Here is a 57420-nt window from a genome sequence, read left to right on the forward strand (position 1 = left end):
ACCGTGATGACGGCGAACTCGCTGCGGAAGGTGTCGTTCGTCCAGCGGATCAGCGCGAACACGATGCGCCGGCCGAGCGTCAGGCTGAACAGCATGAAGGCCGCCACGCCGAGCACGTTGCCGGCGAGATGCGTCATTTCCAGCCGGCCCTGGCTGGCGATGCCCAGCGTGATCGCGATGATGACCCAGCCGATCGTGTCCTCGATGATCGCCGAGGAGACGATCACCTGCCCCAGGTTGCGGCGCATGAAGCCCATCTCGCGCACCACCATCGCCACGATCTTGACCGAGGAGATCGACAGCGCCGTGCCGAGGAAAAGCCCGGCCACCAAACGCTGGCCCTGCTCGGGCAGGAGCGATTGCGGCAGGAACTGCGCCGTTGCGTAGCCAAGCACGAACGGCAGCAGCACGCCCGAAAAGGAGATGGAAAAGCAGGCGGCGCCCACCTTGCGCACCAGCTTGAGGTCGGTTTCCATGCCGGTGAGCAGCAGAAGAAGCAGGATTCCGAGCTGGGACACCGCGTCGATCATGCTCTTCTGGGCCGGATCGGCCGGGAAAAGCATGTGCTGCGCCGACGGCCACAGCCAGCCGAACAGCGAGGGGCCGAGCAGGATGCCGGCGATGAGCTGGCCCATCACCGCAGGCTGGCCCAGGCGCTCGAAAAGTTCTCCCAGCCCGCGTCCGGCCAGCAGCAGGCAGACGAGTTCGGCAATGAATATGCCCTCGCTCGATCCGCCTGCCTCGGCTCCGGCGGCCCATGCGAGCGCCGGACACAGGATCGCCGCCACGGCAGCGGCCATTGCCGCGCCGCTCCGATGCCGCCTGTTCCGAAAAGAAATGCTCATTGACCCTTTCGCTCGCCGGATGGCCTGCGCCATAACGGCCGGGGCACGACTTGCGTTGCAATGCCGTATTTCAAGAACGCCGAAATCGAGGGTTTGAGCGGGCGGAGGTACGGGCTCACGGGCGGTCCGACCATTCCAGCCAAATTAACAGGTTCTGACCCTAGGTCGTGAGCTGGGCGCGCTGCCCGTGCCGGCGTTCGAGGATGATCTCCGACAGGATCGACAGCGCGATCTCCTCAGGCGTGATGGCGCCGATGTCGAGGCCGGCCGGCGCCTTGACATGGTCGATCCTTGCGGCTGCAAGGCCGTCCGCGACAAGCTTCTCGCGCAGCGAGGCCATCTTGCGCCGGCTGCCGACAAAGCCGTGATAATCGGCCTCGATGGCCAGCGCGGCTTTCAGCGCGGCCTCGTCGCCCTTGCCCTGCGTGGACACCACGACGAAGCGGCGCACGCCCGGCGATGCTTCGATGCCGAAGCCGTCAACCAGGTCGTCGGCCTGCGGCAGGGTGTCGAATTCGGCGAAGGGCGCCGCCAGCGTGACGTGGAAGCCGAGAGGCTGGGCCTGTTCGACCAGCGCCACGGCAACGGGGCTGGAGCCGAGCACCACGAGCGCAGGGTGCGGCAGCACGGGCTCGATGAAGATATCCATCGTTCCCCTGGACGGGCACATGTTCTTGGCGAATTCGATGCCGTCGCGGTCGTCGCCCGGCTTCACGCCCAGTTCCGCCAGCAGGTTCTCCGGCTGGATCGAGATCAGCCGCGACCGGCCATCGGCAAGGGCCTGGCGCGCGGCCTTCAAGGTGGCGCCGCGCGCGCAGCCGCCGCCGATCCAGCCTGCCTCGATGCGGCCGTCCGGCCGGATGAGGGCCTTGGCGCCGGCCTTGGCCGCCGTCACCGAAACGGTACGAACCACGGTTGCCAGCACGAAGGGCTCTTCCGCCGCCTTCAGGCGGGAAACGAGGTCCAGCACATCGACATGGGCGGTCATTTTCGCCTCCGTCACAATTTGGCCAGGTAAGGTTCGAGCGCCGCGAGGCTTTTGAGCGTATGCGCCGGCGCCAGCAGATCGACATGGGGAAGCGCGGCCTTCATGCCGGCCGCTTCCGGGGCATAGCCCTCCCAGCCCATCATCGGGTTCAGCCACACGATGCGGCGGCAGCGCCGCGCAAGCTGCGCCATCTCGCGGCCGAGCAGGCCGGCGTCGCCCGTCTCGTAGCCGTCGGAAACGATCATCACGCAGGTGCGCGAATGGATGACGCGCGCGGCATGCCAGCGGTTGAAGGTGGCAAGGCTTTCGCCGATCTTCGTGCCGCCGCCTGCGCCCTGCGCCATCACCGAAAGACGGTCGAGCGCGCGGGCGGCGTCCTTCTCCTTCATCGCGTCAGAGACATGGGCAAGCCGCGTGTGGAAAAGGAAGGCCTCGGCCTCGCGGAATTCGTCCAGGACGCCATGGATGAAGCGCAGGAAGACGCCGGTATACATGCTCATGGAGCCGGAGGCGTCCAGCAGGACGATGAGCCTCAGCGGCTTCTGCTTGCGCCGGCGCATCACCAGCGAGACCGGCACGCCGCCATGGCTGACATTGCGGTGGATGGTGCGGCGCAGGTCCAGCCGCCAGCCGCGGCGGCGGGCAAGGTCGCGCCGGGTGAGGCGCGTGCGCATGACGCGGGCGAGCCGGGCGGCGACGGCGTGGGCTTCCGCAACATCGGCCGGGTCGTAGAACCTGCGGAAATCCGTGGTCGCGATGTTTTCCGCGCGCGAAGCCCCCTCCGCGCGGCCCTCGCCGGTCCGCTGCTGCGGGTCCGCTTCGTCGGCGGATGGGATCTGGTCGAGGGCGCCGCCAGCGGAGGCAGCCGCGTCCTGGAGCGTCCTGACCGACGGATTGCGCGCATTTTCCGCCGAACCGCCTGCCGCCGCGATGCGCGAACGCACGCGCCGGCGCAGCCAGAAGGCGTCGAAGATCCCGTCGAACTTCTCCCAGTCGGACTTGCGGGCGCTGAAAAGATGCTTGAAGGCGGAGCGCAGCAGGCCGGGCCTTCCGCCGTAGCCGGCCGCCAGAAGCGCCGCCGCGTCCTGCCCCTCGCGCAGGCCCACCGCAAAGGCATTGGCGCGCAGCGTCTTCAGGAAGGCCGCGAGCCTGCCCGAAAGGAGGCGGGAGACCTCGTCCATCTCGTCAAGCGTGGGAGGCGTGCCGCAGCAGCTCATGCCACCCTCCCCAGCAGCCGCTCGGTGACCTCGCGCGTCATGCGGGCGCTGTCCTCGCGGGTCTTCAGGAGGCACATCAGCGTTTCGTGCACGGTCTCCGGCTGCTCGTGCAGGTCGCGCACGTCGAGGCCGACGAGCGCGGCGGCCCAGTCCAGCGTCTCGGCCACGCCCGGCACCTTGCGCAGGTCCTCCTTGCGGATGCGCTCCACCATGCGCGCGATCTGGAGCGAGAGCGAAGCCCCGGCACCAGGAATGCGCGCCATGATGATGCGCGCCTCGCGCTCGGTATCGGGATAGTCGACATAGTGGTAGAGGCAGCGGCGGCGCAGCGCGTCCGACAGTTCGCGCGTGCCGTTGGAGGTCAGCACCACATGCGGGACGGCGGTGGCCTTCACCGTGCCCATTTCGGGGATCGTGACCTGGAAATCCGACAGCAGCTCCAGCAGGAAGGCCTCGAACTCCTCGTCGGCCCGGTCGACCTCGTCGATGAGCAGGACCGGCGGACGCTGGCGGCGGATGGCGGCCAGCAGCGGCCGCTCCAGCAGGTATTTTTCCGAAAACACCTCGTCCTCTATGCGGTCCGGATCGCTGGTGTCCTTATGAGCCTCGATGGCGAGAAGCTGCCGCTGGTAGTTCCATTCGTAGAGCGCGGCCGACTGGTCCAGGCCCTCGTAGCATTGCAGGCGGATCAGCTCGGCGTCGTGCACATGGGCGAGCGCCTTGGCCACTTCCGTCTTGCCGACGCCGGCCTCGCCTTCGAGCAGCAGCGGCCGCTTCAGGAGCTGCTGCATGGCGATGGCGGTGGCAAGCTCCGCATCGGCGATATAGCCGGCTTCGGCGAGGCGCGCGGCGATGTCATCGCGGGAGAGGGTCATGGGAGCACCGCGCTCCTTCGCACTGGACGAGCCCGCCTATCCCACCACGCCCAGCTCCTTGGCCGCCTTCCAGTTGCGCCAGAAGTCGTGCGGCATCTGGATATGGGTCGAGCCGAGGAAGGAGAAGGCGTCGTTGACGGCGTTGGAGAAGCATGGCACGCCGCCGACATTGGGACTTTCGCCGACACCCTTGGCGCCGATCGGGTGATGCGGCGAGGGCGTCACGGTGAAGTCCGTTTCCCAATGCGGCGTTTCCACCGCCGTCGGCAGGAAGAAATCCATGAACGAGCCGGTGGTAACGTTGCCGACATCGTCGTAGTGGATCTCCTGGCCCATGGCGATGGCGAAGGCTTCCGTCAGCCCGCCATGCACCTGGCCCTCGATGATCATCGGGTTGATGCGGGTGCCGCAATCGTCCAGCGCGTAGAAGCGGCGGACGTTGTAGACGCCGGTGTCGACGTCGATGTCCATGACGCAGATATAGGCGCCGAAGGGGTAGGTCATGTTGGGCGGGTCGTAGTAGCTCACGGCCTCCAGCCCCGGCTCCATGCCGGGCGGCGGCGAATTGTAGGCGATCCAGCAGATATCCTTCATGCCGAGGAATTTTTCCGGCAGGCCCTTCACGCGGAAGCCGTCGATATCCCATTCCAGGTCGTCCTCGTGGACTTCCAGCTTGTAGGCCGCGATCATCTGCGCCTTGGCCTTGATCTTGCGCGCGGCCATGGCGATCGCCGCGCCCGCCACGGGCGTGGAGCGCGAGCCGTAGGTGCCGAGCCCGTAGGGCGCGGTGTCGGTGTTGCCTTCCTCCACCATGATGTCGTCGGCCGGGATGCCGATCTCCGAGGCGATGATCTGCGCCCAGGTTGTCTCGTGGCCCTGGCCCTGGCTCTTGGTGCCCATGCGGGCGATCCCGGCGCCGGTCGGGTGCAGCCTGATCTCGCAGGAATCGAACATGGCGATGCCGAGGATGTCGCAATTCTTCGATGGCCCCGCGCCGACGATCTCGGTGAAGAAGGACACGCCGATGCCCATGATCTCGCGCGTCTCGCCGCGCCTGAAAGCTTCGCGCTTCTCGGCTTGCTCCTTGCGCAGCTCGGCATATTCTACGCTTTCCATCGCCTTCTTCATGGCGGTGGCGTAGTCGCCGGAATCATATTCCCAGCCCAGCGCCGAGTGATACGGAAACTGCTCGGGGCGGACAAAATTCTTCAGCCGCAGTTCGGCCGGGTCCATGCCCAGCTTCTGGGCGAGGATGTCCATGGCGCGCTCGATGCAATAGGCGGCTTCCGTCACGCGGAAGGAGCAGCGATAGGCCACGCCGCCCGGCGCCTTGTTGGTGTAGACGCCGTCCACTGCCAGATGCGCGACCGGAATGTCGTAGGAGCCGGTGACGATGTTGAAGAAGCCGGCCGGCCATTTCGACGGGTCGGCGCAGGCGTCGAAGGCGCCGTGGTCAGCCAGCACATGCACGCGCAGGCCGGTGAGCTTGCCTTGCTTCGTCGAGGCGAGTTCCACCGTCATGTGATAGTCGCGCGCGAAGGAGGTGGAGGTGAGGTTTTCGATGCGGTCCTCCACCCATTTGACCGGCTTGCCGGTGACGATGGAGGCGACCGCCGCGCAGATATAGCCCGGATAGGCGCCGACCTTGTTGCCGAAGCCGCCGCCGATGTCGGGCGAGATGACGTGGATCTTCTGTTCCGGCAGCTTGGCGATCAGCGACACCACGGTGCGGATGACATGCGGCGCCTGGAAGGTGCCCCAGATGGTCAGCTCGCCCTTGACCTTGTCGAAGGAGCAGACGCACTGGCAGGTTTCCAGCGGCGAGGGGTGCACGCGCTGGTAGGAGATCGTCTCCTTGATGGTCACCTCCGCCTTGCGGAGCGCCGCGTCGGTGAGGTCCTTGTCGCCGACCGTCCACTCGAAGATATGGTTGTAGTGCTTGCGCGGGCCGTGCGCGCCGTCCTTCTTGTCCTTGATGTCCTCGCGCAGCACCGGGGCATCCGGCTCCAGCGCCTTGAAGGGATCGACCAGCACCGGCAGCGCCTCATATTCGACCTCGACGGCGTTGATGCCGTCGTCGGCCGCATAGCGGTCGGTGGCCACGACGAAGGCGACCTCCTGGCCCTGGAACAGCACCTTGCCGTCAGCCAGCACCATCTGCACGTCGCCGGCCAGCGTCGGCATCCAGGCGAGGTTGACGCCCTTCAGGTCCTCCGCCGTCAGGACGGCGAGCACGCCGGGTATCTTGAGCGCCGCGTCCTTGTCGATCGACTTCACCCGCGCATGGGCATAGGGCGAGCGCACGAAGTCGCCATGCAGCATGCCCGGCAGCTTCAGGTCGTCCACATAATTGCCGCGCCCCTGCGTGAAGCGGATGTCCTCCACCCGCTTCCTCCGGCAGCCGAGACCTTCCAGCTTCGCTTCGCGCTGTTCGCGCGTGGGGGTCATGTCGTTCATTCCGCGGCCTCCTTGAATTCGACGCCGTTCATCTTGGCCGCCGCGTACTGGATGGCCTTGACGATGTTCTGGTAGCCGGTGCAGCGGCACAGATTGCCGGAAATGCCGAGGCGGATCTCCGCTTCGGTCGGGTTGGGGTTTTCCTTGAGCAGGCGGTGGGCGCGCATGATCATGCCCGGCGTGCAGAAGCCGCATTGCAGGCCGTGCATCTGGCGGAAGCCTTCCTGCAGCGCCGACAGGGTGCCGTCGGGATTGGCCATGCCCTCGATGGTGTTGATCTCGGCGCCTTCGGCCTGCACGGCGAAGATCGTGCAGCTCTTCACCGACATGCCGTCCATATCCACGGTGCAGGCGCCGCAATGCGTCGTCTCGCAGCCGATATGGGTGCCGGTGAGCTGCAAATTCTCGCGGATGAAATGGACCAGCAATGTGCGCGGCTCGACCAGCCCTTCGACCTCGACGCCGTTCACCTTCATGCTGACCTGGGTCTTTTTTGCCTGGGCCATATGCTTTCCTCCCTTACGCGGCGCGGTCGGCGGCGCGCTTCAGCGCACGCGCCACCATGATGCCGCCGACATAAGTGCGGTATTCGACGGGGCCGCGCCCGTCGCCGGCCGGTTCCATGATCGCCCGGGCGGCGTCGGCGGCCTTCTTCAGCGCGGCGTCGTCGAGGCTGGTGCCGACCGCCGCCTGTGCGGCGTCCTCGGCCAGCAGCGGCGTTTCGGAAAGGTTGGTGAGGCCGATCGCGCAGGACGCGACCTTGCCGCCGCTCATGGTCAGCACCACGGCGGCGGCCGCCGTGGCGTAGTCGCCGACCTTGCGTTTCAGCTTCTCATAGGCGTAGCCGTGGCCGGCGGGCGGCACCGGCACGGAAACCGAGGTCAGGATTTCACCCGGCTCCAGCGCGGTGAAATAGGCGCCCTGGTAGAAGTCGCGGGCGGCGACCGTGCGGGCGCCGTCCGGCCCCTGCAGCTCGTAGTCGGCGCCCAGCGTCATCATCAGCGCGGGCATGTCGTTGCCCGGGTCGCCATTGGCGACATTGCCGCCGACCGTGCCGCGATAGCGCACTTGCGGGTCGGCCACCTGCAGGGCCGCCTCGTGCAGGATCGGCAGGGAGGATGCGATCTCTTGCGAGGCCAGCAGTTCCTGTTGGGTGGTCATGGCGCGGATGACGATGCGGTCGCCCTGCCGCTCGATACCCTTCAACTCACCGATGGCGTGCAGATCGACCAGATGGTCCGGCGTCGCCAGCCTCAGCTTCATCATCGGAACGAGGCTGTGTCCGCCGGCAAGCGGCCTCGCCGCATCGCCGAAATCGGCCAGCAGCTTGACCGCATCGGCCACGCTGCCCGGACGATGATAGGTAAACGGTCCCGGAATCATGTCTTCTCCTCCGCGTCCGCCGGCACATTTTCTTTTGTTTCCAGGCCGTTCGGACATGCGGAGGAAAGCGTGTTCCTGCCGTGCGGCACATGCAAGTCCGCCCCCGCGCACGCGGCACGAACAGCGCGATTTCACACCAAACGCGGCTTTTCGGGCATGAACTGCGTCAGCTTGCCTGACCTTCCGCTGTCCTGTTCGACTGCTTTTGCCGCATTTGCGCGGCGCCCGGCATCCGTCGGGTGCAGGAGGCTAGGAAACGTGGTGGTGCCTGGGCAGGAGGCCGAGCCGCACGCGCAGTTCGGCGATCTTGGCACGGCTGACGGGCACCAGGTGCCGGACCGCGCCGTCCAGCTCGACCACCGCGCCGTCGCCCTCCTTCCGCATCAGCGCGACATGCGGGATGGCGACGATGTGCGAGCGGTGCACGCGGAGGAAGACGGCGGGGTCGAGCTGCGTCTCGGCCTGCGAGATCGACCATGCGCACATGCGCTCGCGGGTGCCGTCGTGCACCTGCGTGTAGTGGGCGTCGGCGCGGATGCTCCTCACCTGCGCGACGTCGATGAAATGGATGCCGTCGGCGGCTTCCACCGGTATGCGCGGCACGGGCACGATGCGCGGCAGGCCGAGCCCGCGCAGAGGCAGGGGGCGTTGCGCCTGCGGGGCGCTCGGGCGGGCCGGCGCCTCGGTCTCCGGCATCGCCTCGGTTTCCAATGCAAAGGCGTCGCCTTCCTCGACGGGATCGGCAGGAAGGGGGCCGCCGCGCGCGCGTGGCTCGGGCACGAGGAACAGCAGAAAGCCTGCGGCGATGAGGAAGCACAGCAGCACCACGATCAACGCCAGCATCTGCGGCGAGGCCACCGGCCCCATGGCGATATGCAGGTCGTGGCCGCTGCCGCCGGGCACGAAATGCATGCCGTACATGGCCGTGTAGTGCATGCCGGAGACCGCGATGCCGAAGGCGACGGCGCTGAGCACGAGCCGCGTGCCGCCGTGGCGGGCGAGGAAGATGCGCAGGCCGCCATAGCCGGCGCCCACGGCGATCAGCACCGAGAGCGCCACGATCGCCGGGTCATGCTCGACATGGAAGTCGCCTGCCAGGCCATGCACGCCGACATAGTGCATGGACACGATGCCGGCACCGAGCAGCAGGGCCGAGGCAATGACGCGCGGGGTGGAAGGTTCGCCGACGGAAACGAAGAACAGAGACAGGCCCACCACCAGCGCGCAGATCAGGAACGAGGTGATGGTGGGCAGCACGAGATAGACCGCGTCCGGCGGAATGGGGGCGGCAAGGACTCCGATGAAATGCATCGTCCAGATGCTGACCGCGAGGAAAAGCGCGGCCCCGGCCAGCAGCAGGCGACGCCTCGCGCCCGGCGTGTCGCGCACGCGGGCCGCAAGCCCGAAACCCGTATACCCTCCCAGAATCGCGATCGCCACCGATAGCGCGACCAGGTAAGGATTGTGCCCTGTGAACATGGCGATACCCGCCGGCGGGCATTCGCTGTCCGCCGGGCTCCTCCCTGGCCGCAAGTCTACAAGCCGAAACCGCTTTTGCAACGTGCGGCCGCGGATCACATCATGAAGAGGCGGGAAGCCGGCTGGGCTGCCGGATCTAGAGCATGTTGCAGCCAAGTGGAGTCACCTGGCGTCGCACACATGCGGAAAAACCAATCAGATAGACCATGGTGTCGTCCGAAAACCGCTTCACACTTTTCGACATCATGGTCTAATGCGCGCCCGAGCAAAGATCCGCCAGCGAGACGCATGCGCGCGCTATCTCGCCCGTCACCCTCAGCCTTTCAGCAGCCATTCGTGTTCGGGGGCGTTGTGGAACTTCCACGTCCGCTTCGGCCCGGCCATGACGTTGAGGTAATAGAGGTCGTAGCCATGACAGGCGGCACAGGGGTGATAGCCCTTCGGCACCAGCACCACGTCGCCGTCCTCCACCGCCATCGCCTCGTCCAGCGCGCGCACGCCCTCGTCGCCGGCATCGGTGTAGACGCGCTGGAAAGCGAACCCCTGCGGCGGGTTGATGCGGTGGTAGTAGGTCTCTTCCAAATAGGATTCGGCCGGCAGGGCGTCGCGGTCGTGCTTGTGCGGCGGATAGGAGGAGGTATGCCCGCCCGGCGTCATGACTTCGACCACGAGCAGCGAATCCGCCGGCTCTGCCTCGGGCAGGATGTTGGTGACGTAGCGCGTGTTCGTGCCTTTGCCGCGCACCTCCTGGCCGAGATCGTCCGGGCCGATGACGCGCGCCGGCAATCCGCCGCCGAGGCCGGGCGCCGAGCAGACCGCCAGTTCCAGTCCGGTCTCGGCCGTAACCGCCCAATCCGTGCCCTGCGGAACGTAGAGCGACCAGGGCTTGCCGTCGAAGGGCGACATGCGCCCGCCCAGCAGGCCGAAATCCCTGCCGGCGGCGCTTGCCCTGCCGGTGCCGGCGATGAAGACGAGGCAGGCCTCGCGCTCGCCGGTGCCGGCCGTCACGGTCTCGCCCGGCCGCAGCCGGTGGAGGTCGAAACCGACATAGGTCCAGCCGGCGCTTTCCGGCGTCACATGGGCGACGCGGCCATGGCCGCGGTCTGCCTTCAGGAGAAGTTTCGACATCGTCTCGTCCTTTCTCGCCTCAGCCGGCAGGAAAGCCGCGCGCCTCGACCGTGTAGCCGGCCTCGGCCATCACCCGCATCAGTTCCCTGTGGCCCACCTGCGCCATCCTCAGAGGCGGGTTCTTCCTCGGATCCTGCTCGGCCTCGACCACGAACCAGCCTTCGTAGCCATGATCGGCGAACCTCTGCACGATCGCACCGAAATCCAGCGAGCCGTCGCCGGGCACGGTGAAGGCGCCCAGCGCCACCGCGTCGAGGAAGGATTGCGTGCCGCGGTCGAGGCCGTCGATCACTTCCATGCGCACGTCCTTGACATGCACATGGTTGATGCGGCGGTGGTGGTTGTCGATGGCCCGCAGCACGTCGCCGCCGGCGAAGGCGAGGTGCCCGGCGTCGAGCAGCAGCGGGATAGCTTCGCCCGAATGGCGCATGAAGGCATCCAGCTCCGGCTCGGTTTCCACCACCGCGCCCATGTGGTGGTGATAGGAAAGCGGCATGCCCTGCCCGGCGCACCATTCGCCGAAAGCGGTCACCTTCCTTGCATAGGCCGGCATCTCGTCGTCGGAGAGCCTCGGCTTGGTGGCGAGCGGCCTGGCGCGGTCGCCCTGGATGGAGCGGCCGACTTCGCCATAGACGATACAGGGCGCGTCCACCGCCTTGAACAGCTCGATCATCGGCAGGATGCGGTCCTTGTTGGCCGCGAGGTCCTCGTCGACCAGCGTGCCGGAGAACCAGCCGCCGCACAGCGTCACGTCCGCCGCCTTCAGGATCGGCAGCATCACGGCGGGGTCCGTGGGGAAGCGGCGACCCATCTCCATGCCGGTGAAGCCCGCCGAGCGCGACTGGCGCAGGCACTCCTCCAGCGACACGTCGTCGCTCAGTTCGGCGAGGTCGTCGTTCCACCACGCGATCGGCGACATTCCCAGCCTGGCTTTCACGTCATTGCTCCAGTTTCAAATCGTCCGGCAGGCGGCGTCTTTTCCGGACGGGCTCAATCGCCCACTCTCTGCATGCGCCGTCTTGCCTCATACTCCCTGCGCGCCGCATTGACCTCTCGGCGCGGGCTGACCTCCGGCACCGCCACGTCCCACCAGTGGCCGCCCGCCCCGGTGCTGGCCAGCGGGTCCGTCTCGATGACGACCACGGTGGTGCGGTCGTTGCTTCTTGCCGCCTCGAGCGCCGATTTCAGCTCGGGGATGGACGAGACCTTGCGCGAGACGGCGCCGAGGCTGGCGGCATGGGCGGCGAAATCGACGGCAGGCAGCGTCGCGTGGCGGGCGTCCTTCAGAAGATTGTTGAAGGAGGCGCCGCCGGTCGCAACCTGCAGCCGGTTGATGCAGCCGAAGCCGCGATTGTCGAGCAGGACGATCACGAGCTTCAGCCCGAGCATGACGGAGGTGGCGATCTCGGAGTTCATCATCAGGTAGGAGCCGTCGCCGACCATGACGACGATCTCCTGCTCCGGCCGCGCCATCTTGGCGCCGAGGCCGCCGGCGATCTCGTAGCCCATGGCCGAGAAGCCGTATTCGGAATGGTAGGAGCCAGGTGCGCCGGCCTGCCACAGCTTGTGCATCTCGCCGGGCAGGCCGCCGGCTGCATGCAGCACCGTGGCCTCGGCGCCCATGACGCGCTGCACGGCGCCGATGACCTGCGCGTCGGAGGGGAGGGCGGCGTTGGTGGAGGCGGTCGCCTTCGCCGCTTCGGCCCGCCATGCGCGCTTGCCTTCTTCGGCGTTCGCCGTCCAGTCGGCGGGCGCCGTCCAGCCCGCCAGCGCGGCGGAGAGTTCGGCCAGCGCTTCGCGTGCATCGGCCACCAGCGGCAGGGCGCGGTGCTTGCCGGCGTCGAAGGGCTGGACGTTGAGCCCGATGATCGTCTTGTCCCGGTTGCGGAACAGGGCCCACGAGCCGGTGGTGAAGTCCTGCAGGCGGGTGCCGACGGCCAGGATCACGTCTGCGTCCGCGGCCAGGCGGTTGGCGGCCGAGGTGCCGGTGACGCCGATGGCCGCCATGTTGAGCGGGTGGTCGTCGGGCAGGGCGGACTTGCCCCCTTGCGTCTCGCAGACCGGGATGCCGGTGGCGTCCGCGAAGGCCGCCAGTTCGGCGCAGGCCTGCGAATAGAGCACGCCGCCGCCGGCCACGATTAGCGGCTTGTTCGCCGCCTTGAGCACCTGCGTCGCCGCAGCAAGCTCGCCGCGGTCGGGCCGCGCCCGGCGCGGCAGCCATAGCCGCTCGGCGAAGAAGCTTTCGGGATAGTCGTAGGCCTCGGCCTGCACGTCCTGGCAGAACGCCAGCGTCACCGGCCCGCATTCGGCCGGATCGGTCAGCACCTGCATGGCGCGGGAAAGGGCCGGAACCACCTGCTCCGGCCGGGTGATGCGGTCGAAATAGCGGGAGACCGGGCGGAAGCAATCATTGGCCGAAACGGTGCCGTCGCCGAAATCCTCCACCTGTTGCAGCACCGGCTCCGGCACGCGGCTGGCGAACACATCGCCGGGCAGCAGCAGCACGGGCAGGCGGTTGACATGGGCAAGGGCGGCCGCCGTCACCATGTTCGTCGCGCCCGGGCCTATGGAACTGGTGGCCGCCATGAAGCGGCGGCGGAAGCTTGCCTTGGCGAAGGCGATGGCCGCATGCGCCATGGCCTGCTCGTTATGGGCGCGGAAGGTGGGCAGCGCCTCGCGCACGCCGTACAGCGCCTCGCCCAGGCCCGCCACGTTGCCGTGGCCGAAGATCGCCCATACGCCGCCGAAGATCGGCACCTTCGTTCCGTCGATCTGGGTCATTTGGCGCGTCATGAAGCGGGTGAGCGCCTGCGCCGCGGTCAGGCGGATCGTCTCGGTCATGGTCGTCTCCTGCGCTGTCTCATGCCGCCCTGCCGCGTCGCCCGCCAAGCCAGGCTTCGGTGAGCTTCCCGAAGCGCGCGGCCATGTCGGTCACGGCCGCCTCGTCGCTCATCCGGCCGGCGAACCATTCCTCGGCGGCATGACTGAAGATGGTGCGCCCGACCGCGAAACCCTTGACGACGGACGCCTGCGCCGTGGCGGCAAAGGCGGCTTCCAGCTCGTCCTGCGGGGCTTCCAGGCCGAGCAGGACGACGCCGCGGCACCAGGGATCGTGCCTGCGGATGGTGGCTTCGATATCGGCCCATGCCGCCGCCGAGGCCTGGGGTTCCAGCTTCCACCAGTCGGGCCTGATGCCCATCGCGTAAAGCTCCTCCAGCGCGCGCGGCACGGTCGTGGCGTCGAGCCGTCCGTGCTTGCCGGCGATGATCTCGATCAACAGCTCCCGTCCCACCCTGCGGGCGGCCTCGAACAGGGCGCGCAGCTTTTCCCGTTGCTCCGCCTTCAGCTCCGGCGGATCGTCGGGATGATAGAAGCACAGGCATTTGATGCAATGGCCGACCGGCCATTCCACGAGCTGCGAGCCGATGTCCTGCGAGAATTCGAAGCGCAGCGGCCGCGAGCCCGGCAGTTCTACGGGGCGGCCCAGCCACGAAAAGGAATGCCGGGCAAATTCGAACACGGCTTCGCGGCCGTATCTCTCGTCGACCAGCATGCCGTAGCCTTCGCGGCCGGCAGCCACCTGCGCGGCGGCTTTCACGGCCAATATCTTGAAGGCGTTGATGCGGGAGACATCCGTTCCCGCCTTCCGTGCCAGGGCCTCGAACTGGACCCGGTGGTCGCAGGCGAACGCCATCAGAAGGGGAATGCGCCCGCGCCGCGTCGTCGCCCAGTGAACGTGGTTGACGGCTTCGTCCTTGCGCAGGGCGTGGTGCGGGCTGCCATTGTCGAGGAAGAACCGCAATTCCTCGAAGGTCGGGTATTCCGGCGAGCACAGCAGGCGCGACACGGCAAACGCCCCGCACGCATTGGCCCAGGTGGCGGCGGTGCCGAGGCTTTCGCCGCCCAGCCAGCCGCGCAGGAAGCCGGACATGAAGGCGTCGCCCGCGCCGAGCACGTTGTAGACCTCGATCGGAAAGCCGTCGCCGACGATGCCGTCCTCCAGGTCGTCGCTGATCGGCCCGTCATAGACGATGCAGCCCATCGCCCCCCGCTTCAGCACGATGGTCGCCTGCGACAGCGCCCGGATCGCCTTCAGCGCCGCCGGCAGGTCCGTCTCGCCGGAGGCGATCAGCACCTCCTCCTCGGTGCCGACGATGAGGTCGCAGTCGGGCAGCACCGTCCTCATTTCCGACGAAACGCGGTCGGACCGGACGTAGCGCCCGAAACCCTCGGCATGGCCGGCCAGCCCCCACAGGTTGGGCCGGTAGTCGATGTCGAACACCACCTTCCCGCCATTGGCCTTCATGATCCGCATGGCCTTGCGCTGGGCGGCGGCGGGGCCGGGCCGGGAAAAATGCGTGCCGGTGACGACCACGGCGCGCGCGGACGCGACGAAAGCCTCGTCCACGTCCTCTTCCGACAGCGCCATGTCGGCGCAGTCGCTGCGATAGAAGATCATCGGCGACACGCCCTCGGCCTCCACCGACAGCAGCACCAGCGCGGTAAGGCGCTCGGGGTCGGTCCCGAGGCCCTCGACCGACACGCCTTCGCGCACGAGTTGCTCGCGGACGAAGCGCCCCATCTGCTCGTCGCCGACGCGGGAGAGCAGCGCCGAGCGCAGGCCCAGCCGCGCCGTGCCGATGGCGATATTGGCGGGGCAGCCGCCGACCGACTTGGCGAAGGAGGCGACGTCCTCCAGGCGGGAGCCGATCTGCTGCCCGTAGAGGTCGACGGAGCTGCGGCCGATAGCGATGACGTCAAGCGGCGCGGTGATCGTTCCTGCGGCTTCGCTCATGCGCAACTCCCGGCAACCCGGGTCAGGACCTGCTGGAGGGTCGGGACCCTGTCGTTTGGATGTCGGACGGCCCGGAGGCATACCCGCAGATATGAAATATTAATTCCAAAATATAGTCAAGATAGAACGAATATTCATTTCTGGAACGGGGAGGCGGCCGTCAGGGACGGCCGCCGCTGCGGCGTTTTTCCGCCACGCCGACGCTCAGCGCCATGGCCAGAGCCATCGTGGCCGAGAGCGAGCGGAAGCCGGCGAAGTCGGCCTCGGCCACTTCGAACCAGATCGAGGCGAATTGCGCGAGCGGCGAGAAGGCGCTGTCGGTGATGGCCACGATGGGAACGCCCTGTTCCGACAGGGCCCGGGCCTCTTCCACCGTGGTCGGCGCGTAGGGCGAGAAGCTGACGACGATGGCCGCGTCCTGCGCCGTGGCGAAGCCGATCATCTCGGCGCTCAGCCCGGCCGCGGATTCGATGAGCTGGTTCCTGATGCGCAGCTTGCCGAGCGCATAGGCGATATAGGACGCGACCGGATAGGACCGGCGCCTGGCCAGCACATGGATCGTTCCCGCCTGCGCCAGCAGCGCGATCGCCTTTTCCAGGCGTTTCTCGTCCAGTGCGCGCGAGACGTCCTCCAGCGAGGTGACGGCGGCGGTGACGAAACCTTCGAGGATGGCGCGGTGCCCGCCTTCGCCCTCCGCCTTCTCGCGCAGCGCCGCCAGCCGCTCGTCATAGGAGGAGTTGCGCTCGCGCAGGCGTTCCCGGAATACGGACTGCAGGCTGGTGAAGCCGTCGAAGCCGAACTGCTGGGCGAAGCGGACCAGCGTGGACGGCTGCACGCCGGCGGCGGCGGCGATGCTCGCCGCCGTGCCGAAGGCGATGTCGTCGGGATTGTCCAGCGCGTAGGCGGCGATCTGCGCGATGCGCCTGGGCAGGACCTCCCGCCGCTCGAGGATGGTCGCGCGCAGCGTATCGAATTCGCGGGGCACCCGTTCTTCCATATTCGTTCCGCTCGATCCTCAACCCGCGCCTCTGTGCCCGATCATAGGGGGCTCGCGCAAGAATGCCATAAAAAATGAGCCATACATTCCAATTGGAATGAAAATGGACTAATCAATCCATGTCGAGTCTGCGGAACGGGGGAGGCGCGCATGGTCGGGGTCGGACTCATCGGCTCGGGCTTCATGGGCAAGTGCCACGCGATCGCCTGGAGCGCCGTCGGCGCGGTGTTTCCGGAAGCCGGCCGGCCGAGGCTGGTGCATCTCGGCGAGGTCGACGCGCATCTCGCGCGCCGCCGTGCCGAGGAATTCGGATTCGCCAGGGCGTCGGGCGACTGGCGCGCGGTGATCGCCGACCCGGAGGTCAACGTCGTTTCGCTCACCGCGCCCAACCAGTTCCATGCGGAGATGGCGATCGCCGCGCTTCGGGCCGGCAAGCATGTGTGGTGCGAAAAGCCGATGGCACCCGGCTTCGCCGACGCCGAAGCCATGGCGCGGGCGGCCGAAGCGTCGGACCGGGTCGCCGTGCTCGGCTACAACTATATCCAGAGCCCGGCCGTCCGCCACATCGGCGCGCTGCTGGAGGAGGGCGCCATCGGCGAGGTGAACCACCTGCGCATCGAGATGGACGAGGACTTCATGGCCGATCCCGACGCGCCGTTCTTCTGGAAGCACGAGGCTGCCTCGGGCTATGGCGCGCTCGACGATTTCGCCGTGCACCCGCTGTCGCTGATCTCGGTGCTGTTCGGCCGGGTCGCGCGCGTTATCTGCGACATGGCCATGCCCTATGCGGACCGCCGGGCTCCCGACGGTACCCGGCGGGCTGTGGAGACCTACGATGTCGCCAGCGTGCTGATGCGGCTGGAAAACGGCATGCCGGCCACCTTGCAGGTCAACCGCGCCGCCTGGGGGCGCAAGGGTCGCATCGCTGTCCAGATATTCGGCTCGCGCGGGTCGATCCTGTTCGACCAGGAGCGCTTCAACGAATTGCGCCTCTATGTCACCTCCGACAGGCCGACCGAACAGGGCTACCGCACCATCCTCATCGGCCCGCAGCACCAGCCCTACGGCGTCTTCGTGCCGGCGCCGGGGCACGGGCTCGGCTTCAACGACCTCAAGATCATCGAATGCCGCGAATTGCTGTCGCGCATCGCCGGGCGCCCGGCGCGCCTGATCGGCTTCGCGGAGGGGCTGGAGATCGAACGCACCGTGCACGCCATGGCGCGCTCGTTCCAAGAGGGCAGGTGGGCCAAGGTCAGGTGATCCTCGCCGGCGGCCGCCGACAGGTCCCGATTATTCCCCGACGACGCCGGCGACGTTCTGGTCGTAATCGACCAGCGAGCCGGTCATGACGCCGGAATGCGGGCTCAGCATATAGGTGATCAGCCGCGCGAGCTGCGCCGGCTTGGCAAGCTGGCCCATCGGCTGCGCGGCCTCCGCTTTCTCCAGCCAGTCGGCCGGCGCGTCATGAAACGTCGCCTGCACGATCGCTTCCCCTTCCGTGTCCATCCAGCCGGGCAGCACGGCGTTGCAGCGGATGCGGTTGCGCCGGTAGGCGTTGGCGACGTTTTTGGTGAGCGTCATCAGCGCGCCCTTGCTGGCCGAGTAGGGCGCCAGGAAGGACTGGCCGGCATGGGCCGACATGGACAGCACGTTGACGATCGCGCCAGGCGCCCCGCGCTCCAGCAAATGCCGCACCACGCCCTGCATGAGGAAGAAGGGCCCGCGCACATTGGTGGCGAAGATGCGGTCGAAAAGCTCATCGCCGGTATCCGTCAGCGAGCCCCGCGCGGAGGTGGCCCCGGCGTTCACCAGCGCGTTGACGGTGCCGAAATGCGCCAGCGCCATGTCCACCGCGCGCCGGCAATCGGCAACGCTGGAGACGTCGGCGGCAATGAAGATGGCGTCCACGCCCTTTTCGGCCAGCGCCGCCGCCGCCCGCTCCCCCTTCTCCCGCGAGCGCCCGACGAGCGCCAGCGCCTTGCAGCCCTCGTCGGCCAGCGCCTCGGCCACGGCAAAGCCGACGCCCTGCGCGCCGCCGGTGACGATGGCGCGCGTTTCGGCATTGCGATCGGTCAGTCCATTCATCGTCCGGTCCCTCTTCTCGGGCGTCAGTCGAGGCGCACGGCCATGCCGGTGCGCACGGATCGCAGCGCGGCGTCGGCCAGCTTCAGCGCCGCCAGGCCGTCCTCGCCTCCGGGCGACGGCCGGGTCCCGGTCGCCAGCGCCTCGATGAAGGAAGCGATCTCGTTGGCATAGGCCTCGATGTAGCGGGTCATGAAGAAGTCGTGCAGGGGCGGGCGCGTATAGCCCGCCTCGCTGGCGAGTTCGATGGAGACCGGCCGCTGGTTCTCCGCCGCCACCATGCCCCTGGAGCCGTGGACCTCGATGCGCTGGTCGTAGCCATAGGTGGCCCGGCGCGAATTGGAGATCAGGCACTGCCTGCCGGATGCCGTTTCGAGGATGACGCTGGCGCTGTCGAAATCGCCGGCCTCGCCGATCTTGCCGTCGACCAGCACCGAGGCATGGGCGCTGACCGCCACCGGCTCCTCGCCCAGCAGGAAGCGCGCCATGTCGAAATCATGGATGGTCATGTCGCGGAAGATGCCGCCGGAGCGCGCGATATAGTCGAGCGGCGGCGGCCCGGGATCGCGCGAGGTGATCGTGACCATCTCGACCGTGCCGATCGCGCCGTCGTCGATCGCCTTGCGCACGGCCCGGAAGTGCGGGTCGAAGCGGCGGTTGAAGCCGACCATGAGGGGCGCCCCGGTGTCGGCCACCACGGCAAGGCATCTTTCCACGCGCGCCACGTCAAGGTCGATCGGCTTTTCGCAGAAGACCGCCTTGCCGGCCCGCGCGAAGCGCTCGATCAGGTCGGCATGGGTGTCGGTCGGCGTGCAGACGACGACCGCGTCGATGTCGGACGCCTTCTCTATGGCCTCGATCGTGCGCATGTCGGCGCCATAGGCGGCCGAGATGTCCTTCGCCGCCTGCTCGACGGCGTCGGCCACGGCGGCGAGCCGCGCCCTGGCGTTGGAGGCAACGGCGCGCGCATGCACCTTGCCGATGCGACCAGCGCCGAGCAGACCGAAGCGAACTGTCATGTCGAACCTCTTTTCTCCGGCCTGTCTCCGGCATTCTCTGGATCATTTCGTCCCGTCTGCCTGCGGGCGCCCAGTTCCGTCCATTGCGGGCTCAGGCGTAGTTCGGCTCGTCCACGCCGGCCTTCACGCCGGTGATGAGCGAGACGATCTCGTTGCCGTCGGTCTTGTCGCGGTCCACGGCGCCGACGATGCGGCCGCGGCGGAACACCCAGATGCGGTCGACGAGGTCCAACACCTGCCGCAGATTGTGGCTGATGAGGATGAGCGGGATGCCGCGGCGCTTCAGGGTGCGGATGATGTTCTCCACCTGCGCGGTCTCCTGCACGCCGAGCGCCGCCGTCGGCTCGTCCATGATGATGAGCTTGGAGGCGAAGCTGGCGGCCCGGCTGATGGCCACGCATTGCCGCTGGCCGCCGGACATGTTGCGGATCTTGTTGCGCAGGTCGGGGATCTTCACGCCCGTGGTGCGCAGCGCCTCCTGGGCGGCCGACAGCATCTTGCGCTCGTTCAGGATGCTGAACGGCCCCAGGTTGAAGTAGCGCTCCTCGCGGCCGAGGAACAGGTTGGAGGGCACGTCGAGATCGTCGGCCAGCGCCAGGTTCTGGAACACGGTCTCGATGCCGTGGTCGCGCGCCTCGATCGGGCTTTTGAACTCCACCTTGCTGCCGTCGAAGAAGATCTCGCCCGCGCTCGGTTGCTCGACCCCGGTGATCTGCCGCACGAAGGTGGATTTTCCCGCGCCGTTATCGCCGACAATGGCGACATGCTCGCCCGCCCGCAGCTCGAAGTCGGCGTCCTCCAGCGCATGCACGCCGCCATAGCGCTTGGCCAGGCCCGTCGTCCTGAGGATTATGCCCGCTTGCGCGTCGCCCATGTCCTGTCCTCCCGCAAGATGCCTGCGCGAAACCGGCCGCCGCCTTCAGCCCCGGCCCCGATAGCGCTGGCGGTAGACGTCGAGCACCACCGCGCCGACGATGATGCCGCCCTTCAGCATCTCCTGATAGTAGGCGTCGATGCGCAGGAAGGTGAAGCCTGAGATGATGACGCCGAAGATCAGCATGCCGAGCGTGGTGCCGACGACGGAGCCGCGCCCGCCGGCGAGCGACGTGCCGCCGATGACCGCCATGGCGATGGCGTCCAGTTCGTACATGACGCCCATGCCCGATTGCGCGGTGAGCCCCCGCGCCGAAAGCACGACGCCGGCCAGCCCGGCCAGCAGGCCCGCGATCACATAGACCAGTATGAGGTGCCGCTCGACATTGATGCCGGAAACGCGGGCGGCCTCTTCGTTGGAGCCGATGGCATAGGTGCGGCGGCCATAGACCGTGTAGCGCAGGATAAGCTGGAAGGCGATCGCCACGGCGATGAAGATGAGCACCGGCGTCATGCCCGCGCCGATCGCCGCATAGCTGTCGGTGGGGAAGGAGACCGGCTGGCCCTTGGTATACCACTTGGCGATGCCGCGGGCCGTGACCATCATGCCCAGCGTGGCGATGAAGGGCGGGATCTTGGTGTAGGCGATGAGGAGCCCGTTCACGAGGCCGGCAAGCAACCCGCAGCCGAGGCCGACGGCGATCGGCACGATCACCGGCAGGTCGGTCAGTTCGGGAAACACGGCCCGCGGATAGGTGCTGACCTGGGCGAAGCTCATGGCGATCATGGCGGTGGCGCCGACCACGGAGCCGGACGACAGGTCGATGCCTCCGGTGATGATGACCTGGGTGACGCCGACGGCGATGATGCCCACCACAGACACCTGCAGGATCATGATGCGCAGCCGCTCGGCGTTGACCAGGAAGCTCTGGCCCTGGACCAGCCAGCCCAGCGCCTCGAAGATGAGCGCGATGACGACGAGGCCGATGAGCACGTTGATCTCGGCCGGGCGGTGGTGACGAGAGGAACGCGCCTCGGCAACCTTGCTCGTCGCGTCTGCCGCCTGTGTCATGATGCTGCCTCGTGCTCGGTCATGCCATGGTCGGCCCGGCGGGCGCCCGGCGAGGTGTCGCCGTTATCGTGCGGGGGCGGCGGCCGGCGCCGCCCCGTGAATGCCGGACGCGTCAGTTCTTGGACAAATACTCATCCAGATTGGCCGGCGTTACCAGCTTGAACGGGATGTAGACCTTGGTGTCCACCTTCTCGCCCTTGGCGATCTTCAGCGCCGCGTCGACCGCGCCCTTGCCCTGGCCGGCCGCATCCTGGAACACGGTGACCTTGAGGTCGCCGGCCTTCATGGAGGCGAGCGCGTCCTGCGTGGCGTCGACGCCGCCGATGATCTCCTTGGTCGTGTCCTTGCCGGCGGCCTTGAGCGCCTGGATCGCGCCGATGGCCATCTCGTCGTTGTTGGACACGACGGCGTCGAACTGCACGCCGGCCGACAGCCAGTTGGTCATCAGGTCGGAGGCCTGGGTGCGCTGCCAGTTGGCGGTCTGCTCCTCCACGATCTTCATGAAGGAGCAGTCCGGCGTGGCGATCACGTCGTGAACGTCCTGGGTGCGCTGGCGCGCCGCCTGGTTGGACAGTTCGCCCATCATGACGACGATGTTGGCCTGCGTCTTGCCCGCTTCCTTGAGCAGCCGGCAGACCTCCTTCGTTTCCAGCGTTCCGGATTCGCGCTCGTCGGAGGCCACGAAGGCCTGCTTGGCCGGAAGCTCGTTCACGTTCACCGGCTCGCGGTTGACGTAGACGAGAGGGATGCCGGCATCGGCGGCGATCTTCGACAGGGCGACGGTGGCGTCCGTGTCGACCGGGTTGACGATGATGGCGTCGACGCCGCTGGCGATGAAGTTCTGCACCTGGCTCTGCTGCTTGGCCACGTCGTTCTGCGCGTCCTCCACCTGCAGGTTCACGCCGTCGAGCGTCTTGGCGTATTCGATCATGCCATTGCGCAGCACGGTGAGGAAATTGTCGTCGAAAAGCGCCATCGACACGCCGACATTGGCCGCGAAGGCGGAGCCGGTCATCAGCGCCGACAAGGCTGCGCCCAAAAGCAGTTTCTTCATGTCACGTCTCCTCCACATTCGGTGTCCGGCAGCACCCTTGTTCCCGGAATCCCCCGTAGCCCGGAGGAATTTCTCCCTTTCCTGCGCCCGCATGGCCACGACCGGCGGACGGAGCGTGTTGCGGAACGTAAAAACCAACATGTACCTTTATTGAAATATTTATTCCATTTTTGGGACGAACGTCAAGCTGGATTCCGGCGAGCCCGGGCGGCCGGTGCCGGTGCCGGCGAAGGCGGTTTGGGTAAACGCGCCTGGGTCGCTTCCAACCGAACCTTTACCATGCGGCCGGTTCCGCCCTCGCGAGTCCGCGGGGCGCGTGCTATCGTGCTGCGTTCTTCAAGCACAAGCAGCCCTTCCGACTTCATCGTGCCGGTGACCCAAAAGGAGTCTACTGCGATGGCGGGCCTGAATCCGATTGTGATCGAAAACCAGAAGACGGGGAATCCCCAGAGCGAATGGGACCTCGACGGGCCGTCGTCCAGCACCATCCAGGGCTTCGCCACGAGCATCAGCGCCAATCAGGGCGCGACGGTTTCCTTCAAGATCAACACCGATTCCGCCAATTACCGGATCGACATCTACCGCCTCGGCTACTACGCCGGCCTCGGCGCGCGCCTAGTCGCGACGCTGCAGCAGAACACGGCCTCCGTGCAGCCGGCGCCCGTGGGCGATCCGGCGATCGGCCTGGTGGACGCCGGCAACTGGTCGGTCACGGCGACTTGGCCGGTGCCGTCGGACGCGGTTTCCGGCGTCTACATCGCAAAGCTCGTGCGGCAGGACGCAACCGCCGGCGCCAGCCACATTCCATTCATCGTGCGCGGTGACGGCGTGCCGCGCGACGTCGTCTTCCAGACCTCCGACACGACCTGGCATGCCTATAATGGCTGGGGGGGCGCCAGCCTCTATGGCGGCAACGCCACGGCAAGCCCGGACGGCCGCGCCTACAAGGTCAGCTACAACCGGCCTTTCGTGACCCGCGACGGCATCGGCACCTATGCCGGCCCCCAGGACTTCGTGTTCAGCGGCGAATATGCGGCGATCCGCTGGCTGGAGCGCAACGGCTTCGACGTCGCCTACATCGCCGGGGTCGATACCGGGCCGGGCGGGCATCCGCTCACCGACTACAAGGTCTTCATGTCGGTCGGCCACGACGAATACTGGTCCGGAGACCAGCGCGCCAATGTGGAGGCCGCGCGCGACGCCGGCGTGCATCTGATCTTCATCAGCGGAAACGAGGTCTACTGGAAGACGCGCTGGGAAGCCGACGCGGCCGGCGCCCCGAACAGGACGCTCGTGACCTACAAGGAGACACACGCAGTCGCCAAGATCGACCCGTCCAGCCAATGGACGGGCACATGGCGCGACCCGAGCTTCAGTCCGCCATCCGACGGCGGGCGCCCGGAGAACGCGCTCACCGGCACCATATTCCAGGTGGATTCCTTCCGGGCCGACACGATCACCGTTCCTTACGGTCCGTCGCTGCTGAGGCCCTGGCGCAACACGGCCGTGGCCTCCATCCAGCCCGGCCAGGTGGCCTCCCTGGCGCAGGGCATGCTGGGTTACGAATGGGACGAATCGCCGGACAACGGCTTCCGGCCGGCCGCCCTGGTGCATCTGTCCGAAACCACCCTGGAGGTCGACACCTATCTCATCGACTACGGCAACACGGTCGGATCGGCCGAAGCCACCCACCGGCTTTCACTCTACCGTGCGCCCAGCGGCGCGCTGGTCTTCGGCGCCGGCACCGTGTTCTGGTCGTTCGGGCTGGACACCGTCCACGACTATGCGAATGACGGGCCTGTCGTCCCGACGCCGGAAGACCCGAACGTCCAGCAGTTCATGGTCAACCTGTTCGCCGACATGGGCGTGCAGCCGCAGACGCTGCAGGCCAATCTGGTGACGGCCTCGCCGCCCTCGGACCTGACGCCGCCGGTATGCACCATCACCGCGCCGACGGCGGGCGCCAGCCTCGTCCAGCAGCAGCAGGTGACGGTGAGCGGCACGGCCGCGGACGCCGCAGGGCTGGTCGCGCTGGTCGAGGTCTCCACCGACGGCGGCGCGACCTGGCAGCCCGCGACCGGCACGACGGCCTGGACCTTCACCTGGCAGCCGCTGCTTCCCGGCAGCTACACCATCCTGGCCCGCGCCGTCGACGACAGCATGAATGTCGAGACGCCCGGCACGGGCGTGGCCGTCACCGTCACGCCCGCCGCGACGGTCAGCCTGTTCACGTTGCGCGACGCGCCCTTCACCTATTCAAGCGACGACGGCAACGCGATCGAACTGGGGCTTCGGTTCAAGGCGACCACGGGCGGCAGCGTCAGCGCGATCCGGTTCTACAAGAACCCGAACAATGTCGGCACGCATGTCGGCCACCTGTGGGATGCGGCCGGAACCCTGCTGGGCACCGCCAGTTTTTCCGGCGAGACGGCCAGCGGCTGGCAACAGGCCAGCCTCGCGTCCCCCGTGACGCTGACCGCGGGCCAGAGCTACGTCGTTTCCTATTCCAGCAACGGCTTCTTTTCGGCCGACTACAATTATTTCTATAGCCAGCGCAGCATCGGCTCCCTTGTCGCCCCGTCCGGTCCGAGCGCCGGCAACGGCGTGTTCGTCTATGGCCCGGCCGGCAATTTCCCGACGAGTTCGTTCCTCAATTCCGGCTATTGGGTCAACGTCGTGTTCAACAGGGCGGGCGGCGCGGGAAACCTTCCGCCCACCGCCAGCGATATAGGCGGGTTCGAGACCACCGCGAACACGCCGCTGGCCATCCCGGCAACGGCGCTTCTGGCCGGCGGCAGCGACCCCAACGGCTACAGCCTTTCGGTGAGCGGCGTATCCAGCCCGTCGCACGGCACGGTGGCCTACGACGCCGGAACCCTCACCGCGACATTCACGCCGGCAACGGACTATGTCGGCGATGCCTCCTTCGTCTATTCGCTCAGCAACGGCCATGGCGGCACGGCTTCGGCGAATGCCGGGCTGGTCGTCATTCCGAGCGGGCAGACCACGGTGAGCCTGTTCAGCCCGTCCGACGTTCCGGCAACCGTCACGGTCGACGACAATGTCGCGGTGGAACTGGGCGTCCAGTTCGAATCCTCCGTCGACGGGCAGTTGACCGGCATCCTCTTCTACAAGGGGCCGCAGAACACCGGCACCCATGTCGCCAATCTGTGGAGCAGCACGGGAACGCTGCTGGCCAGCGCCACCTTCAGCGGCGAAACGGCCAGCGGCTGGCAACTGGCGACCTTGCAGCAGGCGGTCGCCATCAGTGCCGGCAGCGTCTATGTCGCCTCCTACCATGCGCCCGCGGGCTACTACTCGGCCACCGCCGGCTATTTCGCCACCAGCCACACCAGCGGGGTGCTGACGGCGCCCGCGACCGGCCCTGCCGGCGGCAACGGCCTCTACGCCTACGGCACGTCCAGCAGCTTTCCCGTCAACAGCTACAACGCCACCAACTACTGGGTCGATGTCGTTTTCGTGCCGGCCGGCCAGAGCACCTACAGCCTGTTCAGCCTCGGCGACGTGCCGGCCACGGTGACCGAGGACGATTCGAACGCCGTGGAGCTCGGCGTCAAGTTCCAGAGCAGCAGCGATGCGCAGGTCCTCGGCATCCGCTTCTACAAGGGACCGCAGAACACCGGCACCCATGTCGCCAATCTGTGGAGCAGCGCGGGAACGCTGCTGGCCAGCGCCACCTTCACCGGCGAGACCGCGAGCGGCTGGCAGACGGTGACCTTCGCGAGCCCCGTGGCGATATCGGCGAACACGGTCTACGTGGCCTCCTACCACACCGGCACCGGCTACTATTCCGCCGATCCCGGATATTTCGCCACCGCCCATGCCAGCGGCATATTGCTGGCGCCCGACAGCGCGAGCGCCGGCGGAAACGGGGTCTACAGCTACGGCGCCGGCGGCTTCCCGACAAATACTTTCAACGAATGCAACTACTGGGTCGACGTGATCGTCTCGGACCAGGGCACGGCCTGATCCCGGCGGCAGGGCAGGTCTCCCTCGCCTGCCGCCGGCTTCACAGCAGCGCGTCGGAAATTTCCCGGCAGGCCGCCGCCAGCCTGTCGCGAATGGCCTCGAATTCCTGTTCGCGGCCGAGCTTCTGCAGGCAGGGCATGACGATGCTGGCAATCCCGTGGCCTGATTTGTCGAGGACCGGTGCGCAGATGTCGGTGACGCCGATGAAATGATGGCTCGCGGAGATGAGGGAGCCCGCGTCGACGATGCGGTCCAGCAGTCCGTCCAGTTCCGTGCGCGACGGCTTGTCGGCCACCAGCGTCAGGCTTTCCTCGATCATCGCGCGCCGGCGCTCCGGGGTCTGAAAGGCGATGATGGTCAGGCCCGAGGCGGCATCGGTGGCGGGCCGGCTGTAGCCGAGCTGGAGCGAAAAGTTGAACTCGGCGCGCGCCGCGGCATTGGCGATCACGACCGTCTCGCCCCGATTGATGACCACCAGATGGGCTGCGTATCCGACAGTGCCGGCCAGACGTTCCATCGCCGGCAGCGCCACCTCGACCAGGGTGCGCGAGCGCGGCGTGCGCATGCCCAGCTCGAACAGGCGGTTGCTCAGCGCGAGCTGGTCGGTGGCGCCGTCGCGGTGGAGATAGCCGCGCTCGACCAGCACGTAGACCATGCGGAATATCTCGTTCTTCGAGCGGCCCAGCCGCTCGCCGATCTGGCGGGCGGACATCGGCTCGGCTTCCGAGGCCAGAAGCTCAAGGATGTCCAGCCCCTTTTCCAGCGCTGGCGCCGTATAGCCCGCCCGCTCCTCGCCTGTGGAATCTCCGGCCATTGCGCGATCTCTCTCAAAAGTTTCATTAGTAGCACTTGACTTCATATACAAAACTCCTGCCTAATGGCAACCGCCGTCGAGAGCCGCACCTTCGGCACGGGGAAGCATAGCGGCAAGGCGCTGCGGGCAGCAGGCCAAGGGAGGACGATCATGGACGAAACTGTAAAGACTTTCCTGGATGCCAGGCTCAATGCCGATGTCAGTCGCCGCCGCTTCATTCAGGGCGCGGCCGGGCTGGCGGCGGTCACGGTTCTGGGCTTGCCCGAGATTGCGGCGGCCGAGGGCGGCAAGCTTGGCGGCGAGCTGAATTTCCTCGGCTGGGACGGCGAGAACGGCGCCAATGTCGCAAAGCCGTTTCTGGAATCCAACAAGATCAGGATGAACGCCTCGTTCCAGTCCGCGGCGGACGAGGCTTTGACCCGCTTCAACACCGGCGGACGGGGCGCGATGGACATCCTGACCCCGAACAAGGATTTCCAGACGGCGATCCTGAAGTCGGAGACCGAACTTTTCCAGCCTCTCGATCTTGCCCGCATTCCCACGGCCGCCGGCCTTTTCCCGGCGTTCAAGGACGCTCCGTGGCTGGTGAAAGACGGAAAGACCTATGGCATCCCTATCATCTGGGGCGACGAGCCATGCGTCTACAACCCGGCGAAATGGGATGCGATGCCGCAGAGATATACCGATTTCGCCGATCCGAAATACAAGGGCCAGCTCGTGCTGCTCGACGATCCGTTCGGCAATATCTGGCTGTGGGCCAAGTCGCTGGACATGCCCGAGCCGAACCGCCTGACCGCCGACCAGCTCCAGAAGGTGCTGGAAGCGATGTTGAAGGCCAAGCCCAACGTGGTGACGATCGGCGCCTCGCATGGCGACATGGCCGACGTGCTGGTGCGCGGGGATGCTTCGATCGGCATCGGCGGCTGGGCCTATCAGGTGCTGATCGCCAAGGAGAAGGGCGTCGAACTGACAGTGGGCTCGCCCACGGTCGACGGCACCTTCTTCTGGTCGGACTCCTACGCCATTGCCGTGGATGCGCCCAATCTCGACAACGCCTATGCCTATATCGACTTCATGACCAAACCCGAATCCAACGCCGCGCTGGCCACCGAACTGGCGTCGGGCTGCACTGTGGAAGCCGCCTTCGATCTGATGAAGGAGGACATCCGCGGCATGTTCCCTTACGAGAACGTTCGCCAGCCGGGCGGCGGCATCCTGGGCACGCAGATCGTGGTGCCGCCGCAGGATGCCGACGGCGAGGTGGTCGGCGCCGCCGCCTGGGTCGAAGCCTGGCAGACCTTCAAGGTTTCCTGAACGCGCCAAAGCCCGGACCGTCGCGCGACGCAGCCGTGCGGCCACGGTCCGGGCCCCATCCTTCCTTTCCCAATCAGATCGCGGCAATGCCTGATCCCGTGACAGCCTCATCGCAGCAAGCCCGGCGCATCCTCGCCCCCATGCTTCCGGCCGGCACGTTCTATGCGGTATTCTTTGCCGCCCCGATGGTGTGTCTGTTCGTGCTGTCGTTCTGGACCACCAAGGGCTTCGAGCTGATCCCCGGCTTCACGCTCGCGAACTATGTGAAGATCTTCACCTCGCCGCTGCATCAGGCGTTGATGCGCCGCACTGTCGGCGTGGCCTTCGTCACCACCGCCATCGTCGTGCCGGTCGCCTTCGCGCTGGCCTATTGCATGCGCTTCGTCTTCGAGCGCCGGGGGCAGTTCATCCTGCAGGTCGTGCTTCTGTCGCTCTTCAGCGGCTATCTGGTGCGCATCTATGCCTGGCGCACCATCCTGGGCAAGCAGGGCCTGCTGAACTCCACGCTGGAATGGACAGGGTTGATCGACGCGCCGCTGGAGTTCCTCATCTACAGCAACATCGCCGTGGTCATCACGCTGGGCGGGCTGCTGCTGCCGCTGGCGGTGCTGCCGCTCTGTTCGGCGATGCTCAATGTCTCGCGCGACTATCTGGAGGCCTCCCGCGACCTCGGCGCCGGCCGCCTGCATGTGCTGCGCACCGTGCTTTTGCCCATGGTGCTGCCCGGCCTGCGCACCGCCTTCGCCTTCTCCTTCCTGCTGGCGGCGGGAGACTTCGTCACGCCCACGCTGGTGGGCGGCTCGCAGAGCCTTCTCATCGGCAACGTCATCGCCGACCAGTTCCGCGGCATCGGCTCCAACTGGCCGCTCGGCGCGGCCATGGCCTTCGTCGTGGTGTCGGTGATGTTGCTGTCCTACCTGGCCGTGATGCGCATCATCAAATGGGTGACCCGGTGGTGAAGTTGTCGCGCGGCCTGCCGTTTCTCTTTCTCGCGCTGGTGCTGGTCTATCTCTATGCGCCCGTGGTGGTGATCGTGCTGTTTTCCTTCACCACCTCGCCGCGGCTCAGCATGCCGATCGATGGGCTGACGCTCGATTGGTACGCAAACGCGCTGTCCAATCCGCTGATGTCGGCGGCGCTCGCCAACAGTCTCACCCTCGCCGCGGTCTCGGCCGTGCTCTGCGGCATCGTGGGGGCGGCGTTCGCCTTCGGCCTCGTGGCGCTGAAGCGGCCGGGGCTGCGCGCCGCGCTGCTCGGGGCCAGCCTGCTGCCGGCCATCGTGCCGCTGCTGGTCATCGGCATCTCGCTTGCCGTGTTCTTCCGCGCGCTGGGATTTCCGCAAGGCATGCTCAACGCGGCCATCGGACACATACTGGTCAGCCTGCCCTTCGTCGTGCTGACGATGAACGCGCGGCTGGAAACCTTCGATTTCAGCACGCTGGAGGCCGCGCGCGACCTCGGCGCGACGCCGCTTCGGGCCTTCCGCGACGTGACCCTGCCGCTTATCCGGCCCTCGATCATCGGCGCGGCGCTGCTGGCGGCGGCGCTGTCGCTCGATGAGTTCGTGGTCACCTGGTTTAACATCGGCAACCAGCTCAGCGTGCCGGTGCTGGTCTGGGGCCTGATGCGCCGCGGCGTCGACCCCTCCATCAACGCCATCGCCACGATCCTGCTGACCGCGCTGGTCTGCCTCGTGGTCGCCTCCAACCTGCTCAACCGGAAGAAGACATCGTGACCTTGCCTGCCGTCGACATCGTTGGTGTGCGAAAGCGGTTCGGCGCGCTGACGGCGCTGGACAGTATCGATTTCCGTATTGGCGACGGCGAGTTCGTGTCGCTGCTTGGCGCCAGCGGCTGCGGGAAGTCGACGCTGCTGCGCATCATCGCCGGCTTCGAGCAGGCCAGTTCCGGAACGGTGCGCATCTATGGCGACGACGTCACCGGCCGGCCGCCGGAAAGGCGTCCGACCAATCTGGTCTTCCAGCGCGGGGCGCTGTTTCCGCATATGAACGTGCGGGAGAATATCGGCTACAGCCTCAGGCTGCGGCGTTGGGAACCCGCACGCATCAGGGCCCGGGTCGACGAGATGCTGGCGCTGGTGCGCCTGGAAGGGCTTGGCGAGCGTGAGCCCTCGCAGCTCAGCGGCGGCCAGGCACAGCGCGTCGCGCTCGCCCGTGCGCTGGCGGGGGAACCGCGCGTGCTGTTGCTGGACGAGCCGCTGTCGGCGCTGGACCTGAAGCTGCGCCAGCAGATGCAGCTCGAATTGCGCGCGATCCAGAAGCGGCTCGGCGCCACCTTCGTGTTCGTGACCCATGACCAGACCGAGGCGCTGGTCATGTCCGACCGCATCGCCATCATGAACGGCGGACGCATCGTCCAGTACGGCACGCCGCGCGAGATCTATCGCCGGCCGAACTCCGTGTTCGTGTCCGATTTCGTCGGGGCCACGAACCTGCTCGACGGCGAGATCGCCGGCGTCGAGCCGGGCCGGGTGGTGCTGGCCGCCGCCTCCGGCCGGTATGCGGCGCCGCATCCGGGCCTGGCGCTGTCGGCCGGCGACCGGGCGTCTCTGTCGGTGCGCCCGGAGGCCATCCGCCTGCATCGCGGCGGCGAGGCCCTGCCCGAAGGGCGCGGCGCGTCGGGCACGGTGAGCGAGATCATCTACCTGGGCAGCAGCGTGCGCGTGGGCACGCGCATTGCCGGCGGCACGCTGATCTGGGCGGACCTGCGCGACGAGGAGGCCGAAGGCCTTTGCGCGGGAGACGCCGTGGGGCTGATGTGGGCCGAAAGCGCGGCCGCGATCGTGAAGGAGAACGCACAATGACGGCACAGCGCGAAAAGGCCAGCCTCCTGATCCGAAACGGCTATGTCATCACCATGGACGACGCCGGCACGATCTTTGCCACCGGCGCCGTTGCGGTAGGCGCCGACGGAGGCATCCTGGCCGTCGGCGACGACGGCGCCATCGCGGCGCGCTACGAGGCGGCCCGCATCATCGATGCGGAGGGCGCGCCGGTGCATCCCGGCTTCGTCGAATGCCATATCCATGCCTCCTACCACCTGTTCCGCGGCGCCCTGCCGGATCAACTGGTGGAAAGCGAGTCCTTCGACAGCTTCGAGAGCCGCTTCTACAACACCGTGACCGACGAAGACGAATATCTCTCGGTGCTGCTTGCCTGCATGGAGATGGTGCGCAACGGCACCACCTGCTTCATGGAGGCAGGCACGGTGCTGACGCCGGAGATGGCCGCGCGGGCTGCGCGCGAGGTGGGCGTGCGCGCCATCCTGGGCGACGCCTTCATCTGGGACCAGCCGCAGGGCTTCGCGCAAGGCAAAATGGATCAGGAGGGCTGCGCGACCTGCGCCGCGCAGGCGCGCGCCCATGCCGAACTGGCGCGGGCGCCGAAGAACCGGGCCGAGGCGCTGGCCACGCTGGGAACGCAGCTCGAGCGCAATGCCGATCCCGACGCGCTCGTCACGGGACATGTCGCGGTGCTCGGCCTGGGCACCGCCAGCGAAGAGCTCATGATGGAGGCCAAGGCGCGCGCCGACGCGGCATCCGTCACGCTCAACATCCACCAGTCCTACAGCCCTGCCGACACCGATGCCGACCGCAGGCGTTTCGGCAAGGATCCGCTCGTCCATCTGCATGAGACGGGCTTCCTCGGCCGCAACGTCACCTTCGGCCATGCCAATCATCTGACCGATGCCGAGTGCGAGGCTCTGCTGGACCGCGGCGCGTCCATCGCCTGGGCGCCGGCCGCCTCGATGATGTGGGGTCACGGCAGTTCCCTGCATGGCCGCCATGCGGAGTTGTGGCGGCGCGGCGCCAACATCGCGCTCGGCTCGGATTCGCCCAACTGGTCGAACGATTTCGACCTTTGGCGGCAGGCCAGCCTCGCCGTGATGGCGGCGCGGGACGTCCACATGGACCGGACCTATCTGATCGCGGAGGACGGCATCCATATGGCCACGCGCGCCGGCGCGCGGGCCGTGGGGATGGAAGGCCGCATAGGTTCGCTGGAGCCGGGCAAGCGAGCCGATATCGTCGTCCACACGCTCGACCGTCCCGAAATGGTGCCCAGCACCAACATGATCCGCAACCTGTTCTACGCCTCGCGCTCCAAGTCGGTGCACACGGTGGTCATCGACGGGCGCGTCGTGCTGGAGGCCGGCCGTTTCACTGCGCTGGACGAGCGCGCCATCTATGCGGAGCTGCGCAAGGCGTCGGCGGCGCTGTTCAGGCGCATGGGCCACACCGTCGAACCCAACGCGGTGGCGCGTGCGCCCCGGCTCCGCTGAGCCAAGCGGGAAGGATCATCATGCCTGTACCTGTCACCATCGAGCTGCATCCATCCTTGTTCGGCGAGGCCCGGCGCACCGTTGCCGAAAGCGGGCGGCTGCGCGTGGCGGCGTACCGCTATCGCTCCGGGGTCGCCGCGCTTGCCGTGGAGAACGGCGCAGGCGCCGCAATCCTGCTGCCTTTCCAGGGCCAGCAAATCTGGGACGCGCATTTCCTCGGGCGCTCCCTCACCATGCGTTCGATGTTCGACGAGCCGCGCCCGACGCGCGACTATCTGGCGAACTACGGTGCGTTCTTCATTCATTGCGGCGGCACCTCGATGGGCAATCCCGGCCCGGCCGACATGCATCCGTTGCACGGCGAACTGCCCAACCTGCCCTATGACGGGGCGCAACTGGCCTTCGGCGAAGACGAGACCGGCGCCTACGTGGAACTGACCGGCACGGCGCGCGACACCTTGGCCTTCCATCACGATTTCACCGTCCGGCCACGGCTGCGCCTACGCGAGGGGGCGACCGCGTTCGAGGCAGCGGTCGAGGTGGTGAACCGGGCCGGCAGGCCGATGCCTTTCCTCTACCTCGCCCATGTCAATTTCCGGCCCGCGGACGGTGGCGCGCTTGTCGACGCCGTGCGCGACGACCGGGCCGATATCGCCGTGCGGCCGGCCGTGCCCGACGCGCAGGAGAGCGAAGCCGTGCGCGCCTATCACCGCGCCGTGGCGCAGGATCCCTCCTCGCACCGCCGCCTCGCAGCCGGCGTGCCCGTGCAGCCCGAACTGGTGCTGACCATGAAGGCGGCCAGCGGCGCCGACGGCTGGACGCATGCCTTGCACCGGCACCCCGACGGTACCGCCGATTTCGTCAGCCACCGCCCCGATGAATTGCCTTATGCGGTGCGCTGGCTCACGCGCGGCCCGGATCAGGACGCGCTGGGGCTGGTTCTGCCGGCCACCGCGCCGCCCGACGGCCTCGCCGCCGCGACGGCGAACGGCCAGCTTGTCTGGATCGCGCCCGGCGGCAGCTGGCGGGCCGAAATGCGTTTCGGCGCGCTGGAGGCCGCCGCCGCGCGAAGCCTCGAAGACACCATCATTTCAATTCGCGACCGCTGAGACGGGTGGCCGAACATGACGGATACCATGCCAGACGATTTGAGCTCTCTTGCCGGCAATGCCTTCACCGACATCGATTTCGACGGAAAGGGCCGCCAGCTCGGCTTCATCAATGTTCCCCATTCGCCGCACAGCGATGCCTGGGGGGTCACGCAGGTGCCCATCTGCGTCATCGCCAACGGAACCGGGCCCACCGTGGTGATCGAGGGCGGCAACCACGGCGACGAATATGAAGGGCCGATCGTCATCGGCGAGCTTGCGCGCGAACTCGACCCCGGCGCCATCCAGGGTCGCCTGATCCTGATGCCGGCCAACAACGTGCACGCGGTGCGTGCCGCCACGCGCACCTCTCCGGTGGACGGGCTGAACTTCAATCGCGTCTGGCCTGGCGACGCGATGGGCTCGATCACCGAGCAGATCGCCGCCTACATGACGCATCGCATCTTCCCGATGGCCGACGCCTTTCTCGACCTGCATTCAGGCGGGTCGTCGCTGGACATATTGCCCAGCGCCATCATCGAGCCGTCGAACGATGCCGACCTGCACCGCCGCAACATAGCCGCCGTGCAGGCCTTCGATGCGCCCTATACGGTGGTGATCTCCAACCTGGGCGACCAGCGCACCGCGACCGCCACGGCCTGTCGGGCGGGGCTCGTCACCGTGGGCACGGAGATGCGCGGCTGCGGCACGGTTTCGCTCGATGCGCTGGCCATCTGCCGGCAGGGCGTGCGCAACGTGCTCAGGCATCTCGGGGTGATGGAGGGCAAGGCGCCGCCGGCACGTGCCGACAGCCCGATCCTGGAGCTGCGCGGTCCTCCGGCCTATGTCTATGCGTCGGCGGACGGCATCTTCGAGCCCTTCCATTCCAACGGAGAACAGGTATCGGCCGGCCAGCCGGCGGGCCGCATCCACCGCATCTGGGATGTTTCGGCAGAACCGGTCATGTTGCATTATGGAGTGGACGGCATCGTCTACAGCCGCCGGCATCCGGGGCGCGTCATGCCGGGAAACTGCTGCCTGGTGGTTGCGACCCCCTATGGAGGACGACTGTGATCGACATCGCCGACATCGAAGCCGCGCGCGAGCGCATCGCGCCTTATGTGCGGCGCACGCCCGTCATGGAGGCATGTCTCGCCCGCGAGGCCCTGCCCGTCTCCGCCAGCGTGACCTTCAAGCTCGAACTGCTGCAGGTCACCGGATCCTTCAAGGCCCGGGGAGCGATGAACCGGCTGCTTGGTGCCCCGGGAGGCCTGGGCGCGGCCGGCATCGTGACGGCGTCGGGCGGCAATCACGGCCTGGCCGTGGCGCGCACGGCCAAGGTCGCCGGAGTGCCGGCAGCCGTCTTCGTGCCCGAGACCGTCTCGCCAGCCAAGGTCGCCAAGATGCGGTCATGGGACGCGGACGTGCATATCGCCGGCGCGGAATGGTCGGCCTCGAACGACGCCGCGCTGGCGTATGTGCAGGAAACGGGAGCCACCTATTTCCATCCCTTCGCCGATCCGCTCGTGGTCGCCGGCCAGGGCACGCTGGGGCTGGAACTGCTCGAGCAGATCGACGATCTCGACACCGTCGTAGTCGCCGTGGGCGGCGGCGGGCTCGTCTCGGGGCTGTCGACGGCGGTCAGGGCGCGGCGGCCGGACGTTCGGGTCGTGGCCGTGGAGCCGGTCGGTTCGCCCACGCTCAAGGCCAGCCTGCAGGCCGGCGAGGTCGTCACGCTCGCGGAGGTGACCAGCAAAGTGGCGACCATGTCCTGCCGGCGCACCGACGAACGTCTGTTCGAGATCGTGCGCGGAAACGTCGCCGAAATCGTGCTGGTCTCGGACGAGGAGATGCTGGCGGCCGCGCAATGGCTGTGGTTCGAGTTCGGCATCGCCGCGGACCTGTCGGGTGCGGCATCGGTCGCCGCGCTGCGCAGCGGCCACCCGGCCTTTGCCGAAAGCCGCAGGATCTGCGCGGTGGTCTGCGGCGCCGGCACGGAAGGGGCCTCGGCGTGAAGATAATGGTGGCCGGCGGAGGCGCCTTCGGCAAGGAGCACCTGACGACGCTCGCCGCGATGGGCGGTGTTGCCCTGGCCGTTGCGGAGACGCGCGCCGACGAGCTGGCTCGACTGGCCGCCATGTTCGCCCTCGCCGACCGCGATGCCGATGGCTTCGCATTGCTGGAGCGCTTCGCGCCGGACGGGGTGATCGTGGCGACGCCGGCGGCGGCGCATGCGCCGCTGGCGGCAAGGGCGCTCGAACGGGGCATCCCGGTGCTGGTGGAAAAGCCGGTCGCGCCCGATGCAGCCACCATGCGCGGCCTGTGCGATCTGGCCGCTTCGAGCCGCGCCTTCCTCCAGCCGGGCCATATCCTGCGCTTCTCCGCGGGCCACCGGCAACTGCTCGACGTGCTCCGGCAGGGCGAGATCGGGGAACTGGCCGGCTTTTCCTCGCGCCGCCATCGCGACGCCAGCCATGCCGCGCGCTACCGCGACATCGATCCCGTGCTGATGACGATGATCCACGACATCGACCTGGCGCTGTGGTTCGGCGGCGGAACCGCGGTTTCGGCGCGCGCATCGAGGCAGCCGCCGGGCACGGCCCGTTCGCTGACGCAGGCCTGGCTCGAAAGCTCGACGGGGATGGCATGGAACCTCGCCACGGCCTGGCTGCATCCTGGTTCCGTCTGCCCGCCCGACCGCGTCGAGATCGTCGGCGCCGCCGGCAGCGCCGAGCTTCATGCCGGCAGCCACATCGACATATTCGGCCGGAGCCACCGGCGCGTCGCCATCGATGCCGCAGACGATCCGCTGCGCGCCGAGCTCGACTGCTTCCTGGCCGGCATCCGCGCCGGGACCTGCCTGGCGCCGGTGTCGCCGCAGGACGCGCTCAACGGGCTGGTTGCCGCCGAAATGGTGCTCGCCGCGCTGCAGGCGCCATGATCGTCGACGCGCATCTTCACCTGTTCCGCAACGGCTACGGCAGGTTCCGCGGCGCTTCGCCGCTCGGCGGCGCGACCGACCTGGAAGCCTATGCGAAGCTGATGCACGCCCATGGCATCTCGGCAGGGCTGGTGGTCTGCTACGAGGGCGAGGACATCGACCCTGCCAACAATGCCTATGTGCGCGAAATCGCTGCCGCGAACGGCTGGATCAGCAGTGTCGCCTATCTGGCGCCCGGCCCTGCGCCGTCGGCCGAACGGATCGACGCGCTGCTTGGCGCAGGCCATTGCGGGGTGGCGCTCTATTTGCCGGATGCCGCCGCCGCCGGCATGCTCCGCGACTGGCCGCCCGAGGTGTGGCGCCATCTCGATCGGGCCTGTGCCGTCGTCTCCTTCAACGCGCGCATGCCTGCCATCGCGCAACTCGGGCCGCTGGTCGAGCGGGCGCCGGACTGCGCCTTCCTGTTTTCCCATCTCGGATTGCTCGGAAAATGGGACAGCACGCCGACACGGGCCGAGGCTGCGGCGCGGCTTGCCCCGCTGCTGCGGCTGGCCGGCTGCGCCAATGTCGGCGTCAAGCTTTCCGGCCTCTATGCCGTCGATCCGGTTCCTCCGCACGAGGGCGCGCGGTTATATGTGGAACTGCTGACGGAGCACTTTGCGCCGGCCGATCTTCATTGGGGATCGGACTTCAGCCCGGTGCTCGACTTTGCTTCCTTCCAGGCCGCGATGGCGGTTCCGGGACTGGAGCCGCTGTCCGCCGCCGATCGCGACCTGGTGTTCGGCGCCGGGCTGGCGCGCAAGATCGGCGCCGCCGCCGGAGCGAAACCTGACCGCGCCTAAAACAAGCGCGGGTCGAGCACGAACGGCGTCATGTGCGCGATCCTGATCGCGGCGGCGTCGGCATGGGCGTGGTTGATGAGCATGTTGACGTCCGGCGATCCGGGAAGCGGCACCACCGCCGAGGGCACCTGCAGCAGGGGCGAAGTTCGCGCTTCGTGCCAGGCGTCGCCCCTTTGCTGGGTCCACGCCTCCTGCCGCCGCCAGTCCTGCGGCAGATCCTCAAGCGCGACGGTTTCGGCAGGAAGATCGTCCGGCACCTCGTAGGTCACCATGACCAGCTTCGGCATGAGGGCCGGGTCTTCGACATGAACCAGCTTTTCCAGGACACAGAGCGACGGCGAGGTCGCGCAATAGGTCACGGCATGGCCGACCGTGTTCCAGCGGCCGTCGAAAAACAGCCCGTATCCGCCGTTCATGGTGCGTGCATGCTGCTCGCCCGACAGGCGCCACAGCAGCATCAGGCGGCCGCGCCCCAGGCGATCTTTCCGAGAATGGTTTCGATCACGCGCGCGCCCGCTTCCGTCTGCGCGACCACCAGCGGAGCCTCGCCGCCAAGCTCCGTCAGCGGCCGGCGCAGCCAGCGGTTGGCCTTGTCCCTGTCGGCGAAGGTTTCCTCCGCCAGCGTCTGCACGCGCAGCAGCCGCACCGCCCGGTCGGATTCCTCGACGGTCAGGGGCTGCCTCTTTTCGGCCCGGTGGCGGCGTGTCCGCTGCGGGATCACGAACCGCTCGACCTCCTGCTCGCTGAGGCCGGCAAGCGTCAGCCCCTTGAGCGCCGCCAGAGGCAGGCGGTTCTGCACGGCCCGCGCCAAGTCGGCCTGGGAGCGGACAACCGTTCCCAGAATGGACGATCCGCCCAATTTGCGGGCGACTTCCTCGACGACGATGTTGGCCATGGTCGGTTTCCTATACGGCAATATGCCTTAAAAATAGGCGGCAGATTGCCGTTCGTCAAGGAGCGCCCGTCACGCCAGCGCGGCGGCGGCGCGGGCGGCCTGGTCGTAGTAGCCGGACAGGGCGCGCAGCACGGCGGCGATGTCCGAAAGGCCGTTCTCGCCATAGCCGGCCGAGGTCACCCCCGCCACCAGCAATTGCTCGCGCAGCTCGGCATATTTCGCGCAGACCTCCACGCCGGCCCGGGTCGCGCTGACGATCTTCTCCTTGCCCTGCCTGCCGACCTGCACCAGCCCGGCCTTCTCCAGCTTGCGCACGGCATAGGTGACGACATGCATGTCTTCCATGCCCAGCACCAGGCAGATGTCGGCGAAGCGCTTGGGCCGGTCGCGATGGCGCACGGTGTGCAGGATCATCACCTCCGTGGGCTGCATGCCGGGCATGCCGGCCGCCGCCATGCCGCGGCTCATCCAGCGCGAGAAGGCGTGGCCGGCCACGATCAGGCCGTATTCGATCTCCGAAAGCGCCGGCGAGCGACCCGCCGCGAGATGCTCGGACGAAACCACCGGGCGCGCGCGGGCGCCTTTGCCGCCCCGCTCCGCCGAGGTTTCGTCCCCTTGTGCGACGTCACGGAATCTCATGGCGGGCCCTTTCAATCCGTTGCGGATATGATATCGATAAAATATCGACGATTTATCGATATTGCGCAAGAGACAACGGATGACGACCGCAGCGAGGCAGACCGTGGGCACCTGGGACTTCTGGATCGATCGTGGCGGCACCTTCACCGACGTGGTGGCCCGCGCGCCCGACGGCCGCCTGCATGCCCGCAAGCTCCTGTCGGAAAACCCGCTGGCCTATTCCGACGCGGCCGTTCAGGGCATCCGCGACCATCTGGGTCTTGCACCCGGCGAACGAATTCCCGCCGGCATCATCGGCGACGTGCGCATGGGCACCACCGTTGCCACCAATGCGCTGCTGGAGCGCAAGGGCGAGCGCACGCTTCTGGTGACGACACGCGGTTTCCGCGATGCGCTGCGCATCGGCTACCAGGCGCGCGCCGACATCTTCGCCAAGGCGATCGTCAAGCCGGAGGAACTGTACAGCAAGGTCGTGGAGGTCGCCGAGCGGGTTCTGGCCGACGGCACGGTCGAGACGCCGCTCGACGCGCCGGCCCTGCGCGCAGCCCTCATGGAGGCGCGCGCCGAAGGCTTCGACGCCGTGGCGATCGCCTTCATGCACGCCTACCGCCATCCCGAGCACGAACGGGAGGCGGGAGCCATCGCGCGCGAGATCGGCTTCGCGCAAGTGTCGGTGTCGCACGAGGTCAGCCCGCTCATCAAGCTGGTCGGGCGCGGCGACACCACCGTCGTGGACGCCTATCTGTCGCCGATTCTCAAGCGCTACGTCGCCCAGGTCGAGCGCGAACTGGAGCCGGCGCGCACGGGTGCGCGGCTCATGTTCATGACCTCTGCCGGCGGCCTCACCGCGGCCGATCTCTTCAAGGGCAAGGATGCCATCCTGTCCGGCCCGGCCGGCGGCGTCGTCGGCATGGTGCGCACGGGCATCGAGGCGGGCTTCGACCGGGTCATCGGGTTCGACATGGGAGGAACCTCCACGGACGTCGCCCATTTCGCCGGGGCGTTCGAGCGCGAGTTCGAGACGGAGGTGGCCGGCGTGCGCATGCGCGCGCCGATGATGCTCATCCACACCGTCGCCGCCGGCGGCGGTTCCATCCTGCATTTCGACGGCGCCCGCTTCCGCGTCGGGCCGGATTCGGCCGGGGCCAATCCCGGGCCGAAATGCTATCGGCTGGGCGGCCCGCTGGCCGTCACCGACGCCAATGTGATGGTCGGCAAGCTGATGCCGGAATTCTTCCCGCACATCTTCGGCCCCCATCAGGACCAGCCCATCGACGTGGAGACCGTTCGCGTCGCCTTCGCCGGGATCGCGCAGGAGATCGGCGACGGCCGCAGCCCCGAGGAGGTTGCCGACGGCTTCCTGCAGGTGGCGGTCGCCAACATGGCCAGCGCCATCAAGAAGATCTCCGTGCAGCGCGGCTATGACGTGACGCGCTATGCGCTCAACTGTTTCGGCGGCGCCGGCGGCCAGCATGCCTGCCTCGTCGCCGATGCGCTGGGCATGACGCGGGTGCTGATCCACCCCTTCTCCGGGCTGCTTTCGGCCTACGGCATGGGGCTGGCCGACATCAGCGCCGGGCGCCAGAGCGCGCTGGACCTGGCGCTGGGGGACGCCAGGGACGCGATCGCTCAAACCGGCCTCGCCCTTGGCGAGCAGTGCCACGCGGAGGTGCTGGCGCAGGGCGTGCGCGCCGGCGACATCGAAATCCACGTCCATGCCCATATCCGCTATCAGGGCACGGATACCGCGCTCGACATTCCCGCCTTCGTGACCCGGTCGGGCGACGTTCCCGAATTCGACTTCGCCGCGCTGAAACCGGCCTTCGAGCAGGCGCACCGGCGCCGCTTCGGCTTCATCGACGCCAGCAAGGCCATCGTGGTGGAGGCCGTGTCGGTCGAGGCGATCGGCAAGGCGGCCAGGCACGTGGCGGCGCCGGTGGATGCGGCCGTCGAAGGCGATCCCGCGCCGGCCGGCGGCACGCGCATGTTCTCCGGCGGCACCTGGCACGACACGCGCGTCTATCTGCGCGAAGCCATGCGGCCCGGACAGGCGCTGACGGGCCCCGCGATCATCATCGAGCCCAACCAGACCATCGTGGTGGAAGACGGCTGGAAAGCCACGCTGACCGAGCACGACCACCTGGTGCTGGAGCGCTGCGTCGCCCTGCCCTCGCGCGTCGCCGTCGGCACCGATGTCGATCCGATCATGCTGGAGATCTTCAACAATCTGTTCATGTCGATCGCCGAGCAGATGGGCACGACATTGCAGAACACCGCCTATTCGGTGAACATCAAGGAGCGGCTGGATTTCTCCTGCGCCGTTTTCGATCATCAGGGCCGGCTGGTCGCCAACGCACCGCACATGCCGGTGCATCTGGGCTCCATGGACCGTTCCGTCGAGACCGTCATCCAGCAGAACAGGACCATCCGCCCCGGCGACGTCTTTGCGCTGAACGCGCCTTACAATGGCGGCACGCACCTGCCCGACATCACCGTGTGCAGCCCCGTTTTCGACGAGGCCGGTGAGCACATTGTGTTCTGGGTGGCCAGCCGCGGCCACCATGCCGATGTCGGCGGCGTGGCGCCCGGCTCCATGTCGCCCCGCGCCACCCGCATAGAGGAGGAAGGCGTCTATATCGACAATCTCAAGCTCGTCGACCGGGGGCGCTTCTGCGAGCGGGAGCTGGTCGAGGTGCTGACCGGCGGCCCGTATCCGGTGCGCAACGTCGTGCAGAACGTGAACGATCTGAAGGCGCAGATCGCCGCCAACGAAATGGGCATTTCGGCGCTGCGCGGCATGATCGACCAGTTCGGCCTGGAGGTCGTGCGCGCCTATATGGGCCACGTGCAGGACAATGCGGCCGAAAATGTCCGGCGCGTGCTGGACCGCCTCGCGGATTGCGCCTTCGACTACGAGATGGACCAGGGCTGCCGCATCAAGGTGAAGATTTCCGTCGACAAGGAAAGGCGCAAGGTCACGGTCGACTTCACCGGCACCTCGGAGCAGCGCGCGGACAATTTCAATGCGCCGGAGCCGGTTACGCGGGCGGCGGTGCTCTATGTGTTCCGGGTCATGGTGGAGGACAACATCCCCATGAACGCCGGCTGCCTGGAGCCTGTCGAGATCATCATCCCTGACGGCTCGATGCTCAAGCCTCGCTATCCGGCCGCCGTGGTGGCCGGCAATGTGGAGGTGAGCCAGGCCGTCACCAACTGCCTGTTCGGGGCGCTGGGCGCGCTCGGCTCCTCGCAGGGCACGATGAACAACCTGACCTTCGGCAACGATGCCTACCAATATTACGAGACCATCTGTTCCGGCTCGCCAGCGGGCCCCGGCTTCGACGGAACCTCGGCCGTGCATGTCCACATGACCAATTCGCGGCTGACCGATCCCGAGATCCTTGAAACACGCTTTCCCGTGGTGCTTGAGGATTTCCACATCCGCCGCGGCTCCGGCGGCAGGGGCAGGTGGAGCGCCGGCGACGGCACCAGCCGCACCATCCGCTTCCGCGAGAGAATGGACTGCGCCATCCTCTCCTCCCACCGGCGCGTGCCGCCTTTCGGCGTGGATGGCGGCGAGCCCGGCGAGGTGGGCCAGACGCTGATCCGCCGCAACGACGGGGCCGTCGTGGCCCTTGGCGGCTGCGACCAGGTGCTGCTGGAGGCGGGAGAGGCCGTGACGGTCATCACGCCGACCGGCGGCGGCTTCGGTGCGCGCACGGATCGCCGGGCGTCCTGAAGCGCGCCGCGCCGGCGATCCGCCTTTGCTGCAATGTTTGCGCGCGCGCAAAGACGTGCCATGTCCGGACGCGCCATGGGTTTTCTTCCTGCAGACTGGAGCAGGCGCGGGAGGAAAGGGCATGCGAGCGCCGGCAGCGGAAAGGCACGGCGTCCTCGAGGACGCGTTCGCATTGCTGCTCGGCACGCTCATGGTGGCGCTGGGCATGACCCTCTACGCCAAGGCGACGCTGCTGGTCGGCGGCATGGCCGGCATGGCCCTGCTCGTCCAGTATACGGCCGGCATGAATTTCTGGCTGGCCTTCTGGCTGATCAACCTGCCCTTCTACCTGCTGGGGCTGAAGCGGCTGGGCCGGGCCTTCGTGCTGCGGACCTTCCTGGCGGTCAGCCTGGTGTCGCTGTTCTCGCGCCTGACTGCGCAATGGGTCGACTTCTCGCGATTGAACCCCGTCTATGCCGCCGTCATGGCCGGCACCCTGTGCGGCATCGGCCTCCTGATGCTGTTCCGCCACCGCACCGGCCTCGGCGGCGTCAACATCCTGGCCATCTTCCTTCAGGAAAGCTTCGGCGTGCGCGCGGGCTATTTCCAGCTCGGGGTGGACCTCGCCATCCTGTGCATCGCTTTCCTCGTCCTGGCGCCCGATCGCCTGCTCCTGTCGGTCGTAAGCGCGACGATCCTCAACATGATCCTCGCCGTCAACCACCGGCCTGGCCGCTATCTGGGCGTGAGCTGATTCGCGCAAGGGTTGAAATGGCGGGGCCGCCGCCGGAGCCCGGGCATGGCCCGGATGCGCCGCCGGTTCCGGGCCCGGTGTCCTCTACGACCAAGGGCGGCTTGATTTAACTGCCGATTTGGCCTGGGATGGCCGCCGCGACAAGTCCGGAGGTTCGGGGATTCCGGCGACGACCGCATTGCCCGGAGCGGCAAAACCGTACACGGCCTTGGGAGGGGCTGCTGTGATGACGGATATTCTTATCGTCGAAGACGAGCCGGCGATCCTGGATTCGCTTGAATTCATCCTCACCCGCTGCGGGTGGTCGGTGGATGTGGCGCGCGACGGCGAGGCGGCGCTGGAGGCCGCGCTCAGGATCCGCCCGCGAATGGTGCTTCTCGACATCATGCTGCCGAAGCGCGGCGGCCTCGACGTGCTCAAGGCGCTGCGCGCGACCGAGGCGATGGCCGCCACCTCGGTGGTGATCCTGACCGCGCGCGGCCAGCAATATGATCGCCAGGCCGCGCTCGACCTCAAGGCGGACGGCTTCATCACCAAGCCCTATGCGAATGGCGACGTGGTGAACGCCGTCCGCCGCATCCTCGAAAGCCAGCCTGCCGCCCATGCCTAGGCCGCCCGCGCCGTCACGCGAGGAACGCGGGGACCGTCACGACGTCGCCTTCCTGGCGCCCTTCTTTGGGGTCCTGCTGCTCACCCCGCCGCTTCTCAACCTGTTCGAGGGGTTGAGGCTGCCCTTCGGGGTGCCGCTGGAAGTGCTCTATCTGTTCACCGTCTGGGTGCTGCTGATCGTCAGCGCCGTCATGCTGTCGCTTCACCGCCAGTTCCGCGAAAGCGCACCCAAGGCCGATGCGGAAGGCGTCGATCCGCCCGCGGCCGAGCCGCCCGGGCAAGCCTGATGCTTTCGCCGGATTTCGTCATCCTGACCGCGGTCGGCTATGTCGGCCTCCTGTTCCTGCTCGCCTATCTGTCGGATGCGCGCGCCAAGAGCGGCAGCGTCGGCTTCCTGCGCTCGCCGATCGTCTACACCCTGTCGATCTCCGTCTACTGCACGAGCTGGACGTTCTACGGCGCCGTCGGCACCGCCGCCCGCAACGGGCTGGAATTCGCTGCGATCTACATGGGGCCGACCCTGGTCTTCGTCGGCTGGTGGTTCCTGCTGCGCAAACTGATCCGCATCGCCCACACCCAGCACATCACCTCCATCGCCGACTTCCTGTCCTCGCGCTTCGGCAAGTCGAGCCGGCTCGCGGTGCTGGTCACGCTGATCGCCGTGGTCAGCATCGCCCCCTATATCGCGCTCCAGCTCAAGGCCATCACGACCTCCATCCAGGCCGTTTCGGTGGCCAAGGGCGCCGGCACGGATCATCTGGCCACGCTGGACGAGGTGACGCTGGCGCTCGGCGTGGCCATCGGCATGGCCCTGTTCACCATCCTGTTCGGCACCCGCAACGTCAACGCGCGCGAGCAGCATCCGGGGGTCGTGGCGGCCATCGCCTTCGAGGCGGTGGTGAAGCTGCTGGCGCTGGTGGCGGTCGGCCTGTTCGTGATCTTCGGCGTCAGCGACGGCATCGCCGACATCTATGCGCGCGCCGTGGAGGCGGGCGTGCGCATCCACGAGGCCGAGCCGTTCGGCAGCCGCTGGGTGGCGGTGCTGTTCCTGTCGGCCTGCGCCGTCATCTGCCTGCCGCGCCAGTTCCAGATCGCGGTGGTGGAGAATTCGGACGAGGACCACCTGCGCACGGCGAGCTGGGCCTTCCCCTGCTACATGCTGGCCATGAGCGTGTTCATCCTGCCCATCGCGCTCTACGGGCTGTCCACCATGCCGGCGGGCTCGAACCCGGACATGTTCGTGCTCACCCTGCCGATGAGGACGGGCCATGACGCGCTGGCGCTTTTCGCCTTTATCGGCGGCTTTTCCAGCGCCACCTCGATGATCATCGTGGCCTCGATCGCGCTGTCGATCATGGTGTCCAATCACATCGTGGTGCCGCTGGCCCTGCGCACCGCGTCGCTTGGCGAGGAGACCGGCGAGCGCGACATCGCCCGCCTGCTGCTGCGCAGCCGCCGCATCTCCATCGCCGGCATGCTGCTGCTCGGCTTCCTCTATTTCTGGCTCACCCAGGGCTCCGACGCGCTGGCGCCCATCGGCCTGATCTCCTTCGGCGGCGTCGCCCAGTTCCTGCCGGCCATGCTGGCTGCGCTCTACTGGCGCACCGCCACGATGAAGGGCGCTTTCTGGGGCATATCCGCCGGCTTCGTCGTCTGGGCGTGGACGCTGTTCCTGCCTTCCTTCGGCTCGTTCAGCCCCACGGTCGCCGAACTGGTCGCCGGCGGCCCATGGGGCATACGGGCGCTGCGCCCGGAAGCGCTGTTCGGCATGGCAGGCATGGACCCGCTCGTCCATTCGGTGTTCTGGAGCATGCTTGCCAACATCTCGGTGCTGCTGTGCGTCTCGGCGGCAACCGGCCAGAACGCGCTGGAGCGCATCCAGGCGCCGCTGTTCGTGGACGTGTTCCGCCGGGCGGCCTCATTCCAGCCCCGCATCATCCGCGGCTCGGCCACCAACAGCGAGCTGTTCTTCGTGGCCGAGCGGGTGCTGGGGTGGAGCCGGGCGCGGGCGCTGTTCGATTCCGCCGGCGTGCCGCACCGGCAGACCGCCACCCAGCAGGGGGTGTCGGCCGAGTTCATCGCCCGGCTGGAGCGGGAACTGGCCGGATCGATCGGCTCGGCCTCGGCGCATATCCTGCTCACCAAGGCGGTGGCGGGCGATGCCATCTCGCTGGAGGAGGTCATGCAGATCGCCGACGAGACCCAGCAGGCGATCGAATATTCGCATGCGCTGGAGGTGAAGTCGCAGGAGCTTCATTCCACCGCCCAGCAATTGCAGGAGGCGAACGCGCAACTGCAGGACCTGCACCGCCAGAAGGACGAATTCCTGTCCCAGGTCAGCCACGAAGTGCGCACGCCGATGACCTCCATCCGCTCCTTCGCCGAGATCCTGATGGCGCCGGAGGACCTGACCGGCGAGCAGAGGGTGCGCTTCATCGCCACCATCCACAACGAGAGCGTGCGGCTCACCCGGCTGCTCGACGAGATCCTCGACCTCAGCGCGCTGGAGCATGGCGAGCGCGGCTGGGAAAACGTTCCCGTCGATGCCGAGGACGTGCTCGACCAGGCCATCGCCGTGTGCGAGGCGCTGGCGCGCAAGCGGCTGGTCTCGATCGAAAGCGGCGCGCGAGCCGGAAGCTGCCTCGTCCTGGCCGACACGGGGCGGCTCAGCCAGGTGTTCATCAACATCATCGCCAATGCCATCTCGCACAACGATTCGCAGGCCCCGGCCGTCCACGTCACCTCCTATCTGGCGCAAGAAGGCTACGTGGTCGAGATTTCCGACAACGGGCCCGGCATTCCGCGTCAGTATCACAGCACGATCTTCGACAAGTTCGTGCGCGCGGAGCCCGACACCGCGCCCGACTCGCAAGGGCTGGGGCTCGGCCTCAACATCAGCCGCAAGATCGTCGCCAAGCTGAACGGCCGGCTCGAATTGACGCGCGGGGCCCTGCCCGGCGCCTGCTTCCGCATCGTGCTGCCGGCCTGGCAGGGCGCGGAGGAAGCGATGGCTTAGAGCAATTCCAGCAAAAGTGCGAAGCGGTTTTGCGTTCGGAATTGCGTCAAAACAAAGGGTTAGAGCAATTCCGCGATTCGGAGAAAAGCGGAAACGCTCTGGGCCTCGGGCAAAGGTGAACTCAGGCGGGGATTTCCTGCCGGTGGCTGCAATTCAGGCGCGGACAGGGCGCGCAGGACGGACCCACCTCGACCGGCCTGGCGCCGAGATCGATGCCGTCGCCATAGACGGTGCGGTCGGCATGCACGATGTCGCAGGCCAGCATCACCGAGAACACCAGCGGCTTCTCGCGGAAGCTCGCGGCCTGCTTCGACACGGCCCTGGCCAGCAGCAGGAAGCGGCCGCCGCCGGGAAAGACCGAGACCTGCCGCACCACGCCGCCGGCGGCGAACGCGTCGTAGATGGGCCACAGCAGGCAGCCGTGGCCGAAACCCGGGATCGTCAGGCCGGGCAAGGGAAACCGCTTGGTCAGGCGGCCCGAGCGGTCGGTGCGCAGGAAGCCGAAAGGCACGCCCTCGCGCCCCTTGCGGCGCAACGTCACCAGGCGGTGCGCGGCCTGCTCGAAGCTGACGCCGGCAAGATCGGCCAGCAGTTCGACGTCGTAGCGCCTCTCCTCGGCCAGGGACAGAAAATCGTCGTAGGGCATCATCATCGCGCCGGCGACGTAGGAGGAAAGCGCACGCCGGGCCAGAGCCTTCGCCTCGTCGGTCGAAAGGTCGAACGGGGCGGCCGTGCCGGCAAGGCCGGAGGAAGCCGCCTGCGCGGCGTAGGTCCGCAGCATGCGGAACAGGCGCGCGGGGCGGGCCATGGTTTCCGCGAACCAGAGCGCGTCGCCGCCGTCTTCCGGCGGAACGCCCGAAGCCGGCAGCATGCGGCAGGCGATGCCGAAGCGCGCCTCCAGCGCGGCGGCGAGCGCGGCCTCCTCCAGCCTTCCGCCCACGGCCACTTCCCGCCGCAGGTCCTGCGCCGCCTGTTCGAGCGCGGGGAAATGGTTGTTGTGGGCGATGATCGCCTCGTCCACCTCGCGGATGGGGGAGACATGCCGCTGGCGGGCCGCCGCCTGGTCGAAATAGTCGACCAGGTTGCGGGTGGTGGGCACCAGGTCGCGCGCTTCCGAATTGATGGTGGCGATGAAGCGGGCACGCTCGGCTTCGGTGAGGTCGGGAATGTCGGCCAGGATCTCGGCGCCGGACTTGATGCCGGCGATGCGGTTGAGGATTTCGTGCAGGAGTTGCGACAGCAGCGGGTCCGACTTCAGCCGATGCCGCAGCACCTCGATCTCGACCGTGGCGTCGGCGTTGGCGCGGTGCAGGCGGGCAAGGGCCGTCGCCGCTTCGGGGAAGCGGGCGACGAGATCGCGGATCGCGGCCGGCCCGATCTCGATGCCGGTCATCACCGGCTCGGCCATCAACTCGCCGATGGCGGCGATGGTGCGTGCCTCGCTCTCGCCCGACAGGTGCTCCAGGTCGATGCCCAGCCGCTCGCCGATGCGCAGCAGCAGCTTGCCGCCGATATCGCGCTTGTTGTTCTCGATCAGGTTCAGGTAGCTGGCCGAGATGCCGAGGGCCCGCGCCAGCGCGACCTGCGACAGCCCTGCGGCGATGCGCTTGCGCCGGATGCGGGCGCCGATCGGGGTCCGGACCTTTGCCATTGTAAATTCTTTACAGAAGTGAATTGACTGTTTTTCGATTTTTGACAAAAAACACTTTTAATGTCAAATACTTATTGAGATAATGACTTTTTGTGCCAGTCTCTGCGCGCGGAACCGAAGCGTCGGCCGCATGGAGGAGACGACATGACGAATTTCCGGACCAACAGGCGAAACCTGCTCAAGGGCGCGGGCGCCGGCATTGCCGCGCTCGGCATGCCCCACATCTTCATCAAGGGCGCGTGGGCCCAGGACTTCTGCAACGATCCGGCCAACGGCAGGATCGTGCTCGGCTTCAACGTGCCGCAGACCGGCTCCTATGCCGAGGAGGGCCTGGAGCAGCTCAAGGGCTACGAACTGGCCGTCAAGCACATCAACGGCGAGGGCGACGGCGGCCTGCTGAAGACCCTGAAGCCGGTGGCGCTGAAGGGCAATGGCGTGCTCGGCCGCAAGGTCGAATATGTCACCGGCGACACCCAGACCAACACCGACGCCGCGCGCGACGGCGCCCGCCGCATGATCGAGCGCGACAAGGCCATCATGGTCACCGGCTCGGTGACCTCCGGCGAGGCGATCGCGCAGCAGAGCCTGTGCCAGGAAATGGGCGTGATCTACATGTCCGGCCTGACCCATTCCAACGACACCACCGGCAAGGACAAGCGCCGCTACGGCTTCCGGCATTTCTTCAACGCCTACCAGTCGGGCGTGGCCATCGCGCCGTTCCTGGCCAAGGAGTACGGCACCGAGCGGCGGGCCTATCACCTGACCGCCGACTACACCTGGGGCTGGACCCAGGAGGAATCGATCAAGAACGCCACCGAGGCGCTCGGCTGGGAGACCGTGGCCACCGTGCGCACGCCGCTCGGCCTCGGCGACTATTCGCAATATCTCACCCCGGTGCTGAACTCCGGCGCCGACGTGCTCATCCTCAACCACTACGGCCACGACATGGTCAACTCGCTGCCGCAGGCCGTGCAGTTCGGCCTGCGCGAGCGCCAGGCCAACGGCAAGAATTTCGAGATCGTCGTGCCGATGTTCTCCGAATTGATGGCCGTGGGCGCCGGCGAGGCGGTCAAGGGCATCATCGGCACCTCCAACTGGCAATGGTCGCTGGACGACGAGGGCACCAAGGCCTTCACCAAGTCTTATGGCGAAGCCTATGGCGAACCGCCCTCGCAGTCGGCCCATACCGGCTACGTGCAGACCATCCTTTATGCCGACGCCGTGGAACGGGCCGGCACCTTCTACCCGCCCGAGGTCATCAAGGCGCTGGAAGGCTTCGAGTTCGACGGCATGGGCAACGGCCACACCGTCTATCGCGACAGCGACCATCAGTGCTTCAAGGAAGTGCTGGTCGTGCGCGGCAACGAGAACCCCTCCAGCCGCTTCGACGTGCTCAACGTCATCGGCAAGACGACGCGCGACGACGTCACCTACGACGCCTCGATCTTCGGCGGCGAGTTGGGACCCTACGAACCCAACAAGTGCTGACGGCAGCCTAGGCCTTTGTCCCGCCTGCCCCGCGCAGGCGGGGCAAGGGCCGCTTGCCGCCTTTCTCGCCCGGTGCCCGCACCGTCCCGCATCGAGGGGTTGTCCTGATGAACGTGTTCTTGGCCCAGTTGCTCAACGGGCTGGACAAGGGTGGCGCCTATGCGCTGATCGCCCTTGGCCTCACACTGGTTTTCGGCACGCTTGGCGTGGTGAACTTCGCCCATGGCGCGCTGTTCATGCTCGGCTGCTTCTGCGCCGTCACCTTCCGCTATCTCATCACCCTGGAAACGGTGACGGTCGACCCCGAGAAGCTGTCGCCCTGGGGCGCGCCGGTGGAGGTGCGCACGCCCCTGGTGCAGAACTGGTTCGGCGATTTCGGCGCCGTGCTGGTCGACTATTCGGTGCCGATCTCCATTCTGCTCGCCGTTCCGGTGATGCTGGCCATCGGCATCGCCATGGAACGCGGCATCATCAAGCATTTCTACAAGCGCAGCCATGCCGAGCAGATCCTCGTCACCTTCGGCCTGGCCATCGTGCTGCAGGAGATCGTCAAGAGCTTCTTCGGCGCCAATCCGGTGCCGCAGCCCATCCCCACCGACCTGCGCGGCGCGGCCGACATCGGCGCCTGGTTCGGCATGGCTCCGCACGTGCTGACCTATCCGTGGTGGCGGCTGATCTACCTCTTGTTCTCGGGCCTGGTCATCGGCGGCGTTTTCGCCTTCCTGCAGTTCACCACCTTCGGCATGGTCGTCCGCGCCGGCATGGCCGATCGCGAAACCGTCGGGCTGATGGGCATCGACATCGACCGGCGCTTCACCATCGTCTTCGGGCTCGCGGCCGTGGTCGCCGGCGTGGCCGGCGTCATGTACACGCCGCTGCTGGCGCCCAACTATCACCTTGGCATGGATTTCCTGGTGCTGAGCTTCGTCGTCGTCGTGGTCGGCGGCATGGGTTCGCTGTCGGGCGCGGTGGCCGCCGGCTTCCTGCTCGGCATCCTGCAGTCCTTCGCCTCGATGACCGAGGTGAAATCCCTCATCCCCGGCATCGACCAGGTCATCATTTACCTCGTCGCAGTCGTCATCCTGCTCGTGCGGCCGCGCGGCCTGATGGGACGGCGCGGAATCATGGAGAGCTGACCGGCCATGTTCTCGCTTTCTCGCAAGGACCTCGTTGCACTCGCGGCATTTTCCGTCGTGGTGCTGACCATGCCGATCTGGCTGGCGCCGCTGGGCGCCGCCTATCCCGGCCTGATGCAGAAATTCGCGATCTATGCGATCTTCGCCATCGGCTTCAACATCCTGTTCGGCCTCACCGGCTATCTCTCCTTCGGCCATGCCGCCTTCGTCGGCGTCGGCTCCTACACGACGGTGTGGTCGTTCAAGCTGCTGACCATGGACATATTGCCGGCCATGGTGTTCGCCGTCATCGTCACCGGCGTGTTCGCGCTCGTCATCGGCTATTTCAGCCTGCGCCGCACCGGCATCTATTTTTCCATCCTCACGCTGGCCTTCGCCCAGATGTGCTACAGCCTCGCCTATTCGGTGCTGACGCCGATCACCAACGGCGAGACCGGCCTGTTGCTGGCGCGCGACGACCCGCGCTACATCGACGCCCTCTTCGGCGCCCAGGCCAATGTCGCCGGCCTGCCGCAGCCGACCCTGCTGGGCGGCCCGGTCACCGGCTATGCGGGCTTCTACCTGTGCGCGGTGATCCTGATCCTGGCCTTCTACGTGTCGCAGAAGATCTTCGCCTCGCCCTTCGGCATGGCGCTGCGCGGCATCAAGTCCAACCAGACCCGCATGAACTATACCGGCTTCAACACCCGGCCCTACATGCTGGCCGCCTTCGTCATCTCCGGCATGTTCGCCGGCCTGGCGGGAGGGCTTCTTTCGATCACCGATCCGCTGGCGGGCGCGGAGCGCATGAAGTGGACCGAATCCGGCAATGTCGTGCTGATGACCATCCTCGGCGGCGTCGGCACGCTGTTCGGGCCGGTCATCGGCGCCTGGCTGATCAAGTATTTCGAGAACATCTTCTCGGCCATCAACACCAACATGCTCAACAGCTTCTTCTCCTTCCTGCCGGACGGCGTGCAGGGCTTCGTGGTGACGGTGCTGTCCAAGTTCGTGGGCGAGGGCTGGCATCTGACGCTCGGCCTGATGTTCGTGCTGATCGTGGTGTTCCTGCCGGGCGGGTTGGTGGAAGGGTTCAACCGCTTCGCGGCACGCCTGAAGCGGCGGAAAGATGCGCCCGGGCGCCTCGCCGCCACCCAGCCGGCGGAATAGGAGGAAAACCTCATGAGCGCCACACCGCCCAACATCATCCTGCACGCAGCCGACGTCCACAAGAACTTCGCCGGCCTGCGCGCCCTCTCCGACATCGACCTGCAGGTCGAGGAAGGCAAGACCCACGCCATCATCGGTCCCAACGGCGCCGGCAAGTCGACCCTGCTCAACGTCGTCATCGGCCGCATCCCGCCCACCAGCGGCGCCGTCATCTTCGACGGCACCGTGCTGACGGGCAAGGCGCCCCACGAGATCAACCAGCTCGGCATCTCGCGGGTGTTCCAGACGCCGGAGATCTTCCCGGACCTGCCGGTGCTGCACAATGTCATGGCTCCCGCCTTTGCCCGGCGCGACGGCGCGTTCCGCATCAACATGCTGCGCAGCGTCGGCTCCGAGAGCGAAATCCGCGACGAGGCCGAGGCCATCCTCAACGACATCGGCCTGCATGGCAGGCGAGAGGACCATGCCGGCGCGCTGTCGCGCGGCGACAAGCGGCGGCTGGAGCTCGCGATGTGCCTCATCCAGCGGCCGCGCCTGCTGCTGCTCGACGAGCCCACGGCCGGCATGAGCCGGCACGACACCAACACCACCATCGAGCTGCTGCGCAAGATCAAGTCCGGCGGCATGACCAAGGTCATCATCGAGCACGACATGCATGTCGTCTTCTCGCTGGCAGACAGGATCTCGGTCCTGGCGCAGGGGCGCATCATTGCGTCGGGCCTGCCGCAGGAGATCAAGGAGGACCCGCGCGTGCAGGAAGCCTATCTGGGCGGGAGCGTGCAATGACCGTCGTGACCATGAAACGGGAAGCGATTTCGGCTGCAAGCCAGGCCGATCCGGCGACGGCCTTCTTCGCGGTGCGCGATATCCACGCCTATTACGGCGAGAGCTATATCGTGCAGGGGGTGTCGCTCGACGTGCACAAGGGCGAGATCCTGGCGCTGCTCGGCCGCAACGGCGCGGGCAAGACCTCCACCTTGCGCACCATCGCGCGCATGGACGATCCGCAACTGCGTTCGGGCGAAATCTGGCTGGAGGGCAAGCCGCTCCACGCCATGAAATCCTGGCAGGCCTCGCGCGCGGGCATCCAGCTCGTGCCGGAGGACCGGCGCATCATCCCCGGCATGACTGTGGAGGAGAACCTGGTCCTGGCGCAGGTGGCGCCCGGACACGGCATGTCGCTCGATGAACTCTACGACCACTTTCCGCGGCTGGCGGAACGCCGCAAGCAGGAAGCGGTGACCATGTCGGGCGGCGAGCAGCAGATGCTGGCGGTGGCGCGGGCGCTGGCGCGGGAGGTGAAGCTGCTGCTGCTGGACGAGCCCTATGAGGGGCTGGCGCCGGTCATCGTGCAGGAGATCGAGCGCATCGTCTTTCGCATCAAGGAACGCGGCATCACCACCATCATCGTGGAGCAGAACGCGGTGGCCGCGCTCAGGCTGGCCGATCGCGCCGTCATCCTCGACACGGGCGAACTGGTCTTCGCCGGCGCGGCGCGGGAGCTTCTCGAGAGCGAGGACCTGCGCAACGAATATCTGGCGATCTGACGGCGTCCCGCCCTCCCCCTCCCCCTGCCCTTGCCCTCGGCAAACAGTCTCCGCCCTATCGGCGGCGGGGGCTGCCCGCGCGCGTCAGAATGTGCGGCCAGGCCACCTTCCTGCACGCAAGTTACATTTTGGAAGAACCTGTTAACCATCGGTTCCTATTGCTCGGAGGACGTTCAACCGGCGAGTCTTGAGTATGACATCCATGCGTTTTCCTCGGGCAAATTTATCGGGCGCGGCCGCGTACGAGGACAGCGGGCACTCCAGCCCGCAGGATGCGCGCGGCCATGCCGCAAAGCCGGCCGCCTCCGGCCAGGTCGTCAACCTTCGCGGGGCGGCCTATATGCAGCCCAAGGCCGGCGACGCAGCAAATTCCGACCAGGGCGGATTCGTCGGGCCCACATGGCAGGAGTATTTTTTCCTCGCTCCCAACGTCCGCTTCACCCGCACGCCCGAATACGATCGCGTGACCCGGCGTTCGCCGCAGGGCGACGACGGCAAGGGTGTGCAAGGCACGGTCGAAGCCAGGGCTGACGCCGCCCCGGCCCCCGCGGCGGCACCCTCTTCCAGTCATGCCCCTGCCCGCCCTGCCCCTTCCAGCCCTGTTCCGGCCGCAGCCATGCCGGCGCGGCCTGCCGTCGGAGAGCCGGCGGGAATCGCGCGACAGGCACCGTCTGCGATCCAACGCGCGCCGGAGGCTGCGCGCCCGGCTGCGCAGCCCGTCGCCGCGCCGGTGGAAAGGCCGCGGCCCGGCGGCGCGCGCTGGTCCTACCTCTCCGACCATGCCTTTTTCGAGTTCGGCATGCCCTTCCTGGCCGAGCGCCTGGCGCGGGTGCGCCCGGCCGATGTCGTCCACCGGGCTGTCGCCGTGCCCGCGCAGCCGCTACGCGCCGCTTCCGTGCCTGCGCAGCCGGCATCCCCTGCCCTGCCCGTTGCCGAGATCACCGCGCGATACCGCATCATCGAATGTCACGCGAACGCAGCGCCCGCGCCCGTGCCACCGGTCGCGGCGGCCGCTTTGCCCCGACAGGCCGAGGCGGCCTGCGAACCCCCTGCCGCGGAGACCGTGGCGGCCGATGCTGCACCGCAAGATGCGCGCGCCGGCAGCCCCGCACCGGCGGCTGAAGCCGCGCCGCCGGCGCCGGCCAGAAGCGTCGAGATCACCATGCCGCCGCCCCGCGCGCCGTCGCTTCCCATGGCGGGCAAGGTCGCGGCGGTGGCGTCGGCCGACGGTTACGAACTGCCCTCGGAGGAACTGCTGCAGCTTCCGCCCGACGGGCAGGGCTTCTACATGTCGCAGGAGCGGCTGGAGCAGAACGCCGATCTTCTGGAAAGCGTGCTGGAGGATTTCGGCGTGCGCGGCGAGATCATCCATGTGCGCCCCGGCCCGGTCGTCACGCTCTACGAGTTCGAGCCGGCGCCGGGCGTGAAGTCCTCGCGCGTCATCGGCCTGGCCGACGACATCGCGCGGTCCATGTCGGCCATTTCCGCGCGCGTCGCGGTGGTGCCGGGCCGCAACGTCATCGGCATCGAGCTGCCGAACGAGACGCGCGAGACGGTCTATTTCCGCGAGCTGATCTGTTCGGACGGCTTCCGCAACAGCAGCGCCAAGCTGGCGCTCGGCCTCGGCAAGACCATCGGCGGCGAGCCTGTCATCGCCGAGCTTGCCAAGATGCCCCATCTGCTGGTGGCCGGCACCACCGGCTCGGGCAAGTCGGTGGCCATCAACACCATGATCCTGTCCCTGCTCTACCGGCTGAAGCCGGAGGAATGCCGCCTCATCATGGTCGACCCGAAGATGCTGGAACTGTCGATCTACGACGGCATCCCGCACCTGCTCACCCCCGTCGTCACCGATCCGAAGAAGGCGGTCACGGCGCTGAAATGGGCGGTGCGCGAGATGGAGGACCGCTATCGCAAGATGGCGCGGCTGGGGGTGCGCAACATCGACGGCTACAACCAGCGCGCCGCCGCCGCCCGCGACAAGGGCGAAGTCGTGGTCATGCAGGTGCAGACCGGCTTCGAGAAGGGCACCGGCGAGCCGTTGTTCGAGGAGCAGGAGATCGACCTGACGCCGATGCCCTACATCGTCGTCATCGTCAACGAGATGGCCGACCTGATGATGGTGGCCGGCAAGGAGATCGAGGGCGCCATCCAGCGCCTGGCCCAGATGGCGCGCGCCGCCGGCATCCACCTCATCATGGCGACCCAGCGCCCCTCGGTCGACGTCATCACCGGCACCATCAAGGCCAATTTCCCGACGCGCATCTCCTTCCAGGTGACGTCGAAGATCGACAGCCGCACCATTCTGGGCGAGCAGGGCGCCGAACAGTTGCTCGGCCAGGGCGACATGCTGCACATGGCCGGCGGCGGCCGCATCATGCGTGTCCACGGCCCCTTCGTCTCCGACGAGGAAGTCGAGCAGGTGGTGGCGCATCTGAAGGCGCAGGGCCGCCCCGAATATCTGGAGACGGTTACCGCCGACGAGGACGAGCAGGAGCCGGAGGTCGACGACGGCCCGGTCTTCGACAAGGGCGCTGTCGCGGCCGACGACCCCGACGCCCTCTACGAGGAGGCGGTCAAGGTGGTCATGCGCGACAAGAAATGCTCGACCTCCTACATCCAGCGCCGTCTCGGCGTGGGCTACAACCGCGCCGCCTCGCTGGTCGAGCGCATGGAAAAGGAGGGTCTCGTCGGGGCGCCCAACCATGTCGGCAAGCGCGAGATCCTGCTCGGCAAGCGCGACCATTCGCCCGATCGCGAAGAGCTCGACTGAGCGGGCGGCGCCTGTAATCAGCGGTGCGGTTGACCAGGGAAAAATCGCCACAAGCGCACCGATGCGCTAGGCTCGGCGTCATGATTCTGCCAGCCGCACCCCTGTCCGAGCCGCCTGCCCCGGCATCGCCGCCGCGCCGCGCGGCCCGGGCGAAAATTGCCGCCGCGCCGGCGCCGGCGCCCGAGCCGCCCATGGTGCCCGGCTGGGCGCTTCCGGCCGCGCCGGTGGCCGACGCCGCGCAAGCCGCCTTCCTTGCCGGTGCGGCGTTGAACTCCCTCGATGCGCTGGTGCGCGGCCAGCCGGCCTGGGCCGGCGCCTGGCACCAGCGGCTGGCCTTGCGATGTGCGGCCTCCGCCTGCCGGCTGGCCGGGCGCGCCGAAGCCGAGGCGGCGCTGCGCGATGCCTGGGCGCTGCGGCCGGCGGGGGTTTTTCTGCCGCTCGACGGTCCGCCGTCCGCGCCGGGCACGTCCGCCGTGGTGATCGGCCCGGCC

The 57420-nt window shown here is 67.5% G+C and carries 47 protein-coding genes (2 of these 47 cut by a window edge); 24 read left to right on the plus strand and 23 right to left on the minus strand.

All coding sequences use genetic code 11. The annotated features are described in order from the left end of the window. The 13 genes from ACTDI4_RS00285 to ACTDI4_RS00345 form a co-directional block, all read right to left on the minus strand. Positions 1-800 carry the 5' end (the start) of a cation:proton antiporter domain-containing protein gene (locus tag ACTDI4_RS00285; RefSeq protein WP_442839217.1) on the minus strand. The gene continues 1495 nt to the left of window position 1, outside the view, so only the first 800 of its 2295 coding nucleotides appear in the window; the start codon lies at positions 798-800; its stop codon lies off the left edge, out of view. Between the two features lie 205 nt (positions 801-1005). After that, complete coding sequence (locus ACTDI4_RS00290) at positions 1006-1833, minus strand: XdhC family protein (RefSeq protein ID WP_442839218.1); 828 nt, start codon at positions 1831-1833, stop codon at positions 1006-1008. 11 nt (positions 1834-1844) lie between these two features. After that, on the minus strand, positions 1845-3050 hold the full coding sequence (locus ACTDI4_RS00295) for a vWA domain-containing protein (RefSeq protein ID WP_442839219.1): 1206 nt from the start codon (positions 3048-3050) through the stop codon (positions 1845-1847). Further along, positions 3047-3925 carry an AAA family ATPase gene (locus ACTDI4_RS00300; protein ID WP_442839220.1) on the minus strand — a complete coding sequence of 293 codons (879 nt, stop codon included), beginning with the start codon at positions 3923-3925 and terminating at the stop codon, positions 3047-3049. Before ACTDI4_RS00300 ends, ACTDI4_RS00295 begins: the two co-directional genes overlap by 4 nt. Positions 3926-3961: 36 nt before the next feature. Further along, entirely contained in the window at positions 3962-6382 is a 2421-nt protein-coding gene (locus ACTDI4_RS00305; RefSeq protein WP_442839221.1) for an aerobic carbon-monoxide dehydrogenase large subunit, read from the minus strand. Continuing rightward, positions 6379-6888 carry a (2Fe-2S)-binding protein gene (locus tag ACTDI4_RS00310; protein WP_442839222.1) on the minus strand — a complete coding sequence of 170 codons (510 nt, stop codon included), beginning with the start codon at positions 6886-6888 and terminating at the stop codon, positions 6379-6381. The genes ACTDI4_RS00305 and ACTDI4_RS00310 overlap by 4 nt, the downstream gene beginning before the upstream one ends. A gap of 13 nt (positions 6889-6901) precedes the next feature. Beyond that, positions 6902-7765, minus strand: a complete 864-nt coding sequence (locus ACTDI4_RS00315) for an FAD binding domain-containing protein (RefSeq protein ID WP_442839223.1) — start codon at positions 7763-7765, stop codon at positions 6902-6904. Between the two features lie 249 nt (positions 7766-8014). Then, on the minus strand, positions 8015-9244 hold the full coding sequence (locus ACTDI4_RS00320) for an MHYT domain-containing protein (RefSeq protein ID WP_442839224.1): 1230 nt from the start codon (positions 9242-9244) through the stop codon (positions 8015-8017). A gap of 315 nt (positions 9245-9559) precedes the next feature. Next, positions 9560-10372: a 5-deoxy-glucuronate isomerase gene (gene iolB / locus ACTDI4_RS00325; RefSeq protein WP_442839225.1), complete on the minus strand. Its 813-nt coding sequence runs from the start codon at positions 10370-10372 to the stop codon at positions 9560-9562. A 19-nt stretch (positions 10373-10391) separates the two neighbouring features. After that, the gene (gene iolE / locus ACTDI4_RS00330) at positions 10392-11309 is read right to left on the minus strand and encodes a myo-inosose-2 dehydratase (RefSeq protein ID WP_442839226.1); all 918 of its coding nucleotides are present in this window, start codon (positions 11307-11309) and stop codon (positions 10392-10394) included. Positions 11310-11362: 53 nt separating this feature from the next. Continuing rightward, entirely contained in the window at positions 11363-13213 is a 1851-nt protein-coding gene (iolD, locus tag ACTDI4_RS00335) for a 3D-(3,5/4)-trihydroxycyclohexane-1,2-dione acylhydrolase (decyclizing) (protein WP_442839227.1), read from the minus strand. A 19-nt stretch (positions 13214-13232) separates the two neighbouring features. After that, complete coding sequence (locus ACTDI4_RS00340) at positions 13233-15167, minus strand: bifunctional 5-dehydro-2-deoxygluconokinase/5-dehydro-2-deoxyphosphogluconate aldolase (RefSeq protein ID WP_442839228.1); 1935 nt, start codon at positions 15165-15167, stop codon at positions 13233-13235. Positions 15168-15327: 160 nt separating this feature from the next. Then, entirely contained in the window at positions 15328-16164 is an 837-nt protein-coding gene (locus tag ACTDI4_RS00345; RefSeq protein WP_442839229.1) for a MurR/RpiR family transcriptional regulator, read from the minus strand. A 150-nt stretch (positions 16165-16314) separates the two neighbouring features. On the opposite strand from ACTDI4_RS00345, the gene ACTDI4_RS00350 reads away from it, so the two are divergent. Continuing rightward, positions 16315-17424 (plus strand): Gfo/Idh/MocA family protein, encoded by a 1110-nt coding sequence (locus ACTDI4_RS00350; RefSeq protein WP_442839230.1) that lies wholly within the window; start codon positions 16315-16317, stop codon positions 17422-17424. Positions 17425-17454: 30 nt separating this feature from the next. Here the strand turns inward: ACTDI4_RS00350 and ACTDI4_RS00355 are convergent, their stop codons facing one another. The 5 genes from ACTDI4_RS00355 to ACTDI4_RS00375 all read right to left on the minus strand — a co-directional run bounded on the left by ACTDI4_RS00355 (position 17455) and on the right by ACTDI4_RS00375 (position 22264). After that, the gene (locus tag ACTDI4_RS00355) at positions 17455-18249 is read right to left on the minus strand and encodes an SDR family oxidoreductase (protein WP_442839231.1); all 795 of its coding nucleotides are present in this window, start codon (positions 18247-18249) and stop codon (positions 17455-17457) included. 23 nt (positions 18250-18272) lie between these two features. Then, positions 18273-19265, minus strand: a complete 993-nt coding sequence (iolG, locus tag ACTDI4_RS00360; protein WP_442839232.1) for an inositol 2-dehydrogenase — start codon at positions 19263-19265, stop codon at positions 18273-18275. Positions 19266-19356: 91 nt separating this feature from the next. Continuing rightward, positions 19357-20139 (minus strand): ATP-binding cassette domain-containing protein, encoded by a 783-nt coding sequence (locus tag ACTDI4_RS00365; RefSeq protein ID WP_442839233.1) that lies wholly within the window; start codon positions 20137-20139, stop codon positions 19357-19359. 45 nt (positions 20140-20184) lie between these two features. Beyond that, entirely contained in the window at positions 20185-21213 is a 1029-nt protein-coding gene (locus ACTDI4_RS00370) for an ABC transporter permease (RefSeq protein ID WP_442839457.1), read from the minus strand. 109 nt (positions 21214-21322) lie between these two features. Next, positions 21323-22264: a sugar ABC transporter substrate-binding protein gene (locus ACTDI4_RS00375; protein WP_442839234.1), complete on the minus strand. Its 942-nt coding sequence runs from the start codon at positions 22262-22264 to the stop codon at positions 21323-21325. A 396-nt stretch (positions 22265-22660) separates the two neighbouring features. Between ACTDI4_RS00375 and ACTDI4_RS00380 the strand changes: the two genes are divergently transcribed. Then, positions 22661-26254 (plus strand): DUF4082 domain-containing protein, encoded by a 3594-nt coding sequence (locus ACTDI4_RS00380; RefSeq protein ID WP_442839235.1) that lies wholly within the window; start codon positions 22661-22663, stop codon positions 26252-26254. Positions 26255-26294: 40 nt separating this feature from the next. Here ACTDI4_RS00380 and ACTDI4_RS00385 read toward each other — a convergent pair whose 3' ends face one another. Next, positions 26295-27068, minus strand: coding sequence for an IclR family transcriptional regulator (locus tag ACTDI4_RS00385; RefSeq protein ID WP_442839236.1), 774 nt, complete (start codon positions 27066-27068; stop codon positions 26295-26297). A gap of 150 nt (positions 27069-27218) precedes the next feature. Here ACTDI4_RS00385 and ACTDI4_RS00390 point away from each other — a divergent pair, with 150 nt between their 5' ends. The 10 genes from ACTDI4_RS00390 (at position 27219) to ACTDI4_RS00435 (ending at position 37554) form a co-directional block, all read left to right on the plus strand. Next, positions 27219-28382 (plus strand): ABC transporter substrate-binding protein, encoded by a 1164-nt coding sequence (locus ACTDI4_RS00390; RefSeq protein WP_442839237.1) that lies wholly within the window; start codon positions 27219-27221, stop codon positions 28380-28382. A gap of 98 nt (positions 28383-28480) precedes the next feature. Further along, positions 28481-29341 carry an ABC transporter permease gene (locus ACTDI4_RS00395; protein WP_442839238.1) on the plus strand — a complete coding sequence of 287 codons (861 nt, stop codon included), beginning with the start codon at positions 28481-28483 and terminating at the stop codon, positions 29339-29341. Further along, positions 29338-30117 carry an ABC transporter permease gene (locus ACTDI4_RS00400; RefSeq protein WP_442839239.1) on the plus strand — a complete coding sequence of 260 codons (780 nt, stop codon included), beginning with the start codon at positions 29338-29340 and terminating at the stop codon, positions 30115-30117. Before ACTDI4_RS00395 ends, ACTDI4_RS00400 begins: the two co-directional genes overlap by 4 nt. After that, entirely contained in the window at positions 30114-31205 is a 1092-nt protein-coding gene (locus ACTDI4_RS00405) for an ABC transporter ATP-binding protein (RefSeq protein ID WP_442839240.1), read from the plus strand. Before ACTDI4_RS00400 ends, ACTDI4_RS00405 begins: the two co-directional genes overlap by 4 nt. Beyond that, the gene (locus ACTDI4_RS00410) at positions 31202-32683 is read left to right on the plus strand and encodes an amidohydrolase family protein (RefSeq protein ID WP_442839241.1); all 1482 of its coding nucleotides are present in this window, start codon (positions 31202-31204) and stop codon (positions 32681-32683) included. The genes ACTDI4_RS00405 and ACTDI4_RS00410 overlap by 4 nt, the downstream gene beginning before the upstream one ends. A gap of 20 nt (positions 32684-32703) precedes the next feature. After that, positions 32704-33792, plus strand: coding sequence for a DUF4432 family protein (locus ACTDI4_RS00415; protein ID WP_442839242.1), 1089 nt, complete (start codon positions 32704-32706; stop codon positions 33790-33792). A 27-nt stretch (positions 33793-33819) separates the two neighbouring features. Further along, entirely contained in the window at positions 33820-34845 is a 1026-nt protein-coding gene (locus ACTDI4_RS00420) for a succinylglutamate desuccinylase/aspartoacylase family protein (RefSeq protein ID WP_442839243.1), read from the plus strand. Next, positions 34842-35786 carry a threonine ammonia-lyase gene (locus ACTDI4_RS00425; protein WP_442839244.1) on the plus strand — a complete coding sequence of 315 codons (945 nt, stop codon included), beginning with the start codon at positions 34842-34844 and terminating at the stop codon, positions 35784-35786. Before ACTDI4_RS00420 ends, ACTDI4_RS00425 begins: the two co-directional genes overlap by 4 nt. A 5-nt stretch (positions 35787-35791) precedes the next feature. Further along, entirely contained in the window at positions 35792-36712 is a 921-nt protein-coding gene (locus tag ACTDI4_RS00430) for a Gfo/Idh/MocA family protein (protein ID WP_442839458.1), read from the plus strand. Continuing rightward, entirely contained in the window at positions 36709-37554 is an 846-nt protein-coding gene (locus tag ACTDI4_RS00435) for an amidohydrolase family protein (protein ID WP_442839245.1), read from the plus strand. Before ACTDI4_RS00430 ends, ACTDI4_RS00435 begins: the two co-directional genes overlap by 4 nt. Here the strand turns inward: ACTDI4_RS00435 and ACTDI4_RS00440 are convergent. The 3 genes from ACTDI4_RS00440 to ACTDI4_RS00450 all read right to left on the minus strand — a co-directional run bounded on the left by ACTDI4_RS00440 (position 37551) and on the right by ACTDI4_RS00450 (position 39088). Then, entirely contained in the window at positions 37551-38012 is a 462-nt protein-coding gene (locus ACTDI4_RS00440) for an RES family NAD+ phosphorylase (RefSeq protein WP_442839246.1), read from the minus strand. The genes ACTDI4_RS00435 and ACTDI4_RS00440 overlap by 4 nt on opposite strands. Next, positions 38012-38449 carry a type II RES/Xre toxin-antitoxin system antitoxin gene (parS, locus tag ACTDI4_RS00445; protein WP_442839247.1) on the minus strand — a complete coding sequence of 146 codons (438 nt, stop codon included), beginning with the start codon at positions 38447-38449 and terminating at the stop codon, positions 38012-38014. Before parS ends, ACTDI4_RS00440 begins: the two co-directional genes overlap by 1 nt. A 69-nt stretch (positions 38450-38518) precedes the next feature. Beyond that, positions 38519-39088 (minus strand): winged helix DNA-binding protein, encoded by a 570-nt coding sequence (locus ACTDI4_RS00450; protein ID WP_442839248.1) that lies wholly within the window; start codon positions 39086-39088, stop codon positions 38519-38521. A 79-nt stretch (positions 39089-39167) separates the two neighbouring features. Here ACTDI4_RS00450 and ACTDI4_RS00455 point away from each other — a divergent pair, with 79 nt between their 5' ends. The 5 genes from ACTDI4_RS00455 (at position 39168) to ACTDI4_RS00475 (ending at position 47185) form a co-directional block, all read left to right on the plus strand. Next, a complete protein-coding gene (locus tag ACTDI4_RS00455) occupies positions 39168-42827 on the plus strand; it encodes a hydantoinase B/oxoprolinase family protein (protein WP_442839249.1) in 3660 nt (1219 codons plus the stop codon). A 121-nt stretch (positions 42828-42948) separates the two neighbouring features. Beyond that, positions 42949-43560, plus strand: a complete 612-nt coding sequence (locus ACTDI4_RS00460; RefSeq protein ID WP_442839250.1) for a YitT family protein — start codon at positions 42949-42951, stop codon at positions 43558-43560. A gap of 226 nt (positions 43561-43786) precedes the next feature. Continuing rightward, positions 43787-44170, plus strand: coding sequence for a response regulator transcription factor (locus ACTDI4_RS00465; RefSeq protein ID WP_442839251.1), 384 nt, complete (start codon positions 43787-43789; stop codon positions 44168-44170). Next, entirely contained in the window at positions 44163-44456 is a 294-nt protein-coding gene (locus tag ACTDI4_RS00470) for a hypothetical protein (RefSeq protein ID WP_442839252.1), read from the plus strand. The genes ACTDI4_RS00465 and ACTDI4_RS00470 overlap by 8 nt, the downstream gene beginning before the upstream one ends. Next, complete coding sequence (locus ACTDI4_RS00475; RefSeq protein WP_442839253.1) at positions 44456-47185, plus strand: ATP-binding protein; 2730 nt, start codon at positions 44456-44458, stop codon at positions 47183-47185. The genes ACTDI4_RS00470 and ACTDI4_RS00475 overlap by 1 nt, the downstream gene beginning before the upstream one ends. A gap of 121 nt (positions 47186-47306) precedes the next feature. On the opposite strand, the gene ACTDI4_RS00480 is transcribed toward ACTDI4_RS00475, so the two are convergent. After that, entirely contained in the window at positions 47307-48836 is a 1530-nt protein-coding gene (locus tag ACTDI4_RS00480; RefSeq protein WP_442839254.1) for a helix-turn-helix domain-containing protein, read from the minus strand. A gap of 144 nt (positions 48837-48980) precedes the next feature. Between ACTDI4_RS00480 and ACTDI4_RS00485 the strand changes: the two genes are divergently transcribed. The 7 genes from ACTDI4_RS00485 to ACTDI4_RS00515 all read left to right on the plus strand — a co-directional run. Continuing rightward, positions 48981-50324 (plus strand): substrate-binding protein, encoded by a 1344-nt coding sequence (locus ACTDI4_RS00485; protein ID WP_442839255.1) that lies wholly within the window; start codon positions 48981-48983, stop codon positions 50322-50324. A gap of 107 nt (positions 50325-50431) precedes the next feature. Next, positions 50432-51460, plus strand: a complete 1029-nt coding sequence (locus tag ACTDI4_RS00490; protein WP_442839256.1) for a branched-chain amino acid ABC transporter permease — start codon at positions 50432-50434, stop codon at positions 51458-51460. A gap of 6 nt (positions 51461-51466) precedes the next feature. Beyond that, on the plus strand, positions 51467-52609 hold the full coding sequence (locus ACTDI4_RS00495) for a branched-chain amino acid ABC transporter permease (protein WP_442839257.1): 1143 nt from the start codon (positions 51467-51469) through the stop codon (positions 52607-52609). A 12-nt stretch (positions 52610-52621) separates the two neighbouring features. Continuing rightward, positions 52622-53395, plus strand: coding sequence for an ABC transporter ATP-binding protein (locus ACTDI4_RS00500; RefSeq protein ID WP_442839258.1), 774 nt, complete (start codon positions 52622-52624; stop codon positions 53393-53395). Then, on the plus strand, positions 53392-54156 hold the full coding sequence (locus ACTDI4_RS00505; RefSeq protein ID WP_442839259.1) for an ABC transporter ATP-binding protein: 765 nt from the start codon (positions 53392-53394) through the stop codon (positions 54154-54156). Before ACTDI4_RS00500 ends, ACTDI4_RS00505 begins: the two co-directional genes overlap by 4 nt. A 193-nt stretch (positions 54157-54349) precedes the next feature. Next, the gene (locus ACTDI4_RS00510) at positions 54350-56929 is read left to right on the plus strand and encodes a DNA translocase FtsK (protein WP_442839260.1); all 2580 of its coding nucleotides are present in this window, start codon (positions 54350-54352) and stop codon (positions 56927-56929) included. Between the two features lie 191 nt (positions 56930-57120). Beyond that, a protein-coding gene (locus ACTDI4_RS00515) for a DUF1403 family protein (RefSeq protein WP_442839459.1) crosses the window boundary here: on the plus strand, positions 57121-57420 show its 5' portion. Its footprint extends 669 nt past the window's final position; only the first 300 of its 969 coding nucleotides appear in the window; it begins with the start codon at positions 57121-57123; its stop codon lies off the right edge, out of view.

The sequence above is a fragment of the Mesorhizobium sp. PUT5 genome (assembly GCF_052216645.1).
In the GTDB taxonomy this organism is placed as follows: Bacteria; Pseudomonadota; Alphaproteobacteria; order Rhizobiales; family Rhizobiaceae; genus Mesorhizobium.

What these genes read in the sequence shown, in the direction of transcription:
- ACTDI4_RS00290 (WP_442839218.1), bottom strand. Translation starts at nt 1,833, where the DNA reads ATGACCGCCCATGTCGATGTGCTGGACCTCGTTTCCCGCCTGAAGGCG.
- ACTDI4_RS00295 (WP_442839219.1), bottom strand. Translation starts at nt 3,050, where the DNA reads ATGAGCTGCTGCGGCACGCCTCCCACGCTTGACGAGATGGACGAGGTC.
- ACTDI4_RS00300 (WP_442839220.1), bottom strand. Translation starts at nt 3,925, where the DNA reads ATGACCCTCTCCCGCGATGACATCGCCGCGCGCCTCGCCGAAGCCGGC.
- ACTDI4_RS00305 (WP_442839221.1), bottom strand. Translation starts at nt 6,382, where the DNA reads ATGAACGACATGACCCCCACGCGCGAACAGCGCGAAGCGAAGCTGGAA.
- ACTDI4_RS00310 (WP_442839222.1), bottom strand. Translation starts at nt 6,888, where the DNA reads ATGGCCCAGGCAAAAAAGACCCAGGTCAGCATGAAGGTGAACGGCGTC.
- ACTDI4_RS00315 (WP_442839223.1), bottom strand. Translation starts at nt 7,765, where the DNA reads ATGATTCCGGGACCGTTTACCTATCATCGTCCGGGCAGCGTGGCCGAT.
- ACTDI4_RS00320 (WP_442839224.1), bottom strand. Translation starts at nt 9,244, where the DNA reads ATGTTCACAGGGCACAATCCTTACCTGGTCGCGCTATCGGTGGCGATC.
- iolB (WP_442839225.1), bottom strand. Translation starts at nt 10,372, where the DNA reads ATGTCGAAACTTCTCCTGAAGGCAGACCGCGGCCATGGCCGCGTCGCC.
- iolD (WP_442839227.1), bottom strand. Translation starts at nt 13,213, where the DNA reads ATGACCGAGACGATCCGCCTGACCGCGGCGCAGGCGCTCACCCGCTTC.
- ACTDI4_RS00340 (WP_442839228.1), bottom strand. Translation starts at nt 15,167, where the DNA reads ATGAGCGAAGCCGCAGGAACGATCACCGCGCCGCTTGACGTCATCGCT.
- ACTDI4_RS00345 (WP_442839229.1), bottom strand. Translation starts at nt 16,164, where the DNA reads ATGGAAGAACGGGTGCCCCGCGAATTCGATACGCTGCGCGCGACCATC.
- ACTDI4_RS00350 (WP_442839230.1), top strand. Translation starts at nt 16,315, where the DNA reads ATGGTCGGGGTCGGACTCATCGGCTCGGGCTTCATGGGCAAGTGCCAC.
- ACTDI4_RS00355 (WP_442839231.1), bottom strand. Translation starts at nt 18,249, where the DNA reads ATGAATGGACTGACCGATCGCAATGCCGAAACGCGCGCCATCGTCACC.
- iolG (WP_442839232.1), bottom strand. Translation starts at nt 19,265, where the DNA reads ATGACAGTTCGCTTCGGTCTGCTCGGCGCTGGTCGCATCGGCAAGGTG.
- ACTDI4_RS00365 (WP_442839233.1), bottom strand. Translation starts at nt 20,139, where the DNA reads ATGGGCGACGCGCAAGCGGGCATAATCCTCAGGACGACGGGCCTGGCC.
- ACTDI4_RS00375 (WP_442839234.1), bottom strand. Translation starts at nt 22,264, where the DNA reads ATGAAGAAACTGCTTTTGGGCGCAGCCTTGTCGGCGCTGATGACCGGC.
- ACTDI4_RS00380 (WP_442839235.1), top strand. Translation starts at nt 22,661, where the DNA reads ATGGCGGGCCTGAATCCGATTGTGATCGAAAACCAGAAGACGGGGAAT.
- ACTDI4_RS00385 (WP_442839236.1), bottom strand. Translation starts at nt 27,068, where the DNA reads ATGGCCGGAGATTCCACAGGCGAGGAGCGGGCGGGCTATACGGCGCCA.
- ACTDI4_RS00390 (WP_442839237.1), top strand. Translation starts at nt 27,219, where the DNA reads ATGGACGAAACTGTAAAGACTTTCCTGGATGCCAGGCTCAATGCCGAT.
- ACTDI4_RS00410 (WP_442839241.1), top strand. Translation starts at nt 31,202, where the DNA reads ATGACGGCACAGCGCGAAAAGGCCAGCCTCCTGATCCGAAACGGCTAT.
- ACTDI4_RS00415 (WP_442839242.1), top strand. Translation starts at nt 32,704, where the DNA reads ATGCCTGTACCTGTCACCATCGAGCTGCATCCATCCTTGTTCGGCGAG.
- ACTDI4_RS00420 (WP_442839243.1), top strand. Translation starts at nt 33,820, where the DNA reads ATGCCAGACGATTTGAGCTCTCTTGCCGGCAATGCCTTCACCGACATC.
- ACTDI4_RS00430 (WP_442839458.1), top strand. Translation starts at nt 35,792, where the DNA reads ATGGTGGCCGGCGGAGGCGCCTTCGGCAAGGAGCACCTGACGACGCTC.
- ACTDI4_RS00435 (WP_442839245.1), top strand. Translation starts at nt 36,709, where the DNA reads ATGATCGTCGACGCGCATCTTCACCTGTTCCGCAACGGCTACGGCAGG.
- ACTDI4_RS00440 (WP_442839246.1), bottom strand. Translation starts at nt 38,012, where the DNA reads ATGCTGCTGTGGCGCCTGTCGGGCGAGCAGCATGCACGCACCATGAAC.
- parS (WP_442839247.1), bottom strand. Translation starts at nt 38,449, where the DNA reads ATGGCCAACATCGTCGTCGAGGAAGTCGCCCGCAAATTGGGCGGATCG.
- ACTDI4_RS00450 (WP_442839248.1), bottom strand. Translation starts at nt 39,088, where the DNA reads ATGAGATTCCGTGACGTCGCACAAGGGGACGAAACCTCGGCGGAGCGG.
- ACTDI4_RS00455 (WP_442839249.1), top strand. Translation starts at nt 39,168, where the DNA reads ATGACGACCGCAGCGAGGCAGACCGTGGGCACCTGGGACTTCTGGATC.
- ACTDI4_RS00460 (WP_442839250.1), top strand. Translation starts at nt 42,949, where the DNA reads ATGCGAGCGCCGGCAGCGGAAAGGCACGGCGTCCTCGAGGACGCGTTC.
- ACTDI4_RS00465 (WP_442839251.1), top strand. Translation starts at nt 43,787, where the DNA reads ATGACGGATATTCTTATCGTCGAAGACGAGCCGGCGATCCTGGATTCG.
- ACTDI4_RS00470 (WP_442839252.1), top strand. Translation starts at nt 44,163, where the DNA reads ATGCCTAGGCCGCCCGCGCCGTCACGCGAGGAACGCGGGGACCGTCAC.
- ACTDI4_RS00475 (WP_442839253.1), top strand. Translation starts at nt 44,456, where the DNA reads ATGCTTTCGCCGGATTTCGTCATCCTGACCGCGGTCGGCTATGTCGGC.
- ACTDI4_RS00480 (WP_442839254.1), bottom strand. Translation starts at nt 48,836, where the DNA reads ATGGCAAAGGTCCGGACCCCGATCGGCGCCCGCATCCGGCGCAAGCGC.
- ACTDI4_RS00485 (WP_442839255.1), top strand. Translation starts at nt 48,981, where the DNA reads ATGACGAATTTCCGGACCAACAGGCGAAACCTGCTCAAGGGCGCGGGC.
- ACTDI4_RS00490 (WP_442839256.1), top strand. Translation starts at nt 50,432, where the DNA reads ATGAACGTGTTCTTGGCCCAGTTGCTCAACGGGCTGGACAAGGGTGGC.
- ACTDI4_RS00495 (WP_442839257.1), top strand. Translation starts at nt 51,467, where the DNA reads ATGTTCTCGCTTTCTCGCAAGGACCTCGTTGCACTCGCGGCATTTTCC.
- ACTDI4_RS00500 (WP_442839258.1), top strand. Translation starts at nt 52,622, where the DNA reads ATGAGCGCCACACCGCCCAACATCATCCTGCACGCAGCCGACGTCCAC.
- ACTDI4_RS00505 (WP_442839259.1), top strand. Translation starts at nt 53,392, where the DNA reads ATGACCGTCGTGACCATGAAACGGGAAGCGATTTCGGCTGCAAGCCAG.
- ACTDI4_RS00510 (WP_442839260.1), top strand. Translation starts at nt 54,350, where the DNA reads ATGACATCCATGCGTTTTCCTCGGGCAAATTTATCGGGCGCGGCCGCG.